The following is a 56,270-nucleotide window of genomic DNA, read 5'->3' on the forward strand; positions in this document are numbered from 1 at the left end:
CGGCCTACCCCACCCCGACGGCCTCGCCCGGGACCGAGACCGGGCCCGAGACCGGGACCGGGACCGGGCGCCGCCGGAGCGACCGGCCGCACGAGCGCGAGACCGACGAGGCCACCGCGCCGCTGCCGACGCAACCGCCCACGCCGCCGCAGCACCAGCCGTACACGCTGGACGACGAGCGGCCGGTCACCGCCGAGGAGCCGACCGCCGATCCCGACGACTCGCGGGTGGAGCTGCTGTGGCCCAACCCGTTCGGGCGCGAGCTGGCCGTGCCGCTGCGCGACCAGCGAGTGGTGCGGCCCAGCCCGCCGGCTCACGACGTGCTGGGCACCGTGCTGACGATCGTGCTGCTGGGGTCGGCGGTGCTGGCCACCCGGATCGTGCAGCAGCGGCGGCACCGGGCCGAGCCGAGCGAGTCGATCCCGTTCGAGCCGGCCCCGGCGGGCAGCAGCGGCAGGCACCGCCTGGCGTGAGGCGCGCTCAGCCGCCGATCGCGTGCGCGCCGCCGTCGACGTGCACGATCTCGCCGGTGGTGGCGGGGAACCAGTCGGACATGAGCGCCACGCACGCCTTGGCGGCCGGGACGGTGTCGGTGAGGTCCCAGCCCAGCGGCGAGCGCTCGGGCCAGCTCTCCTCGAACTCCTTGAAGCCCGGGATCGACTTGGCGGCCATCGTGCGCAGCGGCCCGGCCGAGACCAGGTTGACCCGGATGTTGTGCTTGCCCAGGTCGCGGGCGAGGTAGCGGCTGCACGACTCGAGGCCGGCCTTGGCCACGCCCATCCAGTCGTAGACCGGCCAGGCCTTGGAGGCGTCGAAGTCGAGGCCGACGACCGCGCCGCCCTCCTTCATCAGCGGCAGGCAGGCCACGGCCAGCGACTTGAACGAGTACGTGGACACCTGCAGGGCGGTGGCGACGTCCTCCCACGGCGTGTTGAGGAAGTTGCCGCCGAGGGCGCTCTGCGGCGCGAAGCCGATGGAGTGCACGACGCCGTCGAGCCCGTCGACGTGCTCGCCCACGCGGGCGGCCAGCGTGTCGAGCTGGTCGGTGTCCTGGACGTCGAGCTCCAGCACCGGCGGGGTCTGGGGCAGCCGCTTGGCGATGCGCTCGACCAGGCTCAGCCGGCCGAACCCGGTGAGCACCACCGTCGCGCCCTCCTCCTGGGCCAGCTTGGCCACCGAGAAGGCGATGGAGGCGTCGGTGAGCACGCCGGTCACGAGGATTCGCTTGCCTTCGAGAATTCCCACGTCAGTGCCCCATTCCGAGTCCGCCGTCGACCGGGATCACGGCCCCGGTGATGTACGAGGCGTCGTCGCCGGCCAGGAAGCGGACGACGCGCGCGATCTCCGCTGGGGCGGCCTGCCGCCCCAGCGGGATGTTCTTGACGATGGCCTCCTGGTCGAGGCCGGACGTCATGTCGGTGGCCACGAAGCCGGGCGCGACCACATTGACGGTGATGTTGCGCGAGCCGTACTCGCGGGCCAGGGAGCGGGCGAAGCCGACCAGGCCGGCCTTGGAGGCGGCGTAGTTGGCCTGGCCCGCCTGGCCGGACAGGCCGACCACGGAGGAGATGAGGATGATGCGGCCGCGCTTGATCTTCATCATGGGCCTGATGGCGCGCTTGGCCACGCGGTAGGCCCCGGTCAGGTTGGCGTCGATGACGTCGGTGAAGGTCTCCTCCTTCATCATCGCCAGCAGGGTGTCCTTGGTGATGCCCGCGTTGGAGACGAGGACCTCGACCGGCCCCTGCTCGGCCTCGACCTTGTCGAAGGCGGCCTCGACCTCGGCCGTGCTGGTGACGTCGCAGCGGACGCCGAACAGACCCTCCGGCGGCTCCCCCGATCGGTAGGTGACCGCGACGGCGTCGCCGGCCGCGGCGAGTTCACGGGCGATCGCGAGGCCGATGCCGCGATTGCCTCCGGTGACGAGTACAGAGCGTGCCATGGCATCTGACGCTATCTCTTACTTGCGGGTATCCGCTTGTCCGGGTGGCACAAGATCACAGGGTTAGGATCGTGGACATGCGCCAGATCGATCCCGATTTCCTGGAGCTGCCGCTGCGGCAGCTCGCGGACGCGGCCCTGCAACGCGCCCGCGACCTCGGCGCCGAGCACGCCGACTTCCGGCTCGAACGCGTCAGGGCCGAGACGCTGCGCCTGTACGACGCCCGCCTCGAAGGCGCGCTCGACGCCGACGACCTCGGCTACGCGGTCCGTGTCGTCAAGGGTGGCACATGGGGATTCGCGGCCGGCATCCACCTGACCCCGCAGGCCGCCGCGGCGGTGGCCGAGCAGGCGGTGCGGGTGGCCGAGGTGAGCGCGCCGGTCAACCGGGAGCCCATCGAGCTGGCGCCCGAGCCGGTGCACGCCGACGCGGTGTGGGTCTCCGACTACGACGTCGACCCGTTCGAGGTGCCCTCCGCCGACAAGGTGGGGCTGCTGGCCGACTGGTCGGCCGGGCTGCTCAAGGGCGCCGACCACGTCTCGGCGCGGCTGCTGCAGGTCAAGGAGCAGAAGTTCTACGCCGACACCGCGGGCACGGTGACCACGCAGCAGCGCGTGCGGGTGCATCCGTCGCTCAACGCGATGAAGGCGCACGAGGGCGGCTTCGACGACATGTCCACGATCGCGCCGCCGGTCGGCCGCGGCTACGAGTACCTGACCGGCACGGGCTGGGACTGGCCGGCCGAGCTGGGCCGGCTGCCCGAGCTGCTGGCCGAGAAGCTGGCCGCGCCCTCGGTCGAGGCGGGCGACTACGACCTGGTGATCGACCCGTCCAACCTGTGGCTGACGATCCACGAGTCGATCGGCCACGCCACCGAGCTCGACCGCGCGCTGGGCTACGAGGCCGCCTACGCCGGCACCAGCTTCGCCACCTTCGACCAGCTCGGCGAGCTGGTCTACGGCTCGCCGCTGATGAACGTCACCGGCGACCGCACGGTCACCCACGGCCTGGCCACGGTCGGCTACGACGACGAGGGCGTGCGGGGGCAGAGCTTCGACATCGTCAAGGACGGCGTGCTGGTGGGCTACCAGCTCGACCGGCGGATGGCGCTGATGAAGGGGTTCGGGCGCTCCAACGGGTGCGCGTTCGCCGACTCCCCCGGCCACATGCCGATCCAGCGCATGGCGAACGTGTCGCTGGCCGCCGCCCCCGGCGGGCCCTCCACCGAGGAGCTGATCGCGGGCGTGGAGCGCGGCCTGTACATCGTGGGCGACAAGAGCTGGTCGATCGACATGCAGCGCTACAACTTCCAGTTCACCGGGCAGCGGGCGTACCGGATCTCGCACGGGAAGCTGGCCGGGCAGGTCAGAGACTTCGCCTACCAGGCCACCACGACCGATTTCTGGCAGTCGATGGACGGCGTCGGCGGGCCGGGCACGTACGTGCTGGGCGGCGCCTTCAACTGCGGCAAGGGCCAGCCGGGGCAGGTCGCGCCGGTCAGCCACGGATGCCCGTCGGCGCTGTTCAGGGGCGTGCGCGTGCTCAACACGGTGCAGGAGGGCGGCAAGTGACTACTCCGCAGGAGATGGTGGAGAGGGCTCTGGAGCTCTCCGCGAACGACGGCTGCGTGGTGCTGGTGGACGAGGGCTCCACGGCCAACCTGCGCTTCGCGGGCAACACGCTGACGACCAACGGCGTGGCCCGCTCGTCCCGGCTGACCGTGATCTCGGTGGCCGGGCAGGGCGTGGGCGTGGTCTCGCGCTCGGCCGTGCGCGCCGACCAGCTCCCCGACGTGGTCGCGGCGGCCGACCGGGCGGCCCGCGAGGCCCGGCCGGCCGAGGACGCCCGCCCGCTGGTCGAGGGCGGCCCGGCCGCGCCCGGCTGGGACGACGAGGTGCGGCCGACCGACATCGGGGTGTTCGAGCGGTTCGCGCCCGCGCTCGGCGAGGCGTTCTCGGCCGCCGAGTCCGGCGACAGGAAGCTCTACGGCTTCGCCGAGCACTCCCTCACCTCGACCTTCCTCGGCACCTCCACCGGCGTGCGGCTGCGGCACGACCAGCCGACCGGCCGCCTGGAGCTCAACGCCAAGTCCGGCGACCTGAAGCGGTCGGCCTGGACCGGCGTGTTCACCGAGGACTTCGCCGACGTCGACGTGGCCGCGCTCGGCGCCTCGCTGGCCCAGCGCCTGGAGTGGGCCAAGACCCGGATCGACCTGCCCGCGGGCCGCTACGAGACGCTGCTGCCGCCGAGCGCGGTGGCCGACCTGATGATCTACCTGTACTGGTCCTCGGGCGCCAGGGACGCGCGCGACGGCCGCTCGGTGTTCTCCGGGCCGGGCGGCGGCACGCGGGTGGGCGAGCAGCTCGCCACGCTGCCGATCACGCTGTCCAGCGATCCCCGGGCCGCGGGCATCTCGTGCGCGCCGTTCGTCACCGCGCACGCCTCCAGCCGCGACGGCTCGGTGTTCGACAACGGCCTGCCGCTGGCCCCCACCGACTGGATCAGGGACGGCCGGCTGGAGTCGCTGCTCCAGACGCGCTACTCGGCCGAGCTGAGCGGGCTGCCGGTGACGCCCGGCATCGACAACCTGGTCATGTCCGGCCCGGCGGAGGGCGCCCGGTCGCTGGAGGAGATGATCGCCTCCACCCGGCGCGGGCTGCTCGTCACCTGCCTGTGGTACATCCGCGCGGTCGATCCCCAGACGCTGCTGGTCACGGGCCTCACCCGCGACGGCGTCTACCTGGTGGAGCACGGCGAGGTCGTCGGCGAGGTGAACAACTTCCGGTTCAACGAGAGCCCGGTCGACCTGCTCGGGCGCGTCACGGAGGTGGGGGCGGCCGAGCGCACGCTGCCCCGCGAGTGGAACGACTACTTCCAGCGCACGGTGATGCCGCCGCTGCGGGTGCCGGACTTCAACATGTCGACGGTCAGCCAGGCGAGCTGACCCCGCCGTACGTCAGGGCCGTACATCACGGCCGGGCGCGCCCGCCGTCCCGCGATCGAGCGGGGCGGCGGGCGTCGTCGTGCCGGCCGCCGTCCGGGCCCCCAGCGGGCCGCAGGGCGTGCCGGGGCCGGGACGGGGGTCGGGTGTGCCGGGGCGCCGGCCCCGGGCCGTCGGGGGACGGTCAGGAGTCCTCCAGGCGGAAGCCCACCTTCATGCCCACCTGGTAGTGCGCGATCTCGCCTCCGTCGAGGTGGCCGCGGATCTCGGTGACCTCGAACCAGTCCAGGTGGCGCAGGGTCTGCGAGGCCCGCTGGAGGCCGTTGCGGATGGCCTGGTCAAGGCTCTCCCCCGACGTGCCGACTATCTCAGTGACCCGATACGTTCGATCCGTCATCTCCCCATCCTCCTTACTCGAAGGCCATGATCGCATGACCCTCCTCATCGCCCGGCCGCGCCGTCGCGCCCTGCCCGTACGAGGTCTACCGTGGAAGGTATGAAGGGGTGGCGCAAGAAGCCGGACGTCCACCAGGTCACCGACGCCAGACCCTCGCTCACGGCGGACATCCGCAAGCGTGAGGTCGCCTACCTGATCAAGATGGGCATCCGGACGATCTGCCTGATCCTGGCGGTCGTGGTGCCGGTGCCGTGGCCCTACCGGCTGCTGTTCATCGCCGGGGCAGTGTTTTTGCCATACATTGCCGTAATCGGGGCCAATGAGCGCAGCGAGGGCGCGCCGCCGCCCCACTTTCAGTCCCCCGAGGCTAACCAAACCGAGATACCGCTGCATCGACGCGAGATCGGGTCGTGACTAAGTCTTGACGCATCCCATGGGTTGTAGGTGTACGCTTTAGGCAAGCGCTCCGGTCCCCCGTCGGAGTGCTGGTGCCGGCGTTCCGGGCCCCCGTCGGAACGCCGATGAAGCGACGCCGGGTGGTTTGCCCCCGTAACCACCCGGCGTCGCCCTTTTCCTGGCCAGCCCTTTGCATTGGACGATCAGTCCCCCGCGCCGGCCGGAGTCCGATAGGACCGCTTTCCCGAAATCGTTTACACCGGCCTCCTCCTCGTAATTCTCAGGAAATCTTCAGGAAGCGGCCGGCTTGACTTCAAGAGTTCGTTCGAGTGTCAGCCGTCAGTCAGCGTCTCGGTGGTCGCCTGCTCCCAGTTCTTCGCCAATGTGACCAGTCTGGCCACGGCGTCCTCAGGGGCGCTGCCCGCGCCCTGGGCCAGCCCGAGCAGGTAGGCGGTGAGCGGCGCGGCGGGCCTGGCCACCCCGTGGGCGACCTCCTTGGTCAGGTCGAGGACCAGGTCGCGGTCCACCCGGGCGGGGTCGACGCCCAGCTCCTTGCACACCAGCGCCGTCCACTCGGCGAGTACGTTCATGCGAGCCTCCTTCAGGTCGTCCATCGTGTCGCAGTCGAACCACGGCCGGCCCGGCGAGGCCAGCCGCGTTCCGGTCAGGGGGCCGAGCAGGCCCTTGAGGGAACGCCCTGGGTAGGCGGCGAGCGCCGCCCGCAGCTGCGGCACCGGCCAGGCGCCGACGAGCCACTGCTCGCGGCCGTCGTCGTCGACCATGACCGCCCCCGCGCCGGGACGGGCCGCCGCCAGCAGCTCCCGCACGTGCGCGGCCGTCAGGAACGGCAGGTCGCCGGCGAGCAGCACCAGCCACGGCGCCTCGACCTCGCGCAACCCGGCGGCCAGCGCGGGGACGGGCCCGCCCCCCGGCGGGTCCTCCCGCGTGAACACGACCCCGGGCAGCTCCCGGGTCGGCCCGACGACGACCGTGCGGCGCGCGCCGGACGCCGCCGCGACCACCCGCTCGACCAGCGGACGGCCGCCGACGGTCAGGCCGGGCTTGTCGGCGCCGCCCAGGCGGCGGGCCGCTCCCCCGGCCAGGACGACCGCGTCGAAGAGCATCGTCAGCCGCCGATGGCCGACATCGGCCTGGACGGCTGGAGGAAGGACGGGTCGTCGATGCCGTGCCCGGCGCGCTTGCGGGCGACCGCGGCGACCCAGCGGGCGGCCAGGTCGTCGTCGGAGGCGCCCGCGCGCATGGCGGTCTTGAGGTCGGACTCCTCGGTGGCGAACAGGCAGTTGCGCACCTGGCCGTCGGCGGTGAGCCGGACCCGGTCGCAGGCACCGCAGAACGGGCGCGTCACCGAGCCGATCACGCCGACCCGGGCCGGGCCGCCGCCGACCAGGAACCGCTCGGCCGGGGCGCTGCCGCGCTGCTCCAGGTCGTCGGGGGTCAGGTCGAAGGCGGCCGAGAGGCGTTCGAGGATCTCGTCGGCGGTGATCATGCCTTCGCGGGTCCAGCCGTGCTGGGCGTCGAGCGGCATCTGCTCGATGAAGCGCAGCTCGTAGCCGCGCTCCAGGCAGAAGCGCAGCAGCGGCACGGCCTCGTGGTCGTTGACGCCGCGCATGAGCACCGCGTTGACCTTGACCGGGCGCAGGCCCGCCGCGTCGGCGGCGGCCAGCCCGGCGATGACGTCGGCGTGCCGGTCGCGGTGGGCGAGCTGCTTGAACGTGGCCGGGTCGAGCGTGTCGAGTGAGACGTTGACCCGGTCGAGGCCGGCCCGCGCCAGCGGCTCGGCCAGCCGGGCCAGGCCGATGCCGTTGGTGGTCAGCAGCACCTGGGGACGCGGGTCGAGGGCGGTGGTGCGGGCGACGATGTCGACCAGCTCGCGCCGCAGCAGCGGCTCGCCGCCGGTGTAGCGCACCTCGGTGACGCCCAGCCGCTCGACGCCTATGCGCACCAGCCGGACGATCTCGTCGGCCGTCAGCAACTGGGCCTTGGGCAGCCAGTCGAGCCCTTCGGGCGGCATGCAGTACGTGCAGCGCAGATTGCACTTGTCCGTGAGGGACACCCGCAGATCCGTCGCCACCCGTCCGAACGAGTCTCGCAACATGGGGCGTCACCTCCTGTCCGTTTCGCCAGAGAGCCAGACTACGACGGGTGTCGCGCGGCGCTCAAAACCGCCTGCCTCTCCCTGGCAGGCAACGCGCCGCGCCGGTGATCGATTCCGTGGGGCCGCCGGGACGGGATCGTCAGGGGTGGGCGGCCTGCCAGGACTCGCGGGCGTCGATGAGCTCCGACAGGTGCCGTCTGGACCACTCGCAGCCGGCCGCCATGGGCGCGAGCAGGCTGCGGCCGAGGGGGGTCAGCGCGTACTCGACGCGGGGCGGGATCTCGGCGTAGGCCGTGCGGGTGAGCAGGCCGTCGCGTTCCATGGCGCGCAGGGACTCGGTGAGGACCTTCGGGGTTATGCCGCGCAGCGGGACCTGCAGCTCGGTGAAGCGTCTCGGGCCCTGCTCCAGACAACGGATGATCTTGGCGGTCCACTTGTCGCCGACGCGGACGGGGGCGACGTGGACACAGGCGGCGAACATGTCGGGGTCAAGGGGTTCGGCCATGACGTCCATGCTAGGCGGCGGGAGCTCACTATCGTTGCGGGAAGTGACCATCGGGCGTCTACCGTCTGCCGGGCGCGGCCGGGTGTGCCGGCCGCTGGACGGAGTGTTGACGATGAGCAGGATCGTGGTTTTCGGCGCGGGCGGACGGGCCGGCGCGCGGGTGGTCGGGCAGGCCGTGGAGCGGGGGCACGAGGTGACGGCCGTGGTGCGCGACCCGGCCCGGTACGCGGGGCCGTCCGGTGACGGCGTGCGGGTGGTCGCCGGTGACGTGACCGACCGGGAGAGCGTGGCGGCGGTCGCGGCGGGGCACGACGTGGCGGTGCAGGCGAGCGTCCGGCTGGACGTGCCGTCCGCGGAGTTCTACACGGCGGCGGCGCGGGCGCTGACCGGCGGGCTGGCGGCGGCGGGCGTGCCCCGGCTGGTGGCGCTGGGCATCGGCACCCTGCTGGAGGTCGCGCCGGGGACGCGGCTGGTGGACACCCCCGGCTTCCCCGAGGACGCCCGGACGTTCTCCCTCGGGCACGCCGCCGAGCTGGAGGTCCTCCGCGCGGAGGGCGGGGCTCTGGACTGGGTGGTGATCGCGCCGCCGCCGGTGGTGCTGGACGACCGGGCGGAGCGCAGCGGGCGGCACCGGTTCGGCGGGGAGCAGGTCATGGCCGCCGAGGAGGGCGGGCCGGTGTTCTCCTACGCCGATCTGGCGGCGGCGGTGGTGGCCGAGATCGAGGACCCGCGGCACCACCGGGCGCATGTCGCCGTGGGCTACTGACGGCGACGACCGGCCCGGGAACGGCTCGGAAGACGCTCGGAACAGGGCCGGGAACGGCTCGCGAACGGCCTGGGAACGGCCCGGGAGCGGCTCCGGACGGGGCCGGACATGCCGGAAGCCCGGCCGTGAGGCCGGGCTTCCGCCGGTGCCGCTAGTGGCGGTGGCCGCCGCCGTAGACCTTCACCCAGTCCTTGCCCTCGGAGGGGGCCAGGTACCTGGAGCCCTCGAAGACGGCGCGCCAGGTGCCCGAGGTGTAGGCCCGCTCGCTGGTGCGGAAGGAGCCGTCCCGGTTCGTGCGCACCGACTCGACGTAGTCCCACTTGTCGCTGCCGTCGGCCTGGAAGAGGATCACGACCCGCTTCCACGCCAGACGGTGCCAGCGCTCGCTGTCCTTGCAGTAGTCGGCGTGGTGCACCGCGACGAACCCGCTGATGTAGTCCTCGTCGCAGGACACCGACAGCTTGCCCTGGATGTCGAGGGCCCTGCCGCGCCGCGCCGGCTCGGGGTTGACGTCGAGCTGGAGGCTCGTGCTCCCGCCCGCGAAGTCGGGATCGGGGTCCGTGTCCGCCAGGGCGGGCGCGGCGGCGGCGGTGGCCACCATCGTGGCGCCCAGAGCGGCCGCGGCCAGTCCGGCGGCTAGACGTCGCATCATCAAAAACAAATCCTTCCCCGTCTCGGACGCGCCCCAGGGACGGGACACGTCAACGCCTAATGACGCGTAAGGGTAAAGAAAAGTTGCGATACGACAGATCACGATTAGATAACGACAAATACCCCGGCGGATTTTTGTGCGTGCTTTATTACGTTAACTGGCGATTTGTCGGGGTTTAGTGGTGTATGGCGCGTAGTGGGGGTTTCCTGGGAAGTGCACGCGCCACAGGCCGCCTCTCCTGGGCGGCACCGTCTGCACGAAGGCCCCGGCCGCGTCAGTCGTCGTCTCGGCCACGTCCTCCCAGGCCGGCGAGCCCTCCCCGCGCCACTGGAGCCGCAGCCGCTGCTTGGCGTACGGCCCGAAGTCGGTGAAGCCGCGCGGGTCGATCCTGGTCAGCGAGCCGCGCAGGCGCACGCCGCCGGCGGACTTCGGCGACCTCTCCACCCGGACGGACGACAACCTGGTCGCCCTCCTGAGCTCGAAGGAGGCGTATTCGGTGACCGTGGCGCCGTCGGCGTCCCTGGCGGTGGCGCTGATCGTCCAGGTGCCGGTCGGGTAGAAGCGGTTCAGCTTCTTGTCCGGTAGGAAACGCCAGGTCTGCCAGTCGGCCGCCATCCGGGCCGGCGGGGTCGCCCCCTGCCGCCACACCAGCCGGGGCGGCAGCGTGCCGGTGGACGGGGCCTTCTGCAGGTCGACCCTCGGCTCGGCGGCACCTGGCCCGGCGGCACCTGGATCGGCGACGACCGTCAGGGGCAGCGGCATCAGGGCCCGCAGCCCCTCGACCGGGCCGCCGGAAGCCGGATGCGCGTACGCGCTCCCCGGCGCGGCGCCGGCCGGGCCGACCGGCGACGCCGAAGATCCGGAGGGCCCCGCGGACCCGGCGGACCCGGCGGACTCGGTGGACTCGGCGGGCCCAGAGGACTCGCCGGGCGCCGAGGACGTCCCGGGCGTCCAGGACGAGGAGGACGACGGCGGCCCGGAAACGGCCGGAGGCTGGAGGCCGGGTTCGGCGGCGGGCGGGAGGTCGGAGGCGGGCGGGAGGTCGGCGGCGTCCTCGACCGGGGGCTTGGCCGACAGCAGCGGGCCGGGCGGGGCGCCGGGCTCCACCTTGACGGTGACGCCGTTCTTGCCGCGCGCGCCCCGCGCGATCACGTCGATCACCAGGCTCACCGAGTCGTGGGCACCCACGACCGGGTTCGCGGGCCGTACGGTGATGGCGCGGATGGCGAGCTCGGTCGCGGCGGGATACGCAGGCACGGGCGCCGTGAGCGACCCCGCCGCGAGCGAGACGAGAAGGAGGCTTCTGGTCATGAGCGAGACGCTAGGAACCGCCCGGTCATGACCAGGACCGCGACACGCACCCCTTATGGCAAAGCCGACGGGGGCGCGAGATCAGCGCGCCTCGTCGTAGAGGGACTCGATGATGTCGGCGTACTTGGCGTGGATGACGCGCCGCTTCAGCTTCAGGCTCGGGGTGAGCTCCTCGGTCTCGGCGGTCCACTCGGTGCCGAGCAGCGCCCACCGCTTGACCTGCTGCACCCTGGCCAGCCTGGCGTTGGCGGCCTCGACGGCGGCCGCGACCTCCTTGAGGACGTCGGGGTGCTCGGCCAGCTCGGCCAGGGAGGTGAAGCCGATGCCGCGGGCCTGCGCCCAGCCCGGCGCGGTCTCGCCGTCGAGGGTCAGGACGGCCACCGGGTGCGGGCGGTTGTCGCCGTAGGCGAGGGCCTGGCCGATGAGCAGGTGCTCCTTGAGGTGGTTCTCGATCTCGGCGGGCGAGACGTTCTCGCCGCCGGCGGTGATGATGAGCTCCTTCTTGCGGTCGACGACGCGGTAGAAGCCGTCGTCGTCGACCGTGCCGATGTCGCCGGTGTGCAGCCAGCCGTCGGCGTCGAGCAGCTCGGCGGTGGCCTCGGGGCGGTTGAGGTAGCCGCCGGTGTTGAGCGGGCTGCGGGTGAGGATCTCGCCGTCCTCGGCGATGCGCACCTCGACGCCGGGCTCGGCCCTGCCGACGGTGCCCAGGCGGTAGCAGGAGGGGCTGTTGCCGGTGAAGGCGCCGGTGGTCTCGGTCATGCCGTAGACGTCGATGACCTTGAGGCCGAGGCCGGCGTAGAAGTGCTGGACCTCGGCGGGCAGAGGGGCGGCGCCGGTCGCGGTCCACTCGGCGCGGTCGAAGCCGATCATGCCGCGGACGACCGACAGCAGGGCCGCGTCGGCCTTGTCGTAGGCGGCCTGGATCTCGGGGGTGATCGTGCCGCCGTACTGGCCGGCCTCGACGTAGGCGGCGCCGGCCGCCATGGCCTCGCGTACGGCGGCCTGCTGCTCGGGCGGCTGCGTGGCGAGCACGGCCAGCAGCCGGGCCATCATCTTCTCCCACACGCGCGGTACACCGAAGAACATCATCGGCCTGACCTGGCCGAGCGTGGCGCCGAGGTTGGCCAGGTCGGTGCAGAAGTGCACGTGCGACATCTTGACCAGCGGGAGGTAGAGGCTGAGGATGCGCTCGGCGATGTGGGCGTAGGTGAGGTAGGAGATCTGGGTGCCGTGCGTCGGCAGCGAGGTGATGCGGTCGGTGGCGGCGGCCTCGTAGAAGACGTTGGTGTGGGTGAGCGGCACGCCCTTGGGCATGCCGGTGGTGCCCGAGGTGTAGAGCACGGTGACGACGTCGCCGGCGGCCACCTCGCGGGCGCGGGCCTCGACGGCGGCCTCGTCCTCGGCCAGGCGGGCGCGGCCCAGGTCGAGGAAGTCGGCCCAGGACAGGAAGCGCTCGTCGTCGGGGGCGCCGTCGAGCATGATGATCCGGCGCAGGCCGTCGAGCCGGTCGAGCACCGGCTGCCAGCGGGCCAGCTCGGCGGGGCCGCCCAGCACGGCGAAGCGGGCGCCCACGTCGCCGGCCACGAACGCGATCTGGTCGGGCGCGAAGGTGGAGTAGACCGTGCAGCCCACGCCGCCGGCGTGCACGGCGCCGAGGTCGGCCAGCACGTGCTCGCTGCGGTTGACCATCATGATCGCGACTGACTCGCCGCGCCGCAGGCCGAGGGCGGCGAAGGCGGCCGCGATCTCCAGGATGCGCCGCCGCGCCTGCCCGTAGGTCAACGTCGTCCAGCCGCCGGAGCCTTCGGGGTCGGAGTACGCGGGTGCGTCGGGGTGCCGGGCGGCCACCTGCCTGAGCTGTTCGCAGACCGTGCGACCGGCGATCTCCCGCTCGATGTCGGCCCGTACGTCGAGGACTTCGGCCATGGCACCCGCCTCCAGTCAGTAATCACTTGCACAGGTGGCATGCATCGCACCACACCCTCTGGACAGCGGCAAGACCCAGGCGGAAAACAGTCGGAGCTGTCACGTAGAGTGATCGTCCAGGTGCCGTACGTGTCTCGGGGGGGGCGGGCATGAGCAAGGGCGGAAGGACCTTCTTCGGGCATCCGTGGGGGCTGGCGACCCTGTTCTCCACGGAGATGTGGGAGCGCTTCAGCTGGTACGGCCTGCGGGCGATCCTGGCCACGTTCATGGCGGCCTCGCCGGCCCACAAGGGCCTCGGCATGTCGCAGGAGACCGCGCAGGCGGTGGTCGGCGTCTACGGGGCGCTGATCTACCTGGTGGCGCTGCCCGGCGGCTGGATCGCCGACCGCGTGCTGGGGGCGCGCAGGTCGGTGTTCTGGGGCGGGTTCGTCATCATGCTGGGCCACATCAGCATGGCGATCCCGGTGACGACGTCGTTCTTCGTCTGGCTGGGGCTGCTGCTCATCATCAGCGGCACGGGCCTGCTCAAGCCGAACATCTCGGTCATGGTCGGCCGCCTGTACGGCGAGGACGAGGACGGCCGCCGCGACGCCGGCTTCTCCCTGTTCTACCTGGGCATCAACCTGGGCGCCTTCTTCGCGCCCCTCGTCGTCGGCTGGCTGGCCGACGGCGACCGCTGGCACCTGGGCTTCAGCGCCGCCGCCGTCGGCATGGCCCTCGGCCTGCTGCAGTACGTCTGGGGCGGCCGGAACCTGCGCGGCGTCGGGGAGCGTCCCGGCGTCCGGCTGACGCCGCCCGAGCGCCGCCGGTTCGGCCGGATGGCCGGGGCGGGCGTGGCGGTGACCGCGCTCGCGCTCGGCGCGTGGGCGGCCACGGGCACGCTCACCATCGACCGTCTGGCGCTGGCGATCACGATCGTCATCCTGATCGTGCCGGTGGTCTACTTCGCCTACATCCTGCTGGGCAGCCACAGCCTCACCGACGAGGAGCGCAGCCGGATGAAGGCCTACATCTGGCTGTTCGTCGCGGCGGCGATCTTCTGGATGATCTACGACCTGGCGCCGAGCAAGCTGCTGTTCTTCGCCGCCGACCACACCCGGCTGGAGCTGTTCGGGGTGCCGATCCAGGCGGCGACGACGCAGTCGTTCAACCCGCTGTTCATCATGATCTTCGTGCCGGTGTTCGCGGCGTTGTGGGTGAAGCTCGGGGTGCGGGTGAGCACGCCGCAGAAGTTCGGGTTCGCGCTGGTCATGGTGGGGCTGAGCTTCGTGGTGATGGCGATCGCCGCCGGGCTGGCGACCGGCGGGCGGGTGTCGGTGTGGTGGCTGGTGCTGGTCTACCTGATCCAGGTGTTCGGCGAGCTGTCGCTGAGCCCGGTCGGGCTGTCGGTGACGACGAAGCTGGCGCCGGAGGCGTTCAAGGGGCAGATGCTGGGGATCTGGTTCATCGCGGTGTCGGTGGGCGACGCGGTGGGCGGCCAGACGGGGCGGCTCACCCGGTACCTGTCCGACCCGATGTACTACCTGGTCCTGGCGATCATGGCGATCGCGGCCGGGGTGGCGATGTTCCTGTTCACGCGGAAACTGCGGGTGCTCATGGCCGAGCACTACCATGCGGCGGCCATGCCGCCGATCCGGTAAAAACATCCAACGTGTCTGAAATTCTCGACCTTGTCGGTATTTTTGTCTTCGCACTGACCGGTGCGCTCATGGGTGTGCGCAAGCGGCTCGACGTGGTCGGGATGGGCGTCCTGGCCGAGATGACCGCGCTCGGCGGCGGCCTGGTCCGCGATCTCATTCTCAACGTGCGGCCGGCCGCCTTCCAGAGCCTGGGTTACGTGCTGGTGCCGGTGGCCGCCACGGTGATCGTCTTCTTCTGGCATCCGCACGTGGCCCGCGTGATGCCGGTCATCCTCGTGCTCGACGCGGCCGGCCTCGGCCTGTTCGCGGCCGTCGGCACCGAGAAGGCCCTGGAGTACGGCCTCAGCCCGTTGCACGCCACCATCCTCGGCGTCACGACGGCCGTCGGCGGCGGCGTGATCCGCGACGTGCTGGCCGGCGAGATCCCCACCCTGCTGTACGACCGCCAGCTCTACGCGGTGCCCGCCCTGCTGGGCTCGGCCGTGATGGCGGGCCTGTCCACGGCCGGGCTGCACGGCTGGCCGGCCACGCTGGCCGCCGCGCTGCTGGCCTTCGGCCTGCGCATCACCGCGATGCGCCGCAACTGGCGGGCGCCCCTGGCCAAGGGCGCCGAGGAGCACTCCTGACCCCCACACCACGCGCGAGCAGCCCCCGCACCACACACGGGCGAGCCGCTCACACCATCGGCACGAGCGAGTCGGCGTGGCGGCGGGCGCCGGTGGGGCCCTGGACGCGGGCGCGGGCGATGCGCGCGACGGCGTCGGCCACGGTCTCGGGCGGCAGGGTGAACGGCAGCCGCAGGTAACCCTCCAGGGTGCCTTCCAGGCCGAACCAGGGCCCGGGGGCCAGGCGCACGCCGTGGGAGACGGCGGCGTCGGCGAGCGTGGTGGAGGTGTCGCCGTTGAGCCGCACCCACAGCGTGCCGCCGCCGCGCGGCAGCGTGTACGTCCACTCCGGCAGGTGCCGGGCCAGCGCGGCGGTCAGCGCGTCCCGCGAGGCGCGCAGGCCGCGCAGGCGTTCTGCGCGGGTCTGCGCCATCCGCTCGAACAGGCGGGCGGTGACCAGCTGCTCCATGACCGGGCTGGAGATGTCGACGACCGCGCGGTGCCGGGCCAGCCGGCGGGCCAGGGCGGCCGTGGTGCGAATCCAGCCGATGCGCAGGCCGCCCCACCACAGCTTGGACGCCGACCCGATGCTGATCACCCGGCTGTCGGTGTCGAAGGCGGCCATCGGCGCGGTGCGCGGCACGTCGTCCAGGGCCAGCTCGCTCCAGGTCTCGTCGACCAGCAGGATGACGTCGTTGCGGCGGGCCGCGCCGGCGACGGCGGCGCGGGTGGCGTCGTCCATGAGGGCGCCGGTGGGGTTGTGGAAGTCGGGCATCAGGTAGGCCAGGCGGGCGGCCGACTGCCGCATCGTGGCGGCCATCAGGTCGGACTGCCAGCCCTCGTGCGAGATGCCGAAGGGCACGATCCGGGCGCCGTGCTGGCGGGCCACGTCGATGGCGTGCGGGTAGGTCGGCGACTCGACCATGACGGGGTCGCCGGGGCCGACCAGCAGCCCGGCCACGAGCTGGATGGCGTGCTGGGAGCCGGTGGTGACGACGATCTGGTCCGGCCGGGTGGCCAGGCCGCGCTCGGTGTAGCGGGCGGCGACGCGCTCGCGCAGGACCGGCAGGCCCATGGGGTCGTAGCCGTTGCCCATGCCGTACCTGGGCAGGTCGTCCAGGGCCTCGGCCATGGCCTCGCGCAGCGCGGACGGCGCGGGCGGGGCGGCGCAGTGGAGCTGGATCAGGCCGTCGTCGCCGGTGGACAGCCAGGGGTTCTCGCGGGTGGTGGCCGGGTCCGGCAAGGTCGTCCAGCTTCCCGAGCCCTGCCTGCTGTCCAGGTAGCCGCGCTCGCGCAGCAGGTCGTAGGCGGAGGTGACGGTGGTTCGGCTGACGCCCAGGGTCTCGGCCAGGTGGCGCTCTGCGGGCATGCGCACGCGTACGGGGATCTGGCCGTCCATGATGAGCGCGCGCACGCCGTCGGCCAGGGCGCGGTAGTACGGCCGCGCGGCCGGATCGACGTCGACCAGCCGGGCCACCTGCGCAGCCGACAAATGCCTCATAAGGCCACTTTCCACGATTGGCCCTGTTTTGGCAACCAGTTGGCCTGCCACCATAGGGCCATCATGAGCGAAGCAACCGTCCCCCGCCTGAGTTCCCTCCCCTCCCGCCTCCTGCGCCTCTACGGCGGCCTGGCCCTGTACGGCGCCGGCATCGGGCTGCAGGTGGAGTCGGGCCTCGGCAACGACCCCTGGGACGTCTTCCACCAGGGCCTGGCCCTGCGGCTGGACGTGTCCATCGGCACCGTCATCATCGGCGTCGGCGCCCTGGTGATGCTGCTGTGGATCCCGCTGCGCCAGCGGCCCGGCCTCGGCACGATCAGCAACGTGGTGTTCCTCGGCCTGTTCGCCGACGCGGCGATCCTGCTGCTGCCCACGCCGTCCCACCTGGCCGTCCAGGCGTTGTACGTGGCCCTCGGCGTGGTCGCGATCGCGCTGGCCACCGTGCTCTACATCGGGGCGGGCATGGGCCCGGGGCCGCGCGACGGCGTCATGACCGGCCTGATGCGGCTCGGCCTGTCCGTCCGGCTGGCCCGCTTCCTCATCGAGCTCACCGTGCTGGCCGTGGGCTGGCTGCTCGGCGGCAGCGTCGGCGTCGGGACGCTGGTCTTCGCCCTCGCCATCGGCCCGCTGACCCAGCTGTTCACCCGCTGGTTCCCCTTGTCGTGATCCCGCGCCGGGCCCGTCCTGACGCGACAGGCCCGGCCCGGCGCGGGATCGCCCGCGCGCGAGTAGCGTCTTGCGCATGCGGATTGAGGACTACGCGCTGATCGGAGACATGCAGTCGGCCGCACTGGTGGCGAGGGACGGTTCCATCGACTGGCTCTGCCTGCCCAGGTTCGACTCCCCCTCGTGCTTCGCGGCCCTGCTCGGCAGCGAGCGCAACGGCCACTGGTGGCTGGGCCCGGCGGCCCGGCGGCCGGCCACCCGGCGCCGGTACCGGCCCGACACGCTCATCCTGGAGAGCGAGTGGGACACCCCGACCGGCACGGTCCGGGTGATCGACTTCATGCCCCCGCGCGACCGGAACCCCGACGTCGTGCGCATCGTCGAGGGGGTCTCGGGCAGCGTCGAGGTCTCCACCCAGCTGCGCGTGCGCTTCGACTACGGGCGCATCGTGCCGTGGGTGCGCCGGACGAACGGCCACCTGCAGGCCGTCGGCGGCCCCGACTCGGTGTGGCTGCACTCCCCCGTCCCGCTCAAGGGCGGCGACTACGCCCACCGGGCGACGTTCACCGTCAACGCGGGCGACCGGCTGCCGTTCGTGTTCACCTGGCACCCCTCCCACGAGCCGATGCCGCCGCGCATCGACGCCGAGGAGCAGCTCGCCGAGACCGAGACGATGTGGACCGAGTGGGTCGGCAAGTGCGCCTACCAGGGCCCCTACCGGGAGGCGGTGACCCGGTCGCTGATCACGCTGAAGGGGCTGACGTACGCGCCGACCGGCGGCATCGTGGCCGCGCCGACCACGTCCCTGCCCGAGGACATCGGCGGCGTGCGCAACTGGGACTACCGGTTCTGCTGGCTGCGCGACGCCACGATGACCCTCGACGCGCTGATCAGCTCGGGCTACCTCGACGAGGCCGCCGACTGGCGGTCCTGGCTGCTGCGCACCATCGCCGGGCGTCCCCAGGACCTGCAGATCATGTACGGCGTCGCCGGCGAGCGCCGCCTGCCCGAGCTGCGCCTGGACTGGCTGGACGGCTACGAGGGCTCCCGCCCGGTCCGCATCGGCAACGAGGCGGTCCAGCAGCTCCAGCTCGACGTCTACGGCGAGGTGATGAACTGCCTGTACGTCTCCCGCGCCCGCGGCCTGGCCCCCGACGAGCGCGCCTGGTCGATCCAGCGCCAGCTCCTCGACTACGTGGAGGAGCACTGGGACGAGCCCGACGAGGGCCTGTGGGAGGTGCGCGGCCCGCGCCGGCACTTCGTGCACTCCAAGGTGATGTGCTGGGTCGCCCTCGACCGGGCCGTCAAGTACGTCGAGAGCTTCGGCCGCACCGGCCCGGTCGACAGGTGGCGCGTGCTGCGCGACACGATCCACGCCGAGATCTGCGACAAGGGCTTCGACCCCCACCGCAACACCTTCACCCAGTCGTACGGGTCGTCGGAGCTGGACGCGGCGCTGCTGATGATCCCGGTCGTGGGCTTCCTGCCGCCCGACGACCCCCGTGTGACCGGCACGGTGGCGGCGATCGAGAAGGAGCTCATGTCCGACGGGTTCGTCCTGCGTTATCCGCTGGCCGCCGACAACGACGTCGACGGCCTGCCCGGCGGTGAGGGCGCGTTCCTGGCGTGCAGCTTCTGGCTGGTGGAGGTGATGGCGATGCAGGGCCGCAAGGAGGAGGCCAGGGAGCTGTTCGAACGCCTGCTGGAGCTGCGCAACGACGTCGGGCTGCTGGCCGAGGAGTACGACCCGCGCTACGGGCGCCTGGTGGGCAACTTCCCGCAGGCGTTCAGCCACGTGCCCCTGATCCACGCCGCTCGCGCGCTGTCGCGGGCCTGACCCGGCGGGAACGGGCTTCCCCCACCGCGCCGGGTGGGACACCGGCGGGAACGGGTTTCCTCCACCGCGCCGGGTGGGACAAGACCTCGCATGGGTGAGGAATGGGACCTGGCGGTCGTGGGCGCGGGACCGGCGGGGTCGGCGGCGGCGCTGCGGGCCGTCCAGCTGCGGCCGGACCTGCGCGTGGTGCTGCTCGACCGGGCCGGCTTCCCCCGCGACAAGCCGTGCGGCGACGGCATCGCCGCGCACGGCCGCGACGAGCTGGCCCGGCTGGGCCTGCCGGACCTCATCGACGACTACCGGCCCACGCCCCGGCTGACCGTGGTCTCGCCGGGCGGGCTGCGCGTCTCGGCCGAGGCGGCCCGGCCCAACCACGTGGTGCCGCGCCGGGTGTTCGACGCGCGGCTGGTGGCGGCGGCCGGGGCCAGGGGCGTCGAGGTGCGCCGCCACCGCGTCAGGGAGCTGGCCCACGACGGGTCCTGGGTCGTCCTGGACGGGCGGCTGCGGGCCCGCGCGGTGGTGGCGGCCGACGGGGCCTACTCGGCGGTGCGCCGGCTGATCGGGCTGCCCGCGGCGGGCGAGCGGCACACCGCCCTGGCCGTGCGCGGCTACGCCGACGTGCCCGAGGCCGACGACGTGCAGCTCATCGCGATGCAGCGGGCGGGCTGGCCGGCCTACGCGTGGTCGTTCCCGATCGGCGACGGCACCGCGAACGTCGGGTTCGGCATGCTGCTGCCCCGGCTGCGGGCGGCGGGGGCGCCGGGCCGCCAGGTGCTGCACGGCAGGCTGGCCGAGCTGCTGCCCGACCGGCCCGCGCGCGACCTGCGCGCCCATCACCTGCCGCTGTCGACCGGGCGGCCCGCGCCGGGCGCCGGGCGGGTGCTGCTCGCCGGGGACGCGGCGGGGCTGATCAACCCGCTGACCGGCGAGGGCATCTACTACGCGCTGCTGTCGGGACGGCTGGCGGCCGAGGCGGTGGTCGAAGCGCTGGTCGAAGCGGCAGGTGCGGCGGCGGGCGACCCGCTGGCGCGGTACCGGGCCAAGCTTCGCGGCGCGCTGGGGCGGCACCTGCGCACGACCGACGTGCTGGCCCGGCTGGCGCAGTCGCCGGGGTTCATCGACGCGGCCATCGCGACCGCCGCGCGCCGCAAGGAGGTGTTCGACCTGCTGGTGGAGGTCGGGCTCGGGGCCGGGACGGTGCCCGCGCCGCTGGCCCTGGCGGTGGGCCTGCGCTGGCTGCGCGGCGCGGCACGCCTGCCCCACCGCGGTTGACCGAGGCTCAGACCGTCAAGGCGGCGCCGTTGGCGAGCAGCAGGAGCACGTCCACGGCCGCAACGGCGACGGCGGTGCCGAACGGCGCCCGCGCGGACCGTCCGGCCAGCAGCGCTCCCCCGGCCGCGAGCAGCACCGCGGCCGCCATGGCCGCCCATCCCGCGACCCCGGGGCCGCCCGCGGGCCCGAGGACGAGCAGGCAGGTGGCGGCCACCAAGGGCACCGGCACCAGCAGCCGTACGCGCGCCGCCCCCAGCCGCTGCGGCCACCCGCGCACGCCGGTCGCCAGGTCGCCCTCGATGTCGGGCAGCACGTTGGCCAGGTGCGCGCCCACGCCCAGCAGCGCCGCCGCCGCGACCGCCCACCACGCCGGCCACGGCTCCCCGGGCAGCCCCAGCGTCACGAACGCCGGAAGCACCCCGAACCCGACGGCGTACGGCGCCCACGACAGGACGGTGGCCTTCAGGCCGAAGTCGTACCCCCAGGCCCCCAGCACGCCCGCCAGGTGCGCCAGCCCCGCCGTCCGGCCCGAGGCCAGCGAGAGCGGCACGCACAGGGCGAGGGCCGCCAGCGCGGCCACCCGCACGGCGGTCACGCTCACCGTGCCGTCGGCGGCCGGTTTGCCCGTGCGCCCCGCGGCGGCGTCGCGTCCGGCGTCGAGCGCGTCGTTGCACCAGCCGATCGACAACTGCCCGGCCAGCACGGCGGCGGCCACCAGGACGCACCCGGCCGGGTCCCGGCCCGCCGCCACGGCCAGCGCGGTGACCAGGGCGGTCACGGCCACGGTCGGGCCCGGATGGCAGGCCAGCGCCAGCGCGACGGCCGTGCGGACCGGCCCGCCGCGCACGACGGCGGCGGCCGCGGGATCCGGGTCGGTCACACGGTGATCGTAGACCGGGAGATCCGGAACGAGAATTCCCACGCGCCGCGTATGGCTTAAATGACCATCCTTGCGGGAAGCGTGCGGGGAGTGGATGTTGTGGGCGACCTGTCGAGGGAGCACTGCATGACCCGAATCTCCGCAGTCCGTTGTGCGTTCCCTCCCCACCGCTACCCGCAGTCCGAGCTCACCGACATGGCCGCCCGCCTGTGCCTGCCCGAGGGCGCCGACCGCCGCCTGCTGGACCGGCTGCACCGCAGCGCCCGCGTGGAGCACCGCAACCTCGCCCTGCCCATCGACCGCTACGAGAAGCTGAACGGCTTCGGCGCGGCCAACGACGCCTTCGTCTCCGTCGCGGTCGAGCTGGGGCTGGAGAGCGTGAAGGCCGCCCTGGACGCCGCCGAGCTGGAGCCGACCGACGTCGACCTGATCATGTTCACGTCGGTGACCGGCATCGCCGCGCCGTCCGTGGACGCCCGGCTGGCCGCCGCGCTCGGGCTGCGTCCCGACGTCAAGCGGGTGCCGGTGTTCGGCCTGGGCTGCGTGGCGGGCGCGGCGGGCATCGCCAGGCTGCACGACTACCTGCGTGGCTGGCCGGACCACGTGGCCGTACTGCTGTCGGTGGAGCTGTGCTCGCTGACCCTGCAGCGCGGCGACTCCTCGCCCGCGAACCTGGTCGCCAGCGCGCTGTTCGGCGACGGCGCGGCGGCCGTGGTCGCCAGCGGCGGCGGGCGGGACGCGTCCGGGGCCGCCGCCGGGCCTGCGGTCGTCGCCACCCGCAGCCACCTGTATCCCGGCTCGGAGCACGTCATGGGCTGGCAGGTGGGCGACACCGGGTTCCGGGTCATGCTGGACGCCAGCGTCCCCGCCGTGGTGCGCCGCTACCTGGCCGACGACGTGCACGGGTTCCTGGCCGAGCACGGGATCACGCCCGGGGAGGTGACGGCGTGGGTGTGCCATCCGGGCGGGCCGAAGGTGCTGGAGGCGGTGTCGGAGGTGCTGGAGCTGCCGGTGGGCGCGCTCGACGTGACGTGGCGCTCGCTGGCGGCCAACGGCAACCTGTCGTCGTCCTCGGTCCTGCACGTGCTCGGCGACACCCTGGCCGGGGAGCCGCCCGCGCCGGGGAGCTGGGGGCTGGTCATCGCGATGGGTCCCGGTTTCTGCTCCGAGCTCGTGCTGCTGCGCTGGTAGTCTCCCCCGTCCCTGCGATCCGCTGGTGGTTGGCCTGTGACCTGGTATCTGGTGCTCATCGTGCTCGTCGGCCTGGAACGTCTGGCCGAGCTGGTCATCGCCAGGCGGAACGCCGCGTGGAGCATGGCGCGCGGCGGCGTGGTGACCGGGCGGGGGCACTATCCGTGGATGGTGGCCCTGCACACCGGGCTGCTGGTGTGCGCGCCGCTGGAGGTGGCCCTGGCCGGGCGGCCGTTCGTGCCCGCGCTCGGCTGGCCGATGCTCGCGGTGGTCGTGGCGGCCCAGGCGCTGCGGTGGTGGTGCATCAGCGCGCTCGGGCCCCGGTGGAACACGCAGGTGATCGTGGTGCCGGGGCTGCCGCTGGTGCGGCGGGGGCCGTACCGGCTGGCGTGGTTGCGGCACCCCAACTACGTGGCGGTGGCGGCCGAGGGGCTGGCGCTGCCGCTGGTGCACACGGCGTGGCTGACGGCGCTGGCGTTCACGCTGCTCAACGCCGCGCTGATGGTGGTGCGCATCCGCTGTGAGAACGCCGCGCTCGCCCTCGCGACCAGGGGGTGAGCCGGTGATCGACGTGCTGGTGGCGGGTGGGGGACCGGCGGGGCTGGCCACGGCGATTCACGCGGCGCTGGCCGGGATGGAGGCGGTGGTCGTCGAGCCGCGGGCCGCGCCGGTGGACAAGGCGTGCGGCGAGGGCGTCATGCCGGGCGGGGTGGCCGCGCTGGCGGCGATGGGCGCGCCGGTCGAGGGGCGGGGCTTCCGCGGCATCCACTACCTCGACGGGCGGCGGGAGGCGCGGGCCGCGTTCGCCGCCGGGCCGGGCCTCGGCGTCCGCCGCACGAGCCTGCACGCCGCGCTCTGGCAGCGGGCCGCCGAGCTGGGCGTCAAGACGGTCACCGGCCGGATCACCCGCGCCGACCAGGACCGCGACGGTGTGAGCGCGATCGGGCTGCGGGCCCGCTGGCTGGTGGCCGCCGACGGCCTGCACTCGCCGCTGCGCCGCTCGCTCGGCCTCGACCTGCCGGTACGCGGCCCCCGCCGGTACGGCCTGCGCAGGCACTACCGGATCGAGCCGTGGAGCGACTTCGTCGAGGTCCACTGGTCGGGGACGGGCGAGGCGTACGTCACGCCGGTCGGCGACGACCTGGTGGGCGTCGCGGTGCTCAGCTCGGCGCGGCGCGGCTTCGAGGAGCACCTGCGCGGCTTCCCCGGGCTGGCCCGCCGCCTGAGCGGCCCGGCCGTCACCCCGGTGCGCGGCGCGGGCCCGCTGCGCCAGGCGGTGCGCTCCCGCCGGGCCGGTCGCGTGCTGCTGGTCGGCGACGCCGCCGGTTACGTGGACGCGCTCACCGGCGAGGGCGTCTCGCTGGCCGTGCGCTCGGCGGAGCTGCTGGTCGGGTGCCTGGCGGCGGACCGTCCGCAGGACTACGACGGCGCGTGGCTGCGCCTGTCGCGCACGCACCGGCTGCTGACGGCGGCGCTGGTGCAGGCCGCCCGCCGTCCCGGCACGGCCCGCCTGGTGGTCCCGGCGGCGCGCCGGCTGCCCCGCCTGTTCGCCGGCGTGGTCCGCGTGCTGGCCTGAGCCTTCCCCGGCCCCTGGCCGGACGCCGATAATGAACCCCCACGGTCCCCGTCAAGGACGGTCGCCATGACAGACAAGCTCGTGCGGCAGGTGCTCGACCAGGTGGACGCCCCCGACCCGCGGGTCGGCGAGATCGTCTCCGCGCTGATCGTCCACCTGCACGCGTTCGTGGACGAGGTGCGTCCCACCGAGGCCGAGTGGCGGGCCGGGCTCGCCTTCCTCGCCGAGACCGGCAGGTGGTGCACGCCGGACCGCGACGAGTTCGTGCTGCTGTCGGACATGCTCGGCCTCACCTCCGCCGTGGACGACGTCAACCACGCCGGCCCGGACAACATGACGCCCTCCTCGGTCGAGGGCCCGTTCCACTCCCCCGCCCCCGTACGCGAGCCCGGCGCGTGGATCAGCGAGGGCCCCGAACGCGGTCGCGGAACGCCGATGGTCGTGCACGGACGGGTGCTGTCCTGCGACGGCACGCCGCTGCCCGGCGCGACCGTGGACCTGTGGCAGGCGGCCGACGACGGCCTCTACGACAGCCAGGACGACGCCCAGCGGCCCGGCAACCTGCGCGGCCTGTTCACCGCCGACGAGGAGGGCCGCTACTGCTTCCGCACGATCCGCCCGAGCAGCTACCCGGTGCCTGCCGACGGCACCGCCGGCCGGCTGCTGCGCGCGATCGGACGGCACCCGATGCGCCCCGCCCACCTGCACTACCAGGTCACCGCGCCCGGCCACCGGCCGCTGACCACGCACGTGTTCCTGGCCGGCGACCCCCACCTGGGCTCCGACGCCGCGTTCGCGGTCAAGGAGGAGCTGGTGCGGCGACCGGTCCCGCGTACCGGCGGCTGGGAGATGGACGGGCCCTACGAGGAGGTCGAGTTCGACCTCAGGCTGGTGCCGCTGGGGTGGGCGCCGGGCGGGTGAGCCGCTCCGGGGGGCGCAGGCCGTCCATGATCAGTCCGAAGAGGTGGTCGCCGCGGGCGGCCAGCGAGGGGGCCTGGTCGGCGATCCAGCTCACCGCGCTGGCCAGCGCGAACAGGTCGAGCCCGGTCACGTCGGCGCGCACCTCGCCGGCGGCCTGGGCGCGTTCGAGCAGCCGTCCGCCCGCCTGGCGCATGGCGTGGCAGGAGGCGTGCAGCGGCGAGCCCTCGTCGTTGATCGTGGCCATCATCGAGGCGGCCAGCCCCCGGTAGGCGCCCGCGCCCGCGACGAACGAGCGCAGCCACTCCACCAGCGCCTCGTGCGGCGCGGCGGCGCCGGCCAGCGTCCTGGCGCGCTCGGCGAGCAGGTCGAAGCGCTGCCGCAGCAGCGCCTCCAGCAGCGCCTCCCTGGTCGGGAAGTGCCGGTAGAGGGTGCCCAGGCCGACCTCGGCGCGGCGCGCGACGTCGCGCAGGGACGCCTCCGTGCCCTGCTCCTCGATGACGGCGGCGGCCACGGCCAGGATGCGCTCCCGGTTGCGCTGGGCGTCCGCGCGCTGGTTCCGGGGTGTTGAGGTCATCCGATACCTTCCGGCGATTGACAAGCGGAGCAGTGCTCCAGTTATGATCCGGAACACTGCTCCGCATCATAGCGGCGCCCGTCTCCCCGAGGAGAATCGATGATGAAGGCCATCCGCGTGCACGAGACCGGCGGCCCCGAGGTCCTGCGCCTGGAGGAGGTGCCGCGGCCCGCGCCGGGGCCGGGCGAGGTCCTGGTGCGGGTGCGCGCCGCCGCGCTCAACCCGCCCGACTGGTACGCCCGCCGGGGGTTCGCCAACATTCCGCCGTCGATGCGGCCGGAGATCCCGCTGCCCTTCACCCCCGGCTCGGACGTGTCGGGCGTCGTGACGGCCGTCGGTCCCGGCGTCACCGAGTGGCGGGCGGGCGACGAGGTGTACGGCCTCGTCCGCTTCCCGCGCGTCGGCGACGAGGGCGGCAGGGGGTACGCCGAGTACACCACCGCCCCGGCCGGCCACCTGGCCCGCAAGCCCGCCTCGGTGGACCACGTCACCGCCGCCGCCGTGCCGATGGCCGGGCTCACCGCCTACCAGTACGTCCACGACGTCATCGGGCTGCGGCCCGGCAGCCGGGTCCTGGTCAACGGCGCGGCCGGCGGCGTCGGCCACTTCGCCGTCCAGCTCGCCGCGGACCTCGGCGCGCACGTCATCGGCGTCGCCTCCGGCCGGCACGAGGCGTTCCTGAAGGACCTGGGCGTGGCCGAGTTCGTCGACTACACCCGGGTCCGGCCGCAGGACGCGGTGCGCGACGTGGACTGCCTGATCGACACCGTGGGCGGCCCCGACGGCCACACGCTGCTGCCCATGCTCAAGGACGGCGGCACGCTCAGCCCGGTCTTCTTCGGCGACTACCACGACGAGGAGCTCGCCCGGCGCGGCATCGTGCGCCGCGGCGGCCAGGTGCACTCCGACGGGGCCCAGATGGCCGCGCTGGCCGAGCTGATCGACGCCGGGCGGCTGCGCGTCGGCGTCGACAGCGTCTTCCCGCTGGAGGAGGCCCCGAAGGCGCACGAACGCGCCGAGCGGGGCCACATCCAGGGGAAGATCGTCCTGAGCGTGGCCTGAGCGCGGCCCGAGCGCGGCCCGCTCCGGCGGGTGGTTCGGGTCGCGTGCGGCCCGTGCGGGGTCAGGCCCGGGTCCACCGCTGGTTGGCGCCGCCGTTGCAGGTCCAGATGACGAGCCTGGTCCCGTTGGCGGTGGCGTTGCCCGGCACGTCGAGGCACTTGTTCGCGCCGACGGCCGTGAGCGTGCCGTCGGCGCCGAGCCGCCACTGCTGGTTGGTCTGGCCGTTGCAGTCCCAGATGATCACGCGGGTGCCGTCGGCGGTGCCGCGGTCGTACACGTCGAGGCACTTGCCGCCGTAGACGCGCAGCTCGCCCGCGGTGGTGGGGGTCCACTGCTGGTTGGCGCCGCCGTTGCAGTCCCAGATCTGGACCTGGGTGCCGCTGGTCTGGGACGCGCCGGGCACGTCCAGGCACCTGCCGGAGCCGGCGCCCTTGAGCGCGGTGGCCGCGGGGGGCGTGCCGCCGCCGGTGACGACGTACATGGCGGCTCCGTGGGCCGGGACGGAGGCGCTGATCGTGCCCGTCGAGGAGCCGGTCGTGTGGGCCCACAGGTCGCGTACGGAGTAGGTGGCGGCGGCGCCGAGGCCGAGCGCGGAGGCGGTGGTGGAGACGGTGGCCGCGGCGCCGCCCCGGTTGAGCAGCACGACGGCGGCCGAGCCCGTGCCCGTGCCGGTCGCGGCCATCGGCTTGCGCCAGACCTCCAGGTCGCCGCTGTCGGCGATCTTCTGCCCCTGCCGGCCGCCCCAGTCCTGGTCGACGGCGATGACCTCGCCGTTGGTGAGGATCGTCCGGGTCTCGGCGCTCATCGAGCGCAGGTCGTTGCCCGCGACGAGCGGCGCGTTGAGCAGCGCCCAGAGGCTGAAGTGGGCCCGCGACTCGGTGGCGGTGAGCCCGGCGTTGCCGACCTCCAGCATGTCGGGGTCGTTCCAGCCGCCCGGCCCCGAGTATGCCGCGAGCCCCGCCTGGCTGTCCAGGATGCCCATGACCGAGCCCCAGTTCGCCTGGATGTCGCCCGTGGTGCGCCAGGAGTTGCCGACCGGCATGCCCCAGGTCCAGACGGCGTCCTGGCCCCAGTTGCACAGGCTGTAGAGGATGGGCCGGCCGGTGGCGGCCAGCGCGTCGCGCATGGCGGTGTAGCGCTGCTGCGCGCTCTGCCCGAGGTGGTCGCCGCAGTTGTCGTACTTGAGGTAGTCCACGCCCCAGGACGCCCACAGGGCCGCGTCCCTGCGCTCGTTGCCGAGGCTGGCCGGGTAGCCGGCGCAGGTCGTGGTGCCGGCCGAGGAGTAGATGCCGAGCTTGAGCCCCTTGGCGTGCACGTAGTCGGCGACGGCCTTGACGCCGCCGGGGAACTTCTGCGGGTCGGGGACGAGGTCGCCGGCCGCGTCGCGGGTCCTGGTGGACCAGCAGTCGTCGATGTTGACGTAGGTGTAGCCGGCCGCGGCCATGCCGGAGGCGACCATGGCGTCGGCCGTCTGCCTGACGAGGGCGTCGCTGACCGAGCAGCCGAAGCTGTTCCAGTCGTTCCACCCCATCTGGGGCGTTCTGGCCAGGCCGTTGTCCAGGGCGGCGGCGGGGGGCGCGAGGCCGGCGACGGCGGTCAGGCAGGTCGCGGTGAGGGCCAGGGCGAGGGTTGACCGAAGGATCGCACGCATGGGACTCCTTCAACACCGAGGGGTGAGGACCCAACATGATCCGACTAAATCAAACAGGATCGTCCGTCGGTTTGCGTGTGCAGTCAAGGGGTCTTGAGGGATTCTGTTGCCTGCCGTTCGGCGCGCAAAGGGCTTCCGAAGGGGTGACCCGGAGCCCTCCGGGCCGCGTTTCAAGTCGCTGACCTGCGGTTACTATCTGTAGCGATTAGATCATCGACAGTGATTGGATCGGTGTGATGCGACGACTCATCGCAACACTTGTCTCTTGCGCCACCGCAGGCGCTCTTCCGCTCGTCACCGCCGGTCCGGCTGCCGCCGACCCGCGTCCGGAGCCGATCGAGTACGTGGCCCCGGACTACGACGTCAGGGGTCCGTACATCCTCGCCGACGACCCGTGGTGGCACCACCACCACAGGCACCACGGCGACCACCACTGGGACGGCGACCGTTCCTGGGACGGCGACCGCGACAAGGACGACCGGCACAAGGACGACGACCGCTGCAAGGACGACGACCACGGCAAGGAATACGCCTGGTACCAGGACGACGACCGGTACAAGGACGACGACGACCGGTGCAAGGACGACGACCACGGCAAGGAACACGCCTGGTACCAGGACGACGACCGCGACAAGGACGACGACCGGTACAAGGACGACGACCGGTACAAGGACGACGACCGCTACCGCGACGACGACCGCTACCGGGACGAGGAGCGCGACGACGACGACCGCTACCGCGACGGCGACCGCGACTGGGGCTACAACTACCGGTACGTGACCTCGCTGCGCTGCCGCCTGGGCGGTGGCGTCGTCGTGCGTAGCTGGCACAGCCCGACCAGGCTGTCCTGCTACGGCGGACGGTACAACGGATACTGGGTGGTCAGCTACGGGCTGTGATCCCCGTGGGTGCCATCAGGGCGGGTCCGCACCACGCGGGCCCGCCCTTCTCGTGCCCGCCTACGGCGCGCACATGGTGAACCTGACCGACTTCGTCCTGGGCGAGGGGGTCAGGATCCGGTAGGTGACGGTGTGCCTGCCCTTCGCGGGGGTGATGAGCCTTCTGGAGCTGACGTAGCCGCTGCGGCTGTTGGCGGGGAAGCGGGACGAGCCGCGCTCGATGACCCTGCCGTCGTAGAGCCACTGGTAGGAGTAGGCGGCGCCGGGGCGGCTGGCGTTCACCCCGGCGGCGAAGTTCACCGCGCCGGTGTAGCAGGCGACCCCGGCCGAGTTGATCGTCGAGGAGCCCTGGACCCGCACGTACGCCAGGGCGAAGGAGGCCCTGCGGGTGGTGGCGGGCGGCGTCGTGGAGCGTTCCGACGGGCCCGTCGCGGAGGGGGTGGGGCGGGTCGCGCGGTGCTGCGGCGTCCTCGTGGGCCTCGACGCGGCCGTGCCGTGCCGGGACGGTCCCGCCGAGGCGGACGTGCGCACGGGCTCACGGGCGGACCGCACCTCGGCGTCCGCCTGGCGCTTGCCGGAGTTCCACACCACGACGCCGGCCGCCACCGACACGGCCACCGCCCCGGCCGCCAGCGCCAGCACCGGCGACCGCCGTCCCACCGCCCACCTGGACCGGCCATCCGGTGAGGCGACCGGACCGTCGGCCGTCTCCGCGGGAGCGTGCCGATGATCGTCAGGAGGCTCCGCGGCCGTTCCCGCGGGAGCGTCCCGACGGTCCTCGGGAGGCGCCGGGGTGGCGGGGTGGGGCTCGCCCAGGACGAGCGGCAGGACGGCCGTCATGGGCGGGCGGGCCTGCGGATCCTTGGCCAGGCAGGGGCGGACGATGTCGCGCAGCGGGTCCGGCAGGTCGCCGAGCTGGGGCTCGCCGCGCAGGATGCGTCCGGCGACCGCGGCCGGGGCGTCGTCGCCGAACGGCGGCCGGCCCGTGGCCGCGAACACCATCACCGACGCCCAGGCGAAGACATCCGCCGCCGCTCCCGCCGCTGAGCCCGCCGCCGCACCCGACGTCGCACCCGCCGTCGTCCCTGACGTTGCGCCGGCCGTGCGCCCGGCCAGTTGCTCCGGCGCCATGTACGCCACCGCGCCGCCGTCGGAGCCGCGCCCGGGCCCGGTGCCCGCGCCGGCGCGGCCGGAGCCCGGGCCGGTTCCCGCGGTGCCGAAGCCGACCAGGCGTGCGCCGTCCCGGCCGAGCAGCACGCTGGACGGCTTGAGGTCGCCGTGCGTGAGCCCCGCCCGGTGCAGCGCGGCCAGCCCCGTGGCCGTGCCGACCGCCAGGTGCCGCAGGTTCCCGCCGCCGAGCCGGCCCACCTCGGCCAGCGACGGCCCCTCCACGTACTCGCTCACGATGTACGACAGCCGCCCCCAGGCCGCGTCGAGCACCCGCGCGACGCCCGGCGAGTCCACCCGGCGGGCCGCCTCCGTCAGGGCGGCGAACCGCTCACCGGCCACGATCCCGTGCAGGACCTTGACGGCCACGGGCCGCTCGTCCGGCCCCTGGCCGAGGTAGACGACCCCCTGCCCGCCGGAGGCCAGCCATCCGGTGATCCGGTGGGCCCCCAAGGACGTGGGATCTCCAGGACGTAAGGGCTCGGCGTTCGGCATGAGGCGGTGACTCCTGGGACAGCAGCGGTACCGAATCATGAACTTTAGCGGGATGAATCAGGATCCGCCGCCCACGGGTTCACCTCGCCGTTCGGCGCGGGACCCGTCCTGCGCCCGTTGGACAGCAGCCGACTCCTCATACTACGGTAATCATCAGTGCTGCTGACGATCAGCAGCACTGATGAAAAAGGGAGTTGGGGCAATGATCCTCATCACGGGCGGGCTCGGTTTCATCGGCACGCACACCGCGCGAGCGCTGCTCGACCTCGGCGAATCCGTCGTGCTCGTCCAGCGCAGGGCCCCCGAGGTGCCCGCGCCGCTGGCCGGGGAGGCCGAGGGGCGGCTCGTCGTCGAACGGGCCGACCTCACCGACCGGGCGGCGCTGCTCGCCCTGGGCGACCGGCACAAGATCACCGGAATCGTGCACCTGGCGGGCTCGATGCCCTGGCCGGTCGGCGCGCACGAGCCGGTCGAGGGGGTCGAGAAGTCCGTCGCGAGCCTGCTCAACGTCTTCCACGCCGCCACCGAATGGCAGGTGTCCCGGCTCGGCCTGGCCAGCACCATCGGCGTCTACGGCGGCGTCGAGGCCCCGAGCCCGCTGGCCGAGGACCTGCCGCTGACGATGTCGGCCGGCCACCCGATCCCGACGTTCAAGAAGATCGGCGAGCTGATGGCCGGTCATCTGGCCGAGACCTCCGGGCTGGAGGTGGTCAACCTCCGCATCGGCGCGATCTGGGGGCCGCTCGGCCACGCGCGTTCGCCGTTCTTCCTCCTGCCGCAGCTCGTGCACGCCGCCGTGCAGGGCGCCGTGCAGGGCGCCGCGCCGGACCCGACGAGCCCCGCGTGGGGCGCGCACGCCGGGGACGGCGGCGACCTGTGCTACGTCAAGGACTGCGGCCGGGCCATCGCCCTGCTGCAGACGGCCGAGCGGCTGCGCCACCGCACGTACAACGTCGCCACCGGCCGGATGACCACCAACGGCGAGGTCGCCGCGGCGATCCGGCGGGCCGTGCCCGGCGCGGACGTCGAGCTGCGGGAGGGCCGCGACCCCGCCGGCCCCGGCCGCGACCTGTGCCTCGACGTCACCCGGCTGCGCGAGGACACCGGCTTCGAGCCCGCCTACGACACCGGCTCCGGGATCGCCGACTACGTCTCCTGGCTGCGCGCGGGAAACGCCCGCTGACCGGGCCGATCCGCCATGCCCGGCCGCCCGGCCGGGCGCGGCGCCCGAACCCCGCTCAGCGCCGGTCCAGGCACCCCTGCCTGCCCAGCAGCCGGAACGCCCGCGCGGCCGGCGGCGGCAGGGCGCGGTAGGACCTGGGGAACACCGCCCGTACGGCGGCGGGCCGGTCCGGGGCTCGCTGTTCAGTGGCGAGGTCACCGCCGAGGTCGCTGTCTAGGTCACCGCCGAGGTCGCTGTCGAGGTCACCGACGAGGTCGGTCATGGTGAGCGACGGGTTCACCACCAGGTGCTCGGCCACGATGCGCAGCGCCAGCGGAAGATATCCGCACAACCGCGTCATGCCGGCGACGGCCCCGGGCTCGGCGGCGATGCGTTCCGCGCCGGCGGCGGCGGCCAGCAGGTCGGCGGACTCGGCGGCGGTCAGGGCGCCCAGGGCGAGGTGGTGGGCGCCGTCCCGGGCGACCAGCCCGCCCAGCCGGTGGCGGCTGGTCACCAGCACCAGGCAGCCGGGGTTGCCGGGCAGCAGCGCGCGGACCTGGTCCGTGGAGACGGCGTCGTCCAGCAGGACGAGCATGCGCCGGCCGCCGATCAGACTGCGGAACAGGGCCGCCCGCTCCCCCGCGTCGCCGGGCAGGCGCCGCAGGTCCGGGGCGAGGGCCCGGACGAGCTGGGCCAGCGCCTCGGCGGGCGGCAGCGGCCCCCGTTCTGCGTCGGAGCCGCGCAGGTCGAGGTGGAGCTGGCCGTCCGGGAACCGGCCGGCCACGCGGTGCGCGAAGTGCACGGCGAGCGCGCTCTTGCCGACGCCGGCGACGCCGTCGATCACCGCGATCGCGATGGCGTTGCCGGAGTCCGGCATCAGTTCCGCCAGGCGGGCGAGCTCGGCGCAGCGGCCGGTGAAGCCCGGCACGTCGTGCGGGAGCTGCGCCGGACGCGGCCGCTCGGGAGGACCGGCCACGGCCAGCTCCCACAGCGCCACCAGGCGCGCGGTGTCGCCGCGGCACGCCTTGCTGATGGCCTCGACGGCCTGGCGGGGCGGCAGCAGTTTGCCGCTGAGGTAGCGCTGGAGCGAGGACTTGCTGCAGTGCGTGTGCCCGGCCAGCTGCACCAGTCCGAGACCGGAGGCGGCCTTGAGCAGGCTGAGTTCGGCCGCGAGCATGCGGGCGTGGATGCCGTTCACCACCGCGGGGCTCATTCGCCCGCCTCCTTTTCCGGGGTTCGCAGGACGTTCCAGGCGCGGGTGACCAAGGTCAGGCGTTCGCGAAGTAGGCGTACAGGTCGACGTCGACGCTCACCTGCCCGGCGCCCTCGTTCTTCAGCATCACCGACCCGTCGGCGCGGACGGCGGCGATGGTGGACCCGACGGCGTCCTTGCCCGCCGGGTAGGAGACGACGCGGGCGGTCGAGGGCCCGCTCTGCGGCAGCACCGAGACGGTGCCGGCGGCCGAGCCCCGGGCGGCCACGGTCAGCGCGACCGCGGTGACGCCGGAGGCGGGCAGGCCGGTGAAGCGCACGGTCTTGGTGCCGCCCGCCGGAATCACCAGGGCCCGTCCCGCCGACGTGGGACGGACGGCCTTGACCAGCGCGCCGCGCCGCTCGCTGGAGAAGTAGCCGGTGACGTCCACGGAGATCTCGGCGTTGTCGTAGCCGAGGTTGTGCACGTTGATCTTGCCGTCCTGGCCCGGTTTGACGATCGTGTGGAACTGCGTGGTGAGGTTCGCCGGGTAGTCGATGTTGGCGTCCACGGGGTAGGCGTCCCCGGCGGCGTACATCCGTACGGTGCCGGTCGACGGGCTCTTCAGGACCACGGTGAGGGCGACCTGGGCGACCCCGGTGGCGGGCAGGCCGTTCATGCCCGCGACGGACAGCTCGTGGTTGCCCAGCGCGGGGATGACGGTGTGGTCGGCCACCCGGGCGGGCGTGACGGGGAAGTAGGTGCCGCCCACGGCGGCGGCCGCCTTGTCGAGGGTGTGGCCGTGCGCGTCGAGCGTCACCTTGACGGGGCCCGTCCCGCGGTTGACCACCTTGACCTTCCCGTCGGCGCCGACCCTGGCGATGATCATGGTGGAGGCGTAGCGGGAGGCGTCGTAGGCGAGCACCTTGCCGTCCGGTTCCTGCTCGTCGGTGGCGTGCACGGTGATCGTCCCGGTGTTGAAGAAGTCGCCCTTGGCGCTGACGTTGAGCGCGACGGACCGCACGCCCTGTGCGGGCAGCCCCGCCACGCCCGCCACCTGCACGGCCATGGTGGAGTTGGCGCTGATCCGGACGTTGTCCAGGATCCTGCCCCGCGAGTGGAAGTACTGGTCGGGCCCCGGCCGGGGCGTCGCGTCCAGGGCGGCGGCGTCGAGCTGGACGCGGGGCGTGGTGGCGCCGGTGTAGGCGATCGCGCGCCCGGTCTCCTTGAGCTTGGCCTCCAGCGCCGCGGGCCCGAGCCCGGGGAACGCCTGGCTCAGCACCGCGAACGCCCCGGCGACGTGCGGCGCGGCCATCGACGTGCCGCTCATCGACGCCCAGCGGTCGCCGGGCACGGAGGAGACGATGTCGCTGCCGGGTGCCAGCAGATCCAGCAGCGGGCCGCGGTTGCTGAAGGAGGACAGGGCGTCGGCGTCGGTGGTGCTGCCCACGGCGACGGCCGACGAGACGCAGGCGGGGGCGGCCACCGCGTTCGGGGAGGCGTCGTTGCCGGCCGCCACGACGGTGGCGACCCCGGCCGCCAGCAGGGCGTCGATGAGAGCCTTGCGCTCGTCGATTTCGCAGGGCGCGGTGTACGTGCCGCCGCCCAGACTCATGTTGACCGCCACGATGGGCAGTGTCGCCTTCAGCGCCTGGACCTTCTCCAGCGCGGCCACCTGGGCGCTGACGAAGCTGAGCAGGCACGGCGTGCCGAGGGAGGCGCAATGGACGTCGGAGTCGAAGCGGCTGAAGACCTGGATGGCCACGAGGTCGGCGCCCGGCGCGACCCCGCTCCCGCCGTCGCCGTCGATCCCTTCGCCGTCACCGGCGATGATCCCGGCCACGTGCGTCCCGTGGGAGCAGTCCAGCAACTCGTCGGAGCAGCCGCCGCGCTCGGCGTCGGCCGAGCCGGGGCCGTCCTGCTCGGGGGTGCCGTCGGGGCACAGGCTGGTGGCGGAGTAGTCGGGGTCGGCGGGTGAGAAGCACGCCTCGGCCACGACGCGGCCGCCGAGGAAGGGGTGGCCGGTGGCGACGCCGGTGTCCAGCACGGCCACGGCGGTGCCCGCGCCGGTCAGCCCGGCCGCCCTGGTGCGGTCGCCGCCGATCAGCGGGACGCTCTGCCCGAGGGCCGGCGGCACCGGCCGGTCCTCGGACACGCTGAGCACGCCCGGCCTGGCGGCGAGCCGCTGGAGGCCCGCCCGGTCGGTCCGCAGGGTGACCATGGGCAGGCGGGACAGCGTCTGGAGCACCTGGCCGGCGCCCGAGCCGGAGACGGCGGCCAGCTCGTCGCGGTCCCTGGTCATGACGTTGACCCGGAGCCTGCCTCCGGCGTCGAGCTTGCGTGCCAGTCCGGGCTCCACCCACGGCACCGCGTCCGCCCGCTGCCCCGCCTCCGCCCGCTGCCCCGCCTCCGCCCGCTGCCCCGCCTCCGCCCGCTGCCCCGCCTCCGTCCGCTGCCCGGCCGCGGCGGCCGGCGAGCCGGTCGCGACGGCGAGCGAGGCGAGCAGGATCGCCGTCAGGACGAGCACGCGGTGGATGATCGCCGTGACGGTGGCTGATCGCCTCATGAGGCTCTCCTTCGGCGCGGGACGAAGATGCCCGCGCAATGTAAGCGCCCCCTGTTGCCACCCGTTTGCCAGCGACGTCAGCGCCCTTCGCGGCTGCCGATCCGGCTGAAGATGGCGGTCGACTCCTGGCGGGCGGCGCCGGCGTGCCCGGCCTCGCCGTTGCGCGACTCCAGGCGGGCCAGGACGGAGAGCGTGCGGGCGCGCCACAGCGGCAGCTCCAGCGTGTCCCACAGGTCGAGGGAGGCGGACAGCGCGGCCCTGGACTCGGCCGTCGCGTCCTGCTCCAGGCGCAGCTCGCCGAGCGTCCGCAGGCCGAGCGCGCGGCCGAAGCGGTCGTCCTGGCGGGTGAAGACGCGCAGGCTCGCCTGGAGCGCCCGCTCGGCCTGCGGCAGGTCGCCCACGCGGATCCGGATCTTGGCCAGGGACTGGTCGGCGTAGGCCGTCCCGTGCGGGTCGGACAGGGCGGCGAACAGGCGGCGGGACTCGCGCGTCCTGGTCGCGGCGTGCCCGTACTCGCCCCTCGCCCGGTGCACCAGGCCGATGCTGCGCTGGAGCAGGGCCTGGCAGCGCAGGTCACCGATCTTCTGGTACGTCTGCAGCGCCCGGCCGAGCAGCCACAGCGCCAGCTCGTCGTCGCCGCGTTCGCGTTCCACGAAGCCCAGCATGTAGATGGCGTGCGCGTGCCCGGCCTGGTCACCGAGGGCGGAGCAGAGCGAGGCCGCCTCCAGCAGGTCGGTCTCCCCCTCGGCGAACCAGCCGCCCTCGGCCCGTACGGTGCCCAGCCCGGACAGGGCGGCCGCCAGGTGCCGCCGGTCGCCGAGCCGCTGGAAGGCCCGCCGGGCCTCCTCGTAGGCGGCGACGGACTCGGCGAAGCGGTCCTGGGCGAAGCGGATCCGGCCCAGGCCGAGCATCACCAGCCCCTCCCCCTCCAGGTCGCCGGACCGCCTGACGTGATCGGGGCCGCCGACGCCGCCCTGCCCTGACCGGCCGCCGAGCCGGGGGTCGCCGCGCAGGATGTCCAGGCGCAGCCGTATCAGGGCGGGGCCGGGATCGAGCCCCAGCTCGTCGTTCAGGCGGGCGCGTGACCGTTCGAAGGCGTCCAGGGCCTCGGCGATGCGGCCGGAGCGGTAGAGCGCGAGCATCAGCAGGCCCACCAGCCGTTCACGGGTGGGGGCGGTCGCCACCTCCTCGGCCAGCGCGCCGAGGACCTGCCGGTGCCGGCCGAGCCGCAACGACGCCTCGGCGTGCTCCTCGATCGCCTCGCGCCGAGCCTCCTCCAGCCGGACGCAGAGCGTGTCGCGGGCGGCCCCGACCGCTGCCTCGTCGAGCACCGGGCCGCGCCACAACTCCAGCGCCTGCCGCAGCAGCCCGGCCTTCTCCTCGTCGTCGTCACTGCCCCCGGCCCGCTCCCTCAGCACGGCGAACCGGTGCGCGTCCACGGCCATGGGGTCGATGCGCAGCCCGTAGCCGGAGCCGGTGGCGAACACCTCCACGTCGGTCCCGGCGGCGTCCGCGAGCAGGCCGCGCAGCCGGGAGACGAGCACCTGGACCTGCCTGCGCGCGCCCTGCGGCGCCCCCTCGGGCCAGAGCACCTCGGTCAGGCGCTGGAGCGGGACGACCCGGCCGGCCGACAGAGCCAGCACGCCGAGCAGCAGCCGCTGCTGCCGCCTGCGCAACACCACCGGGGCCCCCGCCCACCTGAACTCGACCGCCCCCAGCACTCGGACGCCGTCGTTCGGTGAATTGATCACCTCCCCATGATTGACCGACTGTCGAAGCCCGCGGTCAACCGATATTCAACCGAGACAAATCCCGCATTTGTCCGAAGAAACCTTGGCGGCTCCGATACGTGGGCGATATCCGACTGAGACGAACCAACCGTCAAGAGGAGGCAAGTCACGTTCCGTAACGCTTGCTCAAGCCTGAACAGCACGACACGGACCGATCCGGAAGACGTTTCACTGGCCCCCGAGACCGGCCATCGCCTCTAATGCAACGCCGTCGAACGCACGCCGGACTCCCTCGACGACCACCCGAACCATAGCCGCCAGAGAACGATCACAACGCCCGTAGCCGTCAAGCACATGACGGGGCCCCGCCGAAACACTCAACAGCGAGGCCCCGTTCGTGTCGCTCAAACTCAATGCCCGCGTCCGGACAGTTGGATCCGAGTGAATACATTTAGCGAATGGCATTCGCTCGGAAAACACTCAGAGCGGAAAGTTGTTATGCCACGGGGCATCCAACTCCTCCGGGTCAGCACCTGCCTCCCTGACTGCACCGTCGATTTCCGAGATCCCATCGACGATTTTGACGTAGGGCGTGTCGAAGTCCCCGTCATAGAAACAGATGCCCTCGTCCACGAGACGCTTGGGCACCTCGATCGCAGCGATACGGAATCGGCCATCCTGCATAGGGACGACCCAGACCCACGAGTAGCGGTCAGGTTCACTACTCGGTCGACGGGCCGAGATCTCCGCCTTGGTCATGACCAGGCGATTCTCAGCTTGGATCCTCATTTACTCTCTCCAGAAGATCCGGATGATGGGGCCGTCGAAGGTATGGATCTGCAGGTGCGGGAAGTCTCCATCAGCGTTATCCGCTCCATGACCGAGAACACGTCCATCGGAACCGAGCTCATCGTCCCAATGATAGGTGCCGGACTTCCGGCCGAAGTACTGCCTTGTACCCGGCCCGTCAAAGCCCTGAGCGTTCCGATAGCCATGCCCTTGAAACTTCCCAAGGAACAGCTCCTCCGCCTGACTACGCGACTGAACATGGATGCTGGTCGCGCCCTCGTCAATGGCCTTGGCGGCCTTGGAAACGGCCCCGCTGGACCAAGGAATATCACAAGGTCCGGAGTTGTGGACGAGTACGGCCTGGTCACCCGCCAGCACGTAGTACGTGTGGAGGTCGGCGACGGTGAGGTTGTGGACGCGGGCCTGGGCCGTCCAGGACCTGACCGCCTTGATCTGGACGTAGGTGCCCGCGGCCGTACGGAGGAGCTGGCCGGGACGTAGGCCCTTGGCCTCGCGCCAGTTCCCCGCGTCCGCCACCCAGAAGGGGTGGCCGTCGGTGGCGACGATGTCGCGGGTGCCGCCGCCGTCGTCCACGGTGACGGTGACCAGGTTCTTGGAGCCTTCACCGACGATGGTGGCAGTGACGTCCTTGGCCTCGGTGCGGCCGGTCTCCGGATCGGTGGCCATGACCCTGTCGCCAGGTTTCAGCTGGTCGATGGGTCTGCTGGCGCCGCCGGCGAGCAGAACCCTCGTTCCTGGGACGAAACTGTTGGACGAGCAGGAGCCGCCCGCTGACGGATTCTTGCTGCGTTTACCCGCTCGGGCTATCAGGCCGTCCAGGGCGGCTATTTTCTTGTTGATGTCGTCGATCTTGGCGTCGATGGCTTCGATGGCGCGGCGGGCCGCCTTGACGGCGCCCTGGACCTTCTTGTAGATCTTGATGCCCATCCGGACCCTGGTGGCCAGTTTCCAGATCAGGCCGCCGATCTTCTTGGCCGGCACGAATTCCAGGATCAGGCTGACGCAACTGCCGACGCTGCCGCCTAAACAGCCTTTTATGTCATCTATTTTCAGAAAATCTCTGATGAACCCGATGCCTGCGGCCTTCAAGGCTTCGAGCACCGCGTTCCGCTTGGCGATCTGCTGCTGTTGCTGCCGCTCGTTCTGTTGCGAGTCGCGGGCGTTGTTGAGGCGTTTTCTGGCGCCGTCCCGATCGCAGGGGCCTTCGCAGTCCGGGTTGTCGTGGTCCTCGCCCGGCCCGCAGGGCGGCGCGATGGAGTGGAAGCAGCCGACGCCGGTGCAGCAGGGCTTCTTGCCCGTCGGGTCGGCGAGCGTGGGGGGATTGTTGTTGGCGTAGTTGTAGCCGTTCATCTGCTGGGAGTCGCCCATCTGGATGAGGGGGTCGACGGAGATGAAGCGGCCGGTGAGCGGGTCGTAGCTGCGGGCGCCGAGCGTGGTCAGGTCGGTGCCGGCGTCGTTGATGCCGCCGACGAATCCGCGCTGGTGGTCCTGGGGCCAGGCGCCCTGGCTGCCGCGCAGGGCGCCGAAGGGGGTGTAGCGGCGCTGGCTGAGGGCGCCGGTCTCGGCGTCGACGGCCAGTTCGGCGGTGCCGTGGTGGTCGCCGAGGACGTAGGTGACGCCGGTGGTGGTCCGCATGGCGTTGCCGACGTAGCGGCTGGCCGTGGGGCTGGTGGCCCCCTTGACCAGGTGCACCTCCAGACCGGGCAGGTACAGGGTGGTGCCGTCCTTGTCGCGCCGGATGAGCCGCTCGCCGTCGGCGGTGTAGAGGAAGCGGGTCTCGCCCTTCTTGTCGTCGGCGACCTTGACGAGCTCGCCTTCGGCGTCCCAGGTCAGCGTCTGGTTGCTCGCCTGGGTGCGGCGCTCGACGGTGTTGCCGGAGGCGTCGTAGGCGAAGGAGGCGGCGCCGGGGACCGTGGTGAGGCGGTGGGCCTTGGCCGGGTCGTAGACGTAGGCGCGGTCCGACTGCTGGACGCCGCCCGCCGGGCCGGCGCCGTAGAGGGACTCGCTGCGGCGGTTGCCCGTGTCGTCGTAGGTGTAGGCGGCGCGGTAGGGGGCCGGGCCGCCGACGGTGGCGGTCGCGCCGGTGGCGGCGCAGGCCGCGTCGCCGTCCTGGGTCCAGGCCTCCGACAGGCGGGACAGCTCGTCGTAGCGGAAGCACTGGTTGTCGACGCCGTCGCGGGAGGTGTCCTTGATCTGGGTGATGTTCCCGGCGGGCTGGTAGGCGTACTGGGTGCTGCGGTCGGTGCCGGCCATGCCGAAGTGCCAGGTGGTGGCCTTGGCCAGGCGGCCGGTGCCGAACTCGTAGTCGAAGGTCTGGTCGATCTGCTTGCCGTCGCCGCCGGACTGCATGCGCAGGCCGATGACCCGGCCGGTCTTGGTGTAGTCGGTGCCGACGAGGTACGTCGACAGCTGGGACTTGGTGGAGACCAGGCGGCCGAGGTCGTCGTAGGTGTAGGCGATGTTCTCGGCGGGCAGCCCGCCGACGGCGGGGCTGCTGCTCGCGGCGACGCTGCCGTCGAGGTTGTAGCTGGTGTCGAAGACGTACCCCTGGGCGGGCGCCAGGCCGCCCTCGACGGCGGGCAGGACCACCCTGCTGCGCTGCGGGCGGTCCAGGTTGTCGTACGCCTCCACCTGCGTGGTGTACCGGTCGTTGCCGACGATGCGGGTGGAGCTGGTGAGCTGGCCCTTGCGGACGGTGTCGTACACCCACTCGGCGACCTTGGTGCCGGGCGACGACGTGGTGGCGTCGTACTTGGCGACCATGCGGTCGAGCCCGTCGTACTCGATGCCGATCTTCTGGTTGCGGGCGTCGGTCATCAGGACCGGCCGGTCGAGGTTGTCGTAGGCGGTCTTCTCGACGCCGCGGTCGGGGTCGTTCGACTGCACCAGGCGGCCGAGCAGGTCGTAGCTGTAGGACCAGACCTGGTTGCCGGGGCCGGTCACCGACTCCTGCTGGCCGCGGTGGTTGTAGGCGAACTTGGTGACGACCGGCCCGGCGGCCGTCTGCTGCTGGATCTCACGGGTACGCCCGTGCACGTCGGTGTAGGTGGTGACCGGGGTGCCGCCGGACGGGGGGACGACCTTGGTCCAGTCGCCGCCGTACTCGTAGCGGGTGTTCCACAGCTCGTTGACGTCGCCGTCGCTGTTGCCGGACAGCAGCCGTTCGGCCAGCAGCCGGCCGCGGCCGTCGTAGGTGTTCCACAGCTGAGACTCCACCGCGCCCACGGTGGCCACGCCGAACCGCTTGGGCTCGGGGTCGCCGTCGGCGTAGTAGGGCGCGAAGGTGTAGTGCACCTGGCCGGCCCCGTTGTAGACGCTGTCGGAGACGATCCGGCCCCTGGTGTCGCCGTTCTTGCCGGGCGCCTGCGACTGCCTGGGCCGCAGCCACCCGTCGAACAGCGTGTACGACGTCTGCTGGCCGCCTTCGCTGGTCAGCGTCTTCGCGCCCACGGCCACGATCGCGCCGGCGTCGACCAGGTACTGGTACTCGTTGTCGGGCGTCATGCTCGTCGTGCGGCCCGGCCCCCAGACCTTCGCGGTGCGGCCCAGCGCGTCCCGTTGCGCGATGGTCACCTTGCCGGCCGCGCTGGTCTCGCGCGTCGCCAGGCCCCACGCCGGGTCGAGCACCCGGGTCGTGACCATGGCCGAGTCGGGGTCGTCGGCGCGGGCCCGCGGGGTGGTGGTGACCACCTGCGTGGTGACGCCGTGCGTCTCGGTGTAGTCGGTCGAGGTGGTCAGCCCGGCGGCGTCGGCGACGGTCTTGGGGCGTCCCAGGTCGTCGTAGGTCGACCGGGCCATCACCTGGTAGCCGGTGATCGCGGTCGCCGAGGCGGCGTTCCCGCGTTCGGTCCTGGTCACGTCGCCGTGCGCGGGCGCGGCCTTGAACGCCTTGTCGTCGTAGTAGGTGCGCGCGTCGGCGATCAGGTCGGTGAGCAGGTTCGGGGTGTCGGCGCAGCGGCGGGCCACCGTGGTCACCCGGGCCGGCAGGCGCAGCACCCGCGCCCCGTCGGCGGTCAGCTCGGTCCTGGTGCACTCCTCGTCGCCGGCGACGCCCACCTCGCCCTCGTCGTCGGTGGTCAGCGCGGCGCCGGTGGTCAGGTCGAACTCGGTCACGGTCGAGCGGGTCTGCTGCCAGGACAGGCCGACCAGGCCGAAGGTGCGAGTGGACTTGGTGCCGGTCACGTTGGCGTTGATCGTGCCCCACGGGCGGGCCCTGGAGGCCGTCTGGTGGTACCACGGCGTGCTGATCGACTTGCTCACCGGCACGCCGCCGGCCTTGTCGTAGGTCACGGTGCGCAGGGTCGTGCCGTGCAGGGACTCGTGGTCGGTGTATGTGCCGCCCTCGCCGTCGTCCACGGTGACGGTCTTGGCGCCGCCGGATACCGCCGCGCGGTCGCCGTTCATGCCCTGGAAGTACCAGTAGTCGGTCTGGGACGGGGTGCCGCCGTCGGCCGCGCTGGTGGCCCCGCCGATCACCCGGACCTTGTCGAAGCCGCGCCAGTTCGACCACGTCTTGAACTTCTCCGGCGTGATGCCGTCGTCGTCGGCGTAGTGCCAGGCGGCCTTGCCGATGCTGTAGTCGTAGCGGGTGACCATGTCCGAGCCGCCGCCGGTCAGGTCGGTCTGGATCAGCTCGCGGACGACGTACTTGTGGAACCAGTCCAGGCTCGGGTCGGCGCCGCCGTTGGAGTTCTGCCAGAACGTCGGGAAGCACAGCCGCCGGTTGCTCGCCGGTTGCGGCAGGTCGGAGGGGCTGCAGTCCATCCCCGAGTAGGTGACGTCGAGCTTGCCGCCGGTCTCGTTCTGGATCGAGGCCACCCGCTCCTTGACGAACGGGCCGACGTCGTCGCCGAGCTTGTCCACCCGGTTGGCCAGCTGCTGGTAGACGAAGCTCACCGGCGGCATGGTGACCGGCGCCGCGCCGGCGTGCCCGGTGTGGACGATGTCGGTGAGCTTGAGCTGCCGGTCCACGTCGGCGATGCCCCACAGGTGCTTGAACTCCCAGGAGTCCACGTCGCGGTGGCCGGTGCCGGCCGCGTTGACGACCTTGGTGGTGACCTTGGTCAGGCGCTTGCGGGTCCAGAAGCTCGGCGAGGCCGTCCCCTTGCCGTCCTTGCACTCGGTGCCCTCGTCGCAGTTCATGTCCCAGGGCACGTCCGGCCAGCGGGCCGGATGGGCGGAGATGTCGGCGCACTCGGCCGCGGTCAGCAGGCAGCGCTCGGCGTTGGTGAAGTCGACCCGCGCGGGCGGCGTGGCCGGGAACAGGGCGCCGGTGCGCAGGCCGTACTGGATGGAGGTCAGGTAGCCGCCGCGGTCGTAGGCGGTCTCGTCGGCGGCGCGCAGGTTGCGGCCGTAGCGGTTCTGCTCCTTGGCGTAGTGGAAGGTCACCGCGTTGCCGTGGGTGTCCTCGATGTAGTCGAGGTTCCACCGCCAGGTCTGACGGCACCAGGAGTCCTTGAAGGCGTCCTTGTGGCAGGGTTCGCCGGCGTCGTCGCCGAACACCGGGACGTCCCAGGCGGAGTTGGTCTGGGGTTTGCCGGCGGTCCAGCCCGGCAGGCGGTTCTTGCCGAAGTAGTACTGGGTGCCGTCGGCGGTGGTCACGCGCCAGTACTCGTTGTCGTCGTCGCCGTTGGCGGTGTCGGCGGCGGTGCCGGTGAGGCGCTGGACCCGGGTGCCGTCGTCCCTGGCCAGGACCCAGGTGTCGGGGCCGGTCGGGACCAGCTCGCCGCCCGATCCGCCGAGGGCGAGCGTGGCGTTGTCGTAGGCCCAGCACTGGTCCATCGGCTCGACCTGGTAGGTCGGGTCCTTGGGGACGCCGTCGTCCTTGCAGGACTTGTACTTGCGCTCGATGTACCCGGGCGACAGCTCGAAGCCGTCACCGAGCCAGGACGCCTGGTTGTTGGTGGTCGCGGTGCGCCCGTCGATGGCGGCCGCGGAGTAGTTGACCACCAGGTTCGGCACCAGCCCGCCCGGCACCGGCGGCACCCGCAGCGGATAGGACCAGGTGAAGTCGCCCGTCTGCGGGCTGACCTGCCAGGTCGCCGACGGCGACAGCGAGGTGACGCCGAAGTCGCCCTTGTCCCCCGACGTCCCGGAGGTCACGGCCAGCACCATCGGCTCGGCGGCGAGGTCGACGTCGGCGCTGAGCGTCCTGGTCGCGGTGTCGTTGCGGCCCTTCAGCGGCACGCCCCGGCGGCACTCGGCCTTGTCCGGGCTGGTCAGGGCACATGCGGGCAGGGCCGCCAGGCGCATCCGGGAACCGAAGCCGCCTCCGTAGGCTTCGGCGAAGGGGGCGTAGTCCACCTTCATCGTGACCTTGCCCGGCGGTCCCGACGTGCGGGCGGCGGTGAAGACCGGGCCGCCGACGCCCGCGCGTTGCGAGGCCGCGCGGTCGTGGGTCTGGATCCGCACCCGCCCGGCCGCGGAGGCGGCGTCGGCCGCCGTCGCGGACAGCGCGCCCGCCTTGCGGGCGGCGGCGGACGCCGGGGCGGCCGCCAGGTCCACCTCGACCGTGCCGGGCGCGGGCCAGGCCGCCACGGGGTCGGGGGCCTTCGGTTCGGTGATCCGTGGTTTCACCGCGGCGGGCCGGCCGGGCACGACCCGTTCCCGGTCGACGGGTTCGGGCCGATCCCGCTCGGCGGCGGCGCTCGCGGAGGGGAGCGTCGCGGGCACGACCATCAGGCCGGCCGTGAGCAGCAACGTGAGGGCCGCGCGGAGCAGCCGGGACCAGGAAGAGCGACGTCGGCGTGCGGCATGGACGCGCATGCCGTACCTCCCAGGGAAGAGAGCGGAAGCGGCAGGAGGGACGGCGGGGGCGCCGGCGCGGCGCCCCCGCACCGGGGTCAGTCGGGGGTGTTGTCGTTGAGCGCGTCTTCGGAGACGGTCGTCATCTCCGACCACAGGGACAGCAGGTCGATCAGGCTGCCGTCCGCGGGGCCGCGCAGCACCCACACGTCGTCGACGTGGCCCGACCAGTTCAGGCCCGTCCCGCCGCGGCCGAGCTGGGCCGAGGTGATGGGGCCCGCCAGGGTGACGTCGTTGCGGTAGGACTTGACCTCGGCCTCCGGAGCCGCTTCGAGCGTGCCGTTCACCCAGAACTCCAGCGTCTTCTCCCGGGCCCGGTAGACGATCGCCAGGTGGTCCCAGTCGCCGAACCCGGTGTGGAAGGCGGGATGTTCCACGACGGTGCCGCCGGGGATCTCCACGACGTACCGGCCGGTCTCGCCCATGTCCGGGTCGCCGCGGGCGGGGTCGAACTTCACCGTCAGCGCGCTGCCGGTGGCCATGGGCAGGTTCAGCAGGGTCATCGCCTTGCGCGCCTGGCCGCTGGTCTCCACCCAGGCCGAGAGGGTGAAGCTCTCCCGCGGATCCAGCACGGCCGACTCGACGGCCGCGTAGTCGCCGGTCGCGCCCGGCAGGCGCAGGGAGCCGGGCACGACGCTGTTGCTCATGGGGGTCTTGGCCACGAAGCGGGCCGCGCCGTACAGCTTGACGGGGGTTCTGGGCGCCTCGCCGCTGTCGTCGGGGACGTTGTTGAGGTGCCACTTGTGCGTCACCGTCAGCATCTCCTTGGACAGCGCCGCCGCCTCCTCGACGCTGACGATCCGGTCGTGGACGCGGACGTCGTCGATCTTGCCGGGGAAGTGGTCGAGCTGCTGGGCGCCCCACAGGACGCGGCCGATGGTGAGCGGGCCGTTGGCCGCCCAGGCGCCGGTGTAGTCCATCTCGGTGCCGGGCTCGCCGTTGACGTAGATGCGCACCTTCTTGGCCACCGCGTCGAAGACGCCCATCAGGTGCGTCCACTCGCCGGGTCTGGCCTGTTTCGCCGACCACGCGCTGGCCGAGCCCGCCGAGGTCGAGTCGGCGTTCATGCGCCAGAACACCCATTTGCGGTTCGGCGCGTCGTAGCGCAGGCAGAAGCCGGACACGTTGGCGCCGTCCTGGGCCAGCACGGTGGCGTAGGACGAGGGCAGGACGTCCGGCAGCTTCGCCCACGCCGTCACCGTGAAGCTCTTGGTGGTGTCGAGCACCGCGGCGTCGGTGCGGGCGTAGGCGTTGGTGCCGTTGCCGGCCATCGCCGTGCCGCGGGAACCGGCCACGCCGAGCTGCGGCGTGCCCGCGGTGCGGGCCGGGTAGCGGCCGCCGGTCTCCGCCAGGGTGGTGGATCCGGCCGGGTCGTTGAGCTTCCAGTGGGCCTTCGGCCCGCGGCCGGGCGCGACCCGGAACCGGTAGACGGCCGACCCCTTGGAGTAGTTGCCCGCCTGGTCCTTGACGCGGACGTAGAGGCTGTTGCTGCCGACGACCTTGGGCAGGATCTGCACCGTCTCGGTGGCGCTGCCCGCGGTCCTCTTGCGGAACTGGGTGGGGTCGTCGTTGACCGCGTACGCCCACTCGGTCACCGACGGGTCGAAGGTGATGACGAACCGGCCGTAGCGGCCCATGCCGTCCTGCGGCGTCTGCGCCGGGTCGAGGGGGTTCTCCGCGACGTACCCGTCGGCGCCGGACGAGGTGATCACCGGCAGCGGCGGCGCCTTGGTGTCGAAGACGAAGTAGCAGGCGGTCGCCGCCCCGGCCGAGCTCCACGGCCCCTTGCCCTTGCGGCTGTCCTGGGCGCGGACCTGCCAGTTGACGACGGTGTTCTCCGGCAGCAGCCCGCGCGGGACCTGCGCCATGAAGCTGTTGCCGGCCTTGCCGGACCTGGCGCTCTTGGCCGGCGTGAGGTAGCGCCATTCCTTGTTCTGGCCGGCGGCGTTCTTCCACGACACCAGGAACTCGGCCTGCACCTTGTCGGCCGTGCGGTTGTAGGTGTCGGGGTCGCGGAGGTTCTTGGCGATCAGCTTCGGCGTGGACCAGTTGAACACCGACGGGTCGCCCGGTCCCTTGCACGGGCCGCCCGGCTCCATCTCCAGCTGGCTCATCCTCGGCTGCAGCGGCGGCCGGTTGTAGTGCACGCGCAGGTAGGCGCGCGACTCGAACCGCTTCCAGCCGAGCTGGTCGCCCTCGTCGGCGGCGCGCAGGCCGAACGTGGTGTCCCGCCAGCCCTTCTGCGCCGCCTCCTTGACGCCCGAGGTCACGTTGAACAGCACGTCACCGGCCGGGCAGGACTTGGCGGCGCAGCCCGACCACCCCTTGGCCACGTTGCGGCTGTCCAGCTTGCGCAGCCAGTTGTCGGAGGTGGAGTTCCAGGTGGAGTTCTTGCCGAACGCCTTGGCCAGGTGGATGTTGACCGGCCGCTTGCTGCCGGAGGCGGCCCACACCTCCCGTACGTGGAACTCGGCGGACAGCACCTGCTTGCCGGCCAGCCAGCCGGTGGGGATGCGGTAGAACAGCCGCTTCCTGTGCGGGGAGCCGCAGCTCTTGCCGCTGGAGGGCAGGCCGATCGGGCATCGGCCCATGCCCTGGTCCTTGGTGAAGTTGTAGATCTCGAACCCGCTGCTGGCCACCATGAGGTTCGCCGAGCTCATCGGCGTGCGGTACATCGGGTCGATGTAGACGGGGAACGTCGTGTCGGCCGCGGTCAGCATGGCCGGGTCGGGGGTCAGCGTGAGCTGTCCCTGGCCCAGTTCGGTGCCGATCGTGGCGATCTTCGACGCGTCGCCGGGGGTGCCGTCCGTGGCGTGCGTGGTCGGCGGGTCGACGGGGCCGTCCTCGCCCACGGCGCCCGTGCCCGCGGCGGGCGGCGCGGGCGCCGAGTCCCACATGACGGGCTTGGGCGCCTCGAAGATCACCGCGCCGTTGTCGGGGTCGACCGCCTCCTGCGTGCCGTCGGCGCCGGTGCTCACCGTCAACGTCGGCGCGGACAGGCCGAGGGTCAGGCTGGCCAGCCGGGGATCCTGGGCGGCGGCAGGGGTCTTCACCACCAGCGTGTGCGCGAAGCCGTCCGCGGTGGCCCGCACGCGCAGGTCCACGTCCGGCCCGAGCACGCCGGCGTACACGGCGGTGTCGCCGTCCAGGCTCGGCGTGGGCAGCGCGGTCGGCCAGGTCAGCGACATGGTGTGGCCGGAGCGGGTGAGCGTGGCCATCGGCCCCGTCCCGCCGGCCGACAGCCCGAGGTCCACCAGCGAGGAGTACGGCCGGACCGTCCCGTCCTGGAACCGCAGGCCGTTGTACAGGGGGACCCACGTGTCGCCCTGCTTCTTCCTGATCGGCGCGAGCCGGTCGTTGACGTACATCGTGCCTTCGGGGGTGGCGTACACCTCGCGCGTCTCGCCCCGCTCGGCCAGCACCTCCACCAGTTGCCCCGTGGCCTCGGCGGAGGCCAGCGCCTCGGCCTCGGTCTGCCGGGGATCGGTGGAGACGGTCCACTTCTGCTCGGTCAGCGAGACGTTGTCCAGGAAGGCCGTCAGCGCGCCCTGGCCGCCGAACTGGAAGGTGAGCGCCCCGGTGGTGGTGTCGGCGGTGGAGTCGAAGGTGTAGGAGAAGTGTTGCGGCTGGTCCGGCAGGTCCACGTCCGTGGCGAAGATCTCCGGGCAGGTCTCGGCGTCCTCGCAGAGCACGGCCTTGACGGTCGCCGCGGCGCCGGCGTGGGCGTCGAAGGAGAGCGTGTACGTCTTCTTGGCCTGCAACGTGCGCCCGAGCTGGCGCAGCTGGGCCTGCCCCGGTTCGGTGGTGCCGTCGGCCACGGTGACCTTGAGCACGCCGTTCTCCACCGCCGTCGTGGTCGGCCCGGCGGCCTCCCATGACGCGGCGTCCGTGGTGAACTCGCCGTTGAGCAGCAGCTTCTTGCTGAACGAACCCCGTCCGTAGAAGGCGACCTTCTGGTACGTCCAGCCCTCGGCGAGTGCGCGCGCCTTCTCCGCCTCGCCGACCGCGTACCGGTGGGAGGGGCCCTTGACGAGCTGGTGGACCGGGAGCAGCCCGTCCCCTGCCGCGGCCTGGGCGTGGAAGCGCACTCCCTCGTTCACGTAGCCCTGCGCGACGGCCTGGTCGCGCTCGCTCTGGTCGAGGGTGAAGATGCGGTCGCCGCCCGGCTTGCGCAGGCCGGAGACCGGCGACAGCCCGGTCACCGCCTCGCGCGAGACGTGCAGCACCTGCCCCTCAGGGGTGTAACCCCATTTCGTCACCGCGTTGTCGTACTCCGTCTCCCAGGAGGTGAACAGCGTGTTGTCGGTGCCGGTGGTGCCCCGTAGCCGGAACAGGGGTTTGACCATCCACGCGGTGGCGGCGTCCACCGCTTCGGCGACCGCCTGCGGCGGCGTCCACACCGTGCCGGCCAGGCCGCCCACGGCCAGCGACGCCGCTGCCAGGACGGCCGTCCACCTTCGTAACCCCATGCGTACTCCCCTGGTACACGATCGCGTGGCATGCGTTCCGCCACAGCATCGATCGGCTCGGACCGCCGGGGTAGGCCGCGGCCGCCGGTTGGGAAAACGTGGGAAACGCTTCCCGCCCGGCCCCTCTGCGGCGGGCCCGGCGTGGCAGCATGAACGCGACCGCTGACACCCCCGCCGGGAAGGGCCCCCATGAACACCGCGGACCTGTACGACGAGCGCGGCGACGAGCTCGACTCCTGCGACCTGCAGCTGCGCCAGTACGGCGGCCGCCGCGCCTTCCACGGCACGATCGTCACCGTGCGCTGCCACCAGGACAACGCCCTGCTCAAGGCGGTCCTGTCAGAGCCCGGCGAGGGCCGGGTCCTGGTGGTGGACGGCGGCGGCTCGCTGCACGCCGCGCTGATGGGCGACATGATCGCGGGCGGGGCGGTGGCCGCCGGCTGGGCGGGAGTGGTGATCCACGGCGCCGTCCGGGACGTGACCGCGCTGCGCGAGCTCGACCTCGGCGTGAAGGCCCTCGGTTCCAACCCGCGTAAGAGCGGCAAGACGGGCACGGGCGAGCGGGACGTGCCGGTGACGTTCGGCGGCGTCACGTTCTCGCCGGGGGCCGAGCTGTTCAGCGACGACGACGGCATCCTGGTCACCCGCGTACCGGGCTGACCCCGCCGCCGCGCGGGCTTCCACGGGGCCGCCGGGGTGTGGTTTCGTGACAGGACATCACGATCCGGAGGCGGACCATGGCATTCCAGCTCATCGTTCTCTACCACCACCCCGAGGACGTCGCGGCCTTCGACCGGCACTACGACGAGATCCACGCGCCCCTGGCGGCCAAGCTTCCGGGCCTGCGGGGCTACACCGTCCAGCGGCCGGTGGCCGGCGGCGGTCAGCGGCCCGCCTACCACCTGGTCGCGGTGCTGACCTGGGACGACGAGCAGGCGTTCATCGCGGCGATGAGCAGCGAGGAGGGGCAGGCGGCGGTCGCCGACGTGGGCGAGTTCGCCGGGTCGGGGGTCACGATGACGACCGGGCCGTCGGGTTCGGTGCTCTGAACATGCGAGAAGGGCGTCCCCCCGCGGGGAACGCCCTTCTCGTCGTGCGCGCGTGCTACTTCTTGACCGACACCGGGGCCGTGCCGGTGTCCTGCTGACGCCAGGCACCCGTGTCGAACGCCACCGGAGCAGCCTTCCTGCCCACACCGTCACCCCACTTGGTGACCACATACTGGATCTTGATGTGACCCTCGCCCTTCACACCGTCCACACCCAGCGTGTCCGGATTGAACCGGCCACCGGTCAGCTCGGCGAAGGTCTTGGCGTCCAGGTCCAGCATCACCCCACGACTGGAGGGGTCACCAGGACCACGGTCACCCACGAAGAACGGCTGCTTCTTACCCTGATAGACCACGTAACCCTCGGTCATCAGCGGCCACGACGGCGAAGCCGCCAGACCCTTCTGCATCGGCTTGCCGGCCGCCGGCAGACCCGTGTCACCGGCACGACCCGAGGAGTCGTCCCAGAAGTAGGACGCCGTCGTCGAACCGGCCAGCACACCCCGACCGTTCACATCCGCATCAGCATGCGCGGGATGAGCGGCGGCACCGATCGTCAGCGCCGACAGAGCAGCGGCGGAAAGCATGGCGAAAGAACGCAGGCGAGCAGTCATCAGCAGTCTCCTTGGTGACATCGATCATCAGGGGGGCATGCGCTCGCTTGACTCAGACAAGACATGAACGCCGTAGCCGGGCACAAACGCCATCGGTCGCTACGTGGAGCGCACTTGGTGGTCCGACGGACGTGATGAAGTCACGTGCGGTTCCACCGGCTGGATAGATACAACACTATCCCAAGAAACGGACAAACGCAAACCTAACACCCCAAAACGGGCAAAGATCTACCTCTGAACCGTAAACCCCAGGCAAACAGCCTCAATCACTGCCAAAGCCCTCGGGGTATGCGTATGTAAACCACTGGCAAGCTCCCGGCATTCCCCTCATGACCTGGGCGTTCTTCCCCGGCCGGCGGCGAGGGGACGACGTGGTTCATGTCTTGCGCCTGCTCACGTGGTGCACGATGAGGACGACGACGCACACGATGGCGACGCCGCCCGAGGCCAGGCCGAGCGTCCAGCCACGGCCGATGCTGTTGGCGATCAGGTTGACGACCGAGCTGGCCATCAGGACGAGCCAGAGCAGGGCGCGCAGCGCGAGAGCGCCTTTGCTCAGCGGTTGCCTGCGCGCCGCGTGCCGGGAGGCGGCCCGCGGGCTGCCGGGGTCGGAGTCAGGGCTGGTGATGCGATAGGGATCGGTCATGGCCAGAACCCTAGGAACGGGCCCGATCTGCGGAAATCCCGCACGCTGCCTGGCCGTGGTACAGCGGGCTGGAGCAAGCCGTGTCCCCTTTCACCTACTATGGCGCCAGTGTTGCGGGGAATCCTTGAAAGTCTGGAACGGCTGGCCGGCGGGCTGGGCACCGCGTTCATGGCGGTCGTCGTCGCGCTGTGCTGGCTGGTGGTGGCCGCGTTGAGCCTGGTCGGGGTCGGGCTGGCGCTGGTGCCGGCGATGATCGCGATGACCAGGAGCACGGCCGAGTGGGAACGCAGGCGCCTGGCCGGCGCGGGTGTCGAGATCGTCAGCCCGTACCAGATGTCCGCCGAGCAGTTGCCCCGAGGCTGGGCGGCCAGGATGCGGGCGGCCCGTGCCGACCCGGCGACCTGGCGCGACCTGGGCTGGCTGGCCCTCTACGCCGTGGTGGGCCCGGTCTGCGGCCTGCTGGGGCTGGTCATGCCGGTGGCGGCGCTGCGGGAAGTCACCTACCCGCTCTACTGGCAGTTTCTGGCGCGCGAGGATCAGCTCACCAACTTCGCCGTCCCGGTCACCACCTGGCCGGGCGCGATCGCCACCTCGGTGATCGGCCTGGCCGTCGTGGTCGCCCTGGTCCGCCTCTTCCCTGCGCTGGCGCGACTGCAGGCGCTGCCCGCCAGAAAACTGCTGGTCCCGCACGCCTCGATCGACTTGTCGCAGCGCATCGCGCAGCTGACCGCGACCCGCGCGGGGGCGCTGCGCGCGCATGCCGTCGAGCTGCGCCGGATAGAGCGGGCCCTGCACGACGGCGCGCAGAACCGGCTGAACGCGGTCGTGGTCACGGTGGCCGCGGCCGAGCGCGCGCTGCAGCGCGATCCCGCCCTGGCCGCGCACGCACTGGAGCGTGCCAGGAACGCGGCCGAGCAGGCGCTGGCGGAGCTGCGCGGCGTGGTGCGCGCGATCCTGCCGCCGATCCTGGAGGACAAGGGGCTGGCCGGCGCGCTGGACGCGCTGGCCGCCGGATGCTCGGTGCCCTGCCGGGTGCGGGTGGGTGAGCTCGCCGTCGTGCCGTTGTCGGTGGAGAGCGCCGCCTACTTCACCGTGGCCGAAGCGCTGACCAACGTGGGCAAGCACAGCGGCGCCCGGCACGCGGACGTCGTCGTCGAACGTGTGGGCCCCTTGCTGCGCGTCCAGGTGCGTGACGACGGCAAGGGCGGCGCCCGCGACGACGCGGGCACCGGGCTGGCCGGGGTCCGCCGCCGCGTCGAGGCCCATGACGGAACGATGACCCTGACCAGCCCCGATGGGGGGCCGACTGTGATCGAGGTGGAACTGCCGTGCGAGTCGTGATCGCCGAGGATGACGCGCTGCTGCGCGAGGGCCTGGTGCTGCTGCTGAGCGGGGAGGGCATCGAGGTGGCCGCGGCCGCGAGCGACCCCGAGGGGTTTCTGGCCGCGGTCGAGGAGCACCGGCCCGATGTGGCGGTGGTGGATGTGCGCATGCCGCCCACCCACACCGACGAGGGCATCCGGGCGGCCGTGGCTGCCAAACGCCTGCAGCCGGACCTGGGCGTGCTGGTGTTGTCGGCGCATGTCGAGCAGGCGTTCGCGACCGACCTGCTGGCCGTCGGCACGCACGGGGTCGGCTATCTGCTCAAGGAGCGGGTCGGCAAGGTCGAGCAGTTCCTGGAGGCGCTGAACCGGGTCGCCGACGGCGGCACCGCCATCGACCCGGACGTGGTGGCCCAGCTGTTCACCCGCCGCCGCGACCCCCTGGAGGAGTTCACCCCGCGCGAACGCGAGGTGCTCGCGCTGATGGCCGAAGGACTGGGCAACCTGGCCATCGCCGACAAAATGGTGATCACCGAGGGGGCGGTGCACAAGCACATCCGCAACATCTTCGCCAAGCTCGACCTGGCTCCCAGCGACCGCATGGACCGCAGGGTCGCCGCCGTGCTGCGCTACCTCGGCGCCTGAAGCGGCCGCTGCCGACCGGCCTCACAGAAACGGCCTCATGAGCTGGACCGCGGGCGGCGTGCGGTAGCCAGCACCACCATCGACCGGCCAGCGGGCGGGATCGAAACCGCCCTTGCCGCTCCCTACGTTGGTGATTACTTCATCCGACACCCAACGTAAGGATCTGTCTTGTCGAGCAACACTCTGCGTCGTACCGTGCCGGTCACCCTGGCGCTGGCGGCCTGTCTGACGGGCCTGAGCGCTCCGGCGTTCGCCACCTCCGCCCCCGCCGCCGGCGTCTCCGCGGTGGCCGCCGGCGCCGGCCAGGAGCAGGTGGTGGCGGACCTGGAGCGCCACGCTCAGGAACTGACCAGCACCGTCCCGGGCGGCCCGTCCCGCGACCTGCGCGCGCTGTCGGCGATGACCAAGGGCGCCACCATCGTGGGGATCGGCGAGGTCACGCACGGCTCGAAGGAGCTGTTCACGCTGCGGCACCGGATGTTCCGGCACCTGGTGCAGACCCAGGGCTTCACCACGCTGGCGCTGGAGGCGCCCTGGTCGGCCGGCGTCCGCCTGGACGAGTACGTGCGCACCGGCAAGGGCGACCTGCGCACGATCATGGCCGAGGATTTCCAGCAGTCCTACGGCTCGTGGAGGACCCAGGAGTGGACGGACCTCTACCAGTGGATGCGCGACTACAACCGCACCGCCTCACGCAAGCTGCGCGTGATGGGATTCGACATCGGCGACGTCCTTCCCGAGCAGTACCGGCGCATCCTCGCCTGGGCCGAGAAGCACCAGCCGTCGCTGGAGCCCGAACTGCGTCGCCGCTACGCGGGCCTGCTCGCCCTGCCCGCCGGTGTGGAGGAACGGATGAACACCCTGGCCGCACTGCCGGCCGAGCGGCGCGCCGCCCTGGCCGGCGACGCTCAGGCCGCCTACCGCCTGCTGGACGGCAGCGGCAAGGCGAGCCCGAAGGTCCTGCAGGAGGCCCGCGTCATCGTCCAGATGACCACCATGTACACGCTGGACGGGTCCGCCCTGCACCGTCACCGTGACCGGTCCATGGCCAAGAACACCGTGTGGTGGCAGCGCCACACCGGCAGCAAGACCGTGGCGGCCGCGCACAACGGGCACATCGGCTACGTCTCGGCCTGGCCCGATCTGTACCCGGTCACCCAGGGGAACGTCCTTCGCTCCCTGGCCGGCACCTCCTACGTGGCGATCGGCACCACCATCCACAGCGGCCGCTTCCGCGCCACCGACCCCAAGACCGGCAAGGTCGCCGTCTTCGACACCGGCGCCCCCGTCCCGGACAGCAGCGAAGCCGTCCTGGACCGGGTTCGCTACCGCGACTACTACGTGGACCTGCGCCGCGCCGGCCGGACTCCGTCCACCCGAGCGTGGCTGGACACCGCCCGACCGACCTTCACCATCCCGGCCACGTACGTGCCCGAGCAGTTCAACCGGCCGCTGGCCCTGGGAGCGGCCTTCGACGTGATCGTGCACCTCAACCGCGTCAAGGAAGCCACCCCGCTGCCCTGACCGCGTTCTTCGGAGGCGAAGCCGGCGGGCCCGCCCGCCGGTGCGCCCGCCGCTCCCAGCCAACTGCAAAGAGGATGCAAGCCCGTTCCCAGTGCCGTCCGAGATCATCGCGCCAGCGTCAGCGCGACAGACACGAGGTGAGGAATGGCGACGACGATCAGCGCGTCCACGCTCAACGGACGGCACCACAAGGCGGCACTCACGGTCTTCATGCTCATCGTGGTGGCCCACTGGGCCGAGCATCTGGTGCAGGCGGTGCAGGTCTACGTCTGGGGGTGGCCGCTGAGCGAGGCCCGCGGGGTGCTCGGCCTGCCGTTCCCGTGGCTGGTGACCTCGGAGTGGATGCACTACGGGTACGCGCTGCTCATGCTCGTGGGCCTGGTCATGCTCCGCAAGGGGTTCGCGGGCCGTTCGCGCACGTGGTGGAACATCTCCCTGGGCATCCAGGTCTGGCACCACATGGAGCACCTGCTGCTGCTCGTGCAGAAGATCACCGGGCTGTACCTGCTCGGACGGCCGGTGCCGACCAGCGTCCTGCAGATCTTCCTGCCCCGGATGGAGCTGCACCTGTTCTACAACGCGGTCGTCTTCGCGCCGATGGTGGTGGCGATGCTGCTCCACCGCCGGGCCGCCGAGCACGGCGGGGCCGCCTGCACCTGCGCCGTGGCGCACTAGCTCATGGCGGTCACCAGACGACGTCCGGGCGGGTTCACGGTGGTGCTGGCCGTCGTGGGGCTGTTGCTGCTGTCGGTGTCCGTGCCGGAGTTCGGACCCGTCGTACGGGCCGCCCGCGCCGACGGGGTGAGCGGCGCGTTCACCGCCCGGGAGCTGCGGTGCGTGCGGCATCCC

Annotated in this window: 46 protein-coding genes (2 of these 46 only partly in view); 24 read left to right on the plus strand and 22 right to left on the minus strand. The window is 72.4% G+C overall.

The window, feature by feature from the left end; translation table 11 throughout:
• Positions 1 to 473, plus strand: the 3' portion of a protein-coding gene (locus tag ACIBQ6_RS38215; protein ID WP_397218060.1) for a hypothetical protein. 409 nt of this gene lie to the left of the window's left edge; only the last 473 of its 882 coding nucleotides appear in the window; its start codon lies beyond the left edge, outside the window; its stop codon occupies positions 471 to 473.
• A 7-nt stretch (positions 474 to 480) separates the two neighbouring features.
• On the opposite strand, the gene fabI is transcribed toward ACIBQ6_RS38215, so the two are convergent.
• Complete coding sequence (gene fabI, locus ACIBQ6_RS38220) at positions 481 to 1,245, minus strand: enoyl-ACP reductase FabI (RefSeq protein ID WP_352327881.1); 765 nt, start codon at positions 1,243 to 1,245, stop codon at positions 481 to 483.
• A gap of 1 nt (position 1,246) precedes the next feature.
• The gene (locus tag ACIBQ6_RS38225; protein ID WP_358008091.1) at positions 1,247 to 1,942 is read right to left on the minus strand and encodes a beta-ketoacyl-ACP reductase; all 696 of its coding nucleotides are present in this window, start codon (positions 1,940 to 1,942) and stop codon (positions 1,247 to 1,249) included.
• Between the two features lie 77 nt (positions 1,943 to 2,019).
• Here ACIBQ6_RS38225 and ACIBQ6_RS38230 point away from each other — a divergent pair, with 77 nt between their 5' ends.
• Together ACIBQ6_RS38230 and ACIBQ6_RS38235 are read left to right on the plus strand one after the other, a co-directional pair.
• On the plus strand, positions 2,020 to 3,513 hold the full coding sequence (locus tag ACIBQ6_RS38230) for a TldD/PmbA family protein (protein WP_352327883.1): 1,494 nt from the start codon (positions 2,020 to 2,022) through the stop codon (positions 3,511 to 3,513).
• A gap of 14 nt (positions 3,514 to 3,527) precedes the next feature.
• Positions 3,528 to 4,886, plus strand: a complete 1,359-nt coding sequence (locus tag ACIBQ6_RS38235) for a metallopeptidase TldD-related protein (RefSeq protein ID WP_397218229.1) — start codon at positions 3,528 to 3,530, stop codon at positions 4,884 to 4,886.
• Positions 4,887 to 5,067: 181 nt separating this feature from the next.
• Here ACIBQ6_RS38235 and ACIBQ6_RS38240 read toward each other — a convergent pair whose 3' ends face one another.
• On the minus strand, positions 5,068 to 5,280 hold the full coding sequence (locus tag ACIBQ6_RS38240; RefSeq protein ID WP_125642491.1) for a dodecin: 213 nt from the start codon (positions 5,278 to 5,280) through the stop codon (positions 5,068 to 5,070).
• A gap of 99 nt (positions 5,281 to 5,379) precedes the next feature.
• On the opposite strand from ACIBQ6_RS38240, the gene ACIBQ6_RS38245 reads away from it, so the two are divergent.
• Positions 5,380 to 5,694: a DUF3099 domain-containing protein gene (locus ACIBQ6_RS38245; RefSeq protein ID WP_357977208.1), complete on the plus strand. Its 315-nt coding sequence runs from the start codon at positions 5,380 to 5,382 to the stop codon at positions 5,692 to 5,694.
• A gap of 314 nt (positions 5,695 to 6,008) precedes the next feature.
• Here the strand turns inward: ACIBQ6_RS38245 and ACIBQ6_RS38250 are convergent, their stop codons facing one another.
• The 3 genes from ACIBQ6_RS38250 to ACIBQ6_RS38260 form a co-directional block, all read right to left on the minus strand.
• Complete coding sequence (locus ACIBQ6_RS38250; protein ID WP_397218063.1) at positions 6,009 to 6,800, minus strand: NTP transferase domain-containing protein; 792 nt, start codon at positions 6,798 to 6,800, stop codon at positions 6,009 to 6,011.
• Between the two features lie 2 nt (positions 6,801 to 6,802).
• Complete coding sequence (moaA, locus tag ACIBQ6_RS38255; protein WP_358302285.1) at positions 6,803 to 7,792, minus strand: GTP 3',8-cyclase MoaA; 990 nt, start codon at positions 7,790 to 7,792, stop codon at positions 6,803 to 6,805.
• A 139-nt stretch (positions 7,793 to 7,931) separates the two neighbouring features.
• Positions 7,932 to 8,297, minus strand: a complete 366-nt coding sequence (locus ACIBQ6_RS38260) for a helix-turn-helix domain-containing protein (protein WP_358302288.1) — start codon at positions 8,295 to 8,297, stop codon at positions 7,932 to 7,934.
• 112 nt (positions 8,298 to 8,409) lie between these two features.
• On the opposite strand from ACIBQ6_RS38260, the gene ACIBQ6_RS38265 reads away from it, so the two are divergent.
• Positions 8,410 to 9,063, plus strand: coding sequence for an NAD(P)-dependent oxidoreductase (locus tag ACIBQ6_RS38265; RefSeq protein ID WP_397218065.1), 654 nt, complete (start codon positions 8,410 to 8,412; stop codon positions 9,061 to 9,063).
• 151 nt (positions 9,064 to 9,214) lie between these two features.
• Here the strand turns inward: ACIBQ6_RS38265 and ACIBQ6_RS38270 are convergent, their stop codons facing one another.
• The 3 genes from ACIBQ6_RS38270 to ACIBQ6_RS38280 form a co-directional block, all read right to left on the minus strand.
• Positions 9,215 to 9,715 (minus strand): hypothetical protein, encoded by a 501-nt coding sequence (locus ACIBQ6_RS38270; RefSeq protein ID WP_358302293.1) that lies wholly within the window; start codon positions 9,713 to 9,715, stop codon positions 9,215 to 9,217.
• 153 nt (positions 9,716 to 9,868) lie between these two features.
• Entirely contained in the window at positions 9,869 to 11,026 is a 1,158-nt protein-coding gene (locus tag ACIBQ6_RS38275; protein ID WP_397218067.1) for a hypothetical protein, read from the minus strand.
• A gap of 81 nt (positions 11,027 to 11,107) precedes the next feature.
• Positions 11,108 to 12,952, minus strand: a complete 1,845-nt coding sequence (locus tag ACIBQ6_RS38280) for a long-chain fatty acid--CoA ligase (protein WP_358302298.1) — start codon at positions 12,950 to 12,952, stop codon at positions 11,108 to 11,110.
• 149 nt (positions 12,953 to 13,101) lie between these two features.
• Between ACIBQ6_RS38280 and ACIBQ6_RS38285 the strand changes: the two genes are divergently transcribed.
• The gene (locus ACIBQ6_RS38285; RefSeq protein ID WP_358302301.1) at positions 13,102 to 14,592 is read left to right on the plus strand and encodes an oligopeptide:H+ symporter; all 1,491 of its coding nucleotides are present in this window, start codon (positions 13,102 to 13,104) and stop codon (positions 14,590 to 14,592) included.
• An 11-nt stretch (positions 14,593 to 14,603) separates the two neighbouring features.
• Positions 14,604 to 15,218 carry a trimeric intracellular cation channel family protein gene (locus tag ACIBQ6_RS38290; protein WP_352363435.1) on the plus strand — a complete coding sequence of 205 codons (615 nt, stop codon included), beginning with the start codon at positions 14,604 to 14,606 and terminating at the stop codon, positions 15,216 to 15,218.
• A gap of 49 nt (positions 15,219 to 15,267) precedes the next feature.
• Here the strand turns inward: ACIBQ6_RS38290 and ACIBQ6_RS38295 are convergent, their stop codons facing one another.
• Positions 15,268 to 16,698: a PLP-dependent aminotransferase family protein gene (locus tag ACIBQ6_RS38295; protein ID WP_397218070.1), complete on the minus strand. Its 1,431-nt coding sequence runs from the start codon at positions 16,696 to 16,698 to the stop codon at positions 15,268 to 15,270.
• A 63-nt stretch (positions 16,699 to 16,761) separates the two neighbouring features.
• On the opposite strand from ACIBQ6_RS38295, the gene ACIBQ6_RS38300 reads away from it, so the two are divergent.
• The 3 genes from ACIBQ6_RS38300 to ACIBQ6_RS38310 all read left to right on the plus strand — a co-directional run bounded on the left by ACIBQ6_RS38300 (position 16,762) and on the right by ACIBQ6_RS38310 (position 20,473).
• Positions 16,762 to 17,364, plus strand: a complete 603-nt coding sequence (locus ACIBQ6_RS38300; RefSeq protein WP_358302308.1) for a hypothetical protein — start codon at positions 16,762 to 16,764, stop codon at positions 17,362 to 17,364.
• A gap of 76 nt (positions 17,365 to 17,440) precedes the next feature.
• Positions 17,441 to 19,201: a glycoside hydrolase family 15 protein gene (locus tag ACIBQ6_RS38305; protein WP_358302311.1), complete on the plus strand. Its 1,761-nt coding sequence runs from the start codon at positions 17,441 to 17,443 to the stop codon at positions 19,199 to 19,201.
• Between the two features lie 90 nt (positions 19,202 to 19,291).
• Entirely contained in the window at positions 19,292 to 20,473 is a 1,182-nt protein-coding gene (locus tag ACIBQ6_RS38310) for an NAD(P)/FAD-dependent oxidoreductase (protein ID WP_358302314.1), read from the plus strand.
• A 7-nt stretch (positions 20,474 to 20,480) separates the two neighbouring features.
• Here ACIBQ6_RS38310 and ACIBQ6_RS38315 read toward each other — a convergent pair whose 3' ends face one another.
• On the minus strand, positions 20,481 to 21,353 hold the full coding sequence (locus ACIBQ6_RS38315) for a UbiA family prenyltransferase (protein WP_397218072.1): 873 nt from the start codon (positions 21,351 to 21,353) through the stop codon (positions 20,481 to 20,483).
• 126 nt (positions 21,354 to 21,479) lie between these two features.
• Between ACIBQ6_RS38315 and ACIBQ6_RS38320 the strand changes: the two genes are divergently transcribed.
• From ACIBQ6_RS38320 to ACIBQ6_RS38335, 4 genes are all read left to right on the plus strand, one after another.
• Positions 21,480 to 22,544: a type III polyketide synthase gene (locus ACIBQ6_RS38320; protein WP_397218074.1), complete on the plus strand. Its 1,065-nt coding sequence runs from the start codon at positions 21,480 to 21,482 to the stop codon at positions 22,542 to 22,544.
• 36 nt (positions 22,545 to 22,580) lie between these two features.
• On the plus strand, positions 22,581 to 23,102 hold the full coding sequence (locus ACIBQ6_RS38325; RefSeq protein ID WP_397218076.1) for an isoprenylcysteine carboxyl methyltransferase family protein: 522 nt from the start codon (positions 22,581 to 22,583) through the stop codon (positions 23,100 to 23,102).
• A gap of 4 nt (positions 23,103 to 23,106) precedes the next feature.
• Positions 23,107 to 24,120, plus strand: a complete 1,014-nt coding sequence (locus tag ACIBQ6_RS38330) for an NAD(P)/FAD-dependent oxidoreductase (protein ID WP_358302325.1) — start codon at positions 23,107 to 23,109, stop codon at positions 24,118 to 24,120.
• 66 nt (positions 24,121 to 24,186) lie between these two features.
• Positions 24,187 to 25,041, plus strand: a complete 855-nt coding sequence (locus tag ACIBQ6_RS38335) for a dioxygenase (protein ID WP_397218078.1) — start codon at positions 24,187 to 24,189, stop codon at positions 25,039 to 25,041.
• Here ACIBQ6_RS38335 and ACIBQ6_RS38340 read toward each other — a convergent pair.
• A complete protein-coding gene (locus ACIBQ6_RS38340; RefSeq protein WP_358302331.1) occupies positions 25,004 to 25,615 on the minus strand; it encodes a helix-turn-helix domain-containing protein in 612 nt (203 codons plus the stop codon). The genes ACIBQ6_RS38335 and ACIBQ6_RS38340 overlap by 38 nt on opposite strands.
• 99 nt (positions 25,616 to 25,714) lie before the next feature.
• Between ACIBQ6_RS38340 and ACIBQ6_RS38345 the strand changes: the two genes are divergently transcribed.
• Complete coding sequence (locus tag ACIBQ6_RS38345; protein WP_358302334.1) at positions 25,715 to 26,677, plus strand: NADP-dependent oxidoreductase; 963 nt, start codon at positions 25,715 to 25,717, stop codon at positions 26,675 to 26,677.
• Between the two features lie 61 nt (positions 26,678 to 26,738).
• On the opposite strand, the gene ACIBQ6_RS38350 is transcribed toward ACIBQ6_RS38345, so the two are convergent.
• Positions 26,739 to 28,328, minus strand: a complete 1,590-nt coding sequence (locus ACIBQ6_RS38350) for a lectin (protein WP_358302336.1) — start codon at positions 28,326 to 28,328, stop codon at positions 26,739 to 26,741.
• A gap of 236 nt (positions 28,329 to 28,564) precedes the next feature.
• Here ACIBQ6_RS38350 and ACIBQ6_RS38355 point away from each other — a divergent pair, with 236 nt between their 5' ends.
• Positions 28,565 to 29,227 carry a hypothetical protein gene (locus ACIBQ6_RS38355; protein ID WP_397218081.1) on the plus strand — a complete coding sequence of 221 codons (663 nt, stop codon included), beginning with the start codon at positions 28,565 to 28,567 and terminating at the stop codon, positions 29,225 to 29,227.
• A gap of 60 nt (positions 29,228 to 29,287) precedes the next feature.
• Here ACIBQ6_RS38355 and ACIBQ6_RS38360 read toward each other — a convergent pair whose 3' ends face one another.
• Complete coding sequence (locus ACIBQ6_RS38360) at positions 29,288 to 30,889, minus strand: protein kinase (protein ID WP_397218084.1); 1,602 nt, start codon at positions 30,887 to 30,889, stop codon at positions 29,288 to 29,290.
• Positions 30,890 to 31,091: 202 nt separating this feature from the next.
• Between ACIBQ6_RS38360 and ACIBQ6_RS38365 the strand changes: the two genes are divergently transcribed.
• Positions 31,092 to 32,072 (plus strand): NAD-dependent epimerase/dehydratase family protein, encoded by a 981-nt coding sequence (locus ACIBQ6_RS38365; protein ID WP_397218086.1) that lies wholly within the window; start codon positions 31,092 to 31,094, stop codon positions 32,070 to 32,072.
• A 55-nt stretch (positions 32,073 to 32,127) separates the two neighbouring features.
• On the opposite strand, the gene ACIBQ6_RS38370 is transcribed toward ACIBQ6_RS38365, so the two are convergent.
• The 6 genes from ACIBQ6_RS38370 to ACIBQ6_RS38395 form a co-directional block, all read right to left on the minus strand.
• Positions 32,128 to 33,264 carry a helix-turn-helix domain-containing protein gene (locus ACIBQ6_RS38370; RefSeq protein WP_397218088.1) on the minus strand — a complete coding sequence of 379 codons (1,137 nt, stop codon included), beginning with the start codon at positions 33,262 to 33,264 and terminating at the stop codon, positions 32,128 to 32,130.
• 55 nt (positions 33,265 to 33,319) lie between these two features.
• Positions 33,320 to 35,809: a S8 family peptidase gene (locus tag ACIBQ6_RS38375; RefSeq protein ID WP_397218090.1), complete on the minus strand. Its 2,490-nt coding sequence runs from the start codon at positions 35,807 to 35,809 to the stop codon at positions 33,320 to 33,322.
• Between the two features lie 77 nt (positions 35,810 to 35,886).
• Positions 35,887 to 37,560 (minus strand): BTAD domain-containing putative transcriptional regulator, encoded by a 1,674-nt coding sequence (locus ACIBQ6_RS38380; protein WP_397218092.1) that lies wholly within the window; start codon positions 37,558 to 37,560, stop codon positions 35,887 to 35,889.
• 459 nt (positions 37,561 to 38,019) lie between these two features.
• Positions 38,020 to 38,298 (minus strand): hypothetical protein, encoded by a 279-nt coding sequence (locus tag ACIBQ6_RS38385; RefSeq protein ID WP_397218094.1) that lies wholly within the window; start codon positions 38,296 to 38,298, stop codon positions 38,020 to 38,022.
• Positions 38,299 to 38,328: 30 nt separating this feature from the next.
• Positions 38,329 to 45,114, minus strand: coding sequence for a polymorphic toxin-type HINT domain-containing protein (locus ACIBQ6_RS38390; RefSeq protein ID WP_397218096.1), 6,786 nt, complete (start codon positions 45,112 to 45,114; stop codon positions 38,329 to 38,331).
• 77 nt (positions 45,115 to 45,191) lie between these two features.
• The gene (locus tag ACIBQ6_RS38395) at positions 45,192 to 49,622 is read right to left on the minus strand and encodes a LamG-like jellyroll fold domain-containing protein (protein WP_397218099.1); all 4,431 of its coding nucleotides are present in this window, start codon (positions 49,620 to 49,622) and stop codon (positions 45,192 to 45,194) included.
• A 189-nt stretch (positions 49,623 to 49,811) separates the two neighbouring features.
• Here ACIBQ6_RS38395 and rraA point away from each other — a divergent pair, with 189 nt between their 5' ends.
• Together rraA and ACIBQ6_RS38405 are read left to right on the plus strand one after the other, a co-directional pair.
• Positions 49,812 to 50,282: a ribonuclease E activity regulator RraA gene (rraA, locus tag ACIBQ6_RS38400; protein ID WP_358302365.1), complete on the plus strand. Its 471-nt coding sequence runs from the start codon at positions 49,812 to 49,814 to the stop codon at positions 50,280 to 50,282.
• Positions 50,283 to 50,359: 77 nt separating this feature from the next.
• Entirely contained in the window at positions 50,360 to 50,671 is a 312-nt protein-coding gene (locus ACIBQ6_RS38405) for an EthD family reductase (RefSeq protein ID WP_358302368.1), read from the plus strand.
• A 55-nt stretch (positions 50,672 to 50,726) separates the two neighbouring features.
• Here the strand turns inward: ACIBQ6_RS38405 and ACIBQ6_RS38410 are convergent, their stop codons facing one another.
• Together ACIBQ6_RS38410 and ACIBQ6_RS38415 are read right to left on the minus strand one after the other, a co-directional pair.
• The gene (locus tag ACIBQ6_RS38410) at positions 50,727 to 51,284 is read right to left on the minus strand and encodes a hypothetical protein (RefSeq protein WP_397218101.1); all 558 of its coding nucleotides are present in this window, start codon (positions 51,282 to 51,284) and stop codon (positions 50,727 to 50,729) included.
• A 376-nt stretch (positions 51,285 to 51,660) separates the two neighbouring features.
• Positions 51,661 to 51,930, minus strand: coding sequence for a hypothetical protein (locus tag ACIBQ6_RS38415; protein ID WP_397218103.1), 270 nt, complete (start codon positions 51,928 to 51,930; stop codon positions 51,661 to 51,663).
• Between the two features lie 99 nt (positions 51,931 to 52,029).
• Here ACIBQ6_RS38415 and ACIBQ6_RS38420 point away from each other — a divergent pair, with 99 nt between their 5' ends.
• The 5 genes from ACIBQ6_RS38420 to ACIBQ6_RS38440 all read left to right on the plus strand — a co-directional run.
• Positions 52,030 to 53,271: a sensor histidine kinase gene (locus ACIBQ6_RS38420; protein WP_397218105.1), complete on the plus strand. Its 1,242-nt coding sequence runs from the start codon at positions 52,030 to 52,032 to the stop codon at positions 53,269 to 53,271.
• Positions 53,259 to 53,897, plus strand: a complete 639-nt coding sequence (locus tag ACIBQ6_RS38425; protein WP_397218108.1) for a response regulator — start codon at positions 53,259 to 53,261, stop codon at positions 53,895 to 53,897. Before ACIBQ6_RS38420 ends, ACIBQ6_RS38425 begins: the two co-directional genes overlap by 13 nt.
• 168 nt (positions 53,898 to 54,065) lie before the next feature.
• On the plus strand, positions 54,066 to 55,421 hold the full coding sequence (locus ACIBQ6_RS38430) for an erythromycin esterase family protein (RefSeq protein ID WP_397218110.1): 1,356 nt from the start codon (positions 54,066 to 54,068) through the stop codon (positions 55,419 to 55,421).
• Between the two features lie 144 nt (positions 55,422 to 55,565).
• The gene (locus ACIBQ6_RS38435; RefSeq protein ID WP_358303037.1) at positions 55,566 to 56,096 is read left to right on the plus strand and encodes a hypothetical protein; all 531 of its coding nucleotides are present in this window, start codon (positions 55,566 to 55,568) and stop codon (positions 56,094 to 56,096) included.
• Between the two features lie 3 nt (positions 56,097 to 56,099).
• A protein-coding gene (locus ACIBQ6_RS38440) for a hypothetical protein (RefSeq protein ID WP_397218112.1) crosses the window boundary here: on the plus strand, positions 56,100 to 56,270 show its beginning. The gene runs 315 nt beyond the window's last position; 171 of the gene's 486 nt are visible here — the first part of the coding sequence; the start codon lies at positions 56,100 to 56,102; its stop codon lies beyond the right edge, outside the window.

Source organism: Nonomuraea sp. NPDC049655 (genome assembly GCF_044465465.1).
GTDB lineage: Bacteria > Actinomycetota > Actinomycetes > Streptosporangiales > Streptosporangiaceae > Nonomuraea.

Bases quoted from the DNA above. Each gene is read 5' to 3' on its own strand.
- ACIBQ6_RS38280 (WP_358302298.1), bottom strand. From the start codon at position 12,952: ATGGCCGAAGTCCTCGACGTACGGGCCGACATCGAGCGGGAGATCGCC.
- ACIBQ6_RS38390 (WP_397218096.1), bottom strand. From the start codon at position 45,114: ATGCGCGTCCATGCCGCACGCCGACGTCGCTCTTCCTGGTCCCGGCTG.
- ACIBQ6_RS38310 (WP_358302314.1), top strand. From the start codon at position 19,292: ATGGGTGAGGAATGGGACCTGGCGGTCGTGGGCGCGGGACCGGCGGGG.
- ACIBQ6_RS38335 (WP_397218078.1), top strand. From the start codon at position 24,187: ATGACAGACAAGCTCGTGCGGCAGGTGCTCGACCAGGTGGACGCCCCC.
- ACIBQ6_RS38360 (WP_397218084.1), bottom strand. From the start codon at position 30,889: ATGCCGAACGCCGAGCCCTTACGTCCTGGAGATCCCACGTCCTTGGGG.
- rraA (WP_358302365.1), top strand. From the start codon at position 49,812: ATGAACACCGCGGACCTGTACGACGAGCGCGGCGACGAGCTCGACTCC.
- ACIBQ6_RS38405 (WP_358302368.1), top strand. From the start codon at position 50,360: ATGGCATTCCAGCTCATCGTTCTCTACCACCACCCCGAGGACGTCGCG.
- ACIBQ6_RS38355 (WP_397218081.1), top strand. From the start codon at position 28,565: ATGCGACGACTCATCGCAACACTTGTCTCTTGCGCCACCGCAGGCGCT.
- ACIBQ6_RS38245 (WP_357977208.1), top strand. From the start codon at position 5,380: ATGAAGGGGTGGCGCAAGAAGCCGGACGTCCACCAGGTCACCGACGCC.
- ACIBQ6_RS38385 (WP_397218094.1), bottom strand. From the start codon at position 38,298: ATGACCAAGGCGGAGATCTCGGCCCGTCGACCGAGTAGTGAACCTGAC.
- ACIBQ6_RS38415 (WP_397218103.1), bottom strand. From the start codon at position 51,930: ATGACCGATCCCTATCGCATCACCAGCCCTGACTCCGACCCCGGCAGC.
- ACIBQ6_RS38285 (WP_358302301.1), top strand. From the start codon at position 13,102: ATGAGCAAGGGCGGAAGGACCTTCTTCGGGCATCCGTGGGGGCTGGCG.
- ACIBQ6_RS38370 (WP_397218088.1), bottom strand. From the start codon at position 33,264: ATGAGCCCCGCGGTGGTGAACGGCATCCACGCCCGCATGCTCGCGGCC.
- ACIBQ6_RS38420 (WP_397218105.1), top strand. From the start codon at position 52,030: ATGGCGCCAGTGTTGCGGGGAATCCTTGAAAGTCTGGAACGGCTGGCC.
- ACIBQ6_RS38230 (WP_352327883.1), top strand. From the start codon at position 2,020: ATGCGCCAGATCGATCCCGATTTCCTGGAGCTGCCGCTGCGGCAGCTC.
- ACIBQ6_RS38345 (WP_358302334.1), top strand. From the start codon at position 25,715: ATGATGAAGGCCATCCGCGTGCACGAGACCGGCGGCCCCGAGGTCCTG.
- ACIBQ6_RS38395 (WP_397218099.1), bottom strand. From the start codon at position 49,622: ATGGGGTTACGAAGGTGGACGGCCGTCCTGGCAGCGGCGTCGCTGGCC.
- ACIBQ6_RS38295 (WP_397218070.1), bottom strand. From the start codon at position 16,698: ATGAGGCATTTGTCGGCTGCGCAGGTGGCCCGGCTGGTCGACGTCGAT.
- ACIBQ6_RS38275 (WP_397218067.1), bottom strand. From the start codon at position 11,026: ATGACCAGAAGCCTCCTTCTCGTCTCGCTCGCGGCGGGGTCGCTCACG.
- ACIBQ6_RS38235 (WP_397218229.1), top strand. From the start codon at position 3,528: ATGGTGGAGAGGGCTCTGGAGCTCTCCGCGAACGACGGCTGCGTGGTG.
- ACIBQ6_RS38270 (WP_358302293.1), bottom strand. From the start codon at position 9,715: ATGATGCGACGTCTAGCCGCCGGACTGGCCGCGGCCGCTCTGGGCGCC.
- moaA (WP_358302285.1), bottom strand. From the start codon at position 7,792: ATGTTGCGAGACTCGTTCGGACGGGTGGCGACGGATCTGCGGGTGTCC.
- ACIBQ6_RS38375 (WP_397218090.1), bottom strand. From the start codon at position 35,809: ATGAGGCGATCAGCCACCGTCACGGCGATCATCCACCGCGTGCTCGTC.
- ACIBQ6_RS38265 (WP_397218065.1), top strand. From the start codon at position 8,410: ATGAGCAGGATCGTGGTTTTCGGCGCGGGCGGACGGGCCGGCGCGCGG.
- ACIBQ6_RS38300 (WP_358302308.1), top strand. From the start codon at position 16,762: ATGAGCGAAGCAACCGTCCCCCGCCTGAGTTCCCTCCCCTCCCGCCTC.
- ACIBQ6_RS38410 (WP_397218101.1), bottom strand. From the start codon at position 51,284: ATGACTGCTCGCCTGCGTTCTTTCGCCATGCTTTCCGCCGCTGCTCTG.
- ACIBQ6_RS38305 (WP_358302311.1), top strand. From the start codon at position 17,441: ATGCGGATTGAGGACTACGCGCTGATCGGAGACATGCAGTCGGCCGCA.
- ACIBQ6_RS38320 (WP_397218074.1), top strand. From the start codon at position 21,480: ATGACCCGAATCTCCGCAGTCCGTTGTGCGTTCCCTCCCCACCGCTAC.
- ACIBQ6_RS38225 (WP_358008091.1), bottom strand. From the start codon at position 1,942: ATGGCACGCTCTGTACTCGTCACCGGAGGCAATCGCGGCATCGGCCTC.
- ACIBQ6_RS38435 (WP_358303037.1), top strand. From the start codon at position 55,566: ATGGCGACGACGATCAGCGCGTCCACGCTCAACGGACGGCACCACAAG.
- ACIBQ6_RS38240 (WP_125642491.1), bottom strand. From the start codon at position 5,280: ATGACGGATCGAACGTATCGGGTCACTGAGATAGTCGGCACGTCGGGG.
- ACIBQ6_RS38340 (WP_358302331.1), bottom strand. From the start codon at position 25,615: ATGACCTCAACACCCCGGAACCAGCGCGCGGACGCCCAGCGCAACCGG.
- ACIBQ6_RS38350 (WP_358302336.1), bottom strand. From the start codon at position 28,328: ATGCGTGCGATCCTTCGGTCAACCCTCGCCCTGGCCCTCACCGCGACC.
- ACIBQ6_RS38250 (WP_397218063.1), bottom strand. From the start codon at position 6,800: ATGCTCTTCGACGCGGTCGTCCTGGCCGGGGGAGCGGCCCGCCGCCTG.
- ACIBQ6_RS38365 (WP_397218086.1), top strand. From the start codon at position 31,092: ATGATCCTCATCACGGGCGGGCTCGGTTTCATCGGCACGCACACCGCG.
- ACIBQ6_RS38260 (WP_358302288.1), bottom strand. From the start codon at position 8,297: ATGGCCGAACCCCTTGACCCCGACATGTTCGCCGCCTGTGTCCACGTC.